Below are 56,012 nucleotides of genomic sequence, written 5' to 3'. Positions count from 1 at the left end.
GCCGCGTACGCGGCTGGAGCACGCGTACACGGTGTCGGACGCCACGCACCTCACCCGGGTGACACTGGAGCACGAGAACATCTACCGCGCCATCGCCGACCAGGACGCGGCGGCGGCACGGGCCGCGATGCGGCTCCACCTGTCCAACTCCCGGGCCCGTCTCCAAGCCCCCTGAGGGCCTGGCGTGAGTGGGCTACCAGCGGGACGTGTTGGGGGTGAAGTCCGGGACCACCGTGCGCATGTAGGCCGTGTCCTCGCGCCCGCGCTGCCCGCACCGTACGTACTGCTCGTGCAGCACCCCCAGCGCGTCCTCGTCCAGCTCCACTCCGAGGCCGGGGCCGGTCGGCACGGCCACGCTGCCGTCGCGGAACTCCAGCACCCCCGGCTTCACGACCTCCTCGGTCTTCCACGGATAGTGCGTGTCGCAGGCGTAGGTGAGGTTGGGGGTGGCGGCCGCGAGGTGGGTCATCGCGGCGAGGCTGACGCCGAGGTGGGAGTTCGAATGCATCGACAGCCCCATGCCGAACGTCTCGCAGATGCCGCCCAGCAGCGCCGAGCGCCGCAGCCCGCCCCACAGGTGATGGTCCGACAGGACGACCTGTACGGCGTCTGCGGCGACGGCGGGCTTGAGGTGCTCGAACGCGATGACGCACATGTTGGTGGCGAGGGGGATGTCGGTGTGCCGGGCGACCGCCGCCATGCCGTCGATGCCGGGCGTCGGGTCCTCGAGGTACTCCAGGACGCCGGACAGCCGCTGCGCCACCTTGATGGAGGTGTCCACGGTCCAGGCGCCGTTGGGGTCGATGCGCAGCGCGTGGTCGGGGAAGGCGGCGGCCAGCGCCTCGACGGTCTCGACCTCGTGCGCGGGCTCGAAGACGCCGCCCTTGAGCTTGATGGCGGTGAAGCCGTAGTCGGCGACCATCCGCCGGGCCTGGGCCACCATCTGCTCGGGCGTGACGCCCCGCCCCCAGGAGTCCTCGTCCTGGCCGGGGTGACCCGCCCACTTGTAGAACAGGTAGGCGGAGAACGGCACCCGGTCGCGTACGGCGCCGCCGAGCAGGTCGCTGACCGGGCGGCCGAGCGTCCTGCCCTGCAGGTCGAGCAGCGCCACCTCGAAGGGCGCGGCCACGGTGTCGACGGCGCTGGAGACCTCCAGCATGCCGCCGAAGCTGGCGCCCGCGCCGCCGGTGGACGCGCCGAGCGTCTCCTCGACGACGCGCCGGAGCCCGTGGGCGTCGAACACGTCAAGGCCGGGCAGGGCGGCGGCGACGGCGCCGAGGCGGTCGAGGTGGGCCTGGTCGGCGTACGTCTCGCCCAGCCCCACCAGCCCCGAGTCGGTGTGGGCCTGGACGATCGCGCGCAGCACGAACGGCTGGTGCACGCCGACGACGTTGAGCAGGGGCGGGTCGTGGAAGGCGACCGGGGTGACGGTGACCCGGCTGATCCGCCCGCCGCCACGCGCGCGCACCGCGCCGGAAAGCACGCTCACTGGGCCGCCTTGACCGTGAGGACCGGGACGCTGGCCTCCATGAGGATGCGCTGCGCCTCGCTGCCGAGGATGAACTTGCCCACCAGCGACCGATGCCGCAGCCCGATGACGATGAGCGTGCCGCCGGTCTCCTTGATGAGGTTCTCGAACGTCTCGGGCAGGTCGTCGTCGTGGAGCGGCTGGCGCACCTCCGCGTCCACGCCGGCGGCCCGCGCGCGGGCGAGCAGCGCGGTTGAGGCGGTGTCGCCGATCTTGTGCTCGTCCACGGGCGCGCCGCGGCGCGGCGAGTTCACGATGATCACGCGCTCGGCGCGCAGCGCGCCCTCGCGCAGGCCCGCCTCGACCGCGGCCTCCCCTTCGGGCGTGGGCAGGTATCCGACGAGGATCGTCATGGCGTCTTCTCCTCAACTGGAGCGTCAACGGGAACGGAGGACTTCCGGCGACGGCGCACGGCCACGGCTTTGCGGATCAGCGGCAGGAAGGCGACCAGCACGACCAGGGCGAGCACCGTTCCCGAGATGGGGCGGGTGAAGAAGCCGGTCGGGTCGCCGCCGAAGATGAGCAGCGCCTGCCGCGACGAGTTCTCGATCATCGAGCCGAGCACGAACGCCAGCACCAGCGGCCCCGGCTCGAAGCCGAACTTCTTCATCAGGTAGCCGAGCAGGCCGAAGACGATCACCAGGAAGATGTCGTAGACCTGGTTGTTCACGGTGTACGCGCCGAGCAGCGTGATGAGCACCGTGATCGGGGCCAGGATCGCGGGCCGCACGCGCAGGATCTTCACGAAGACGCCGACCATCGGGATGCTCATGATGAGCAGCAGGATGTTGCCGATGTACATCGAGTTGATGACGCCCCAGAAGACGTCGGGGTGCTCGGTGACGAGCTGCGGCCCCGGCTGGATGCCCTGGATGAGCAGCGCCCCGAACATCAGGGCCATGGTGGCGTTCGCCGGGATGCCGAGGGTCAGCAGCGGGATGAACGACGACGTGGCGGCGGCGTTGTTGGCGGTCTCCGGCGCGGCCACGCCCTCGACGGCGCCCTGGCCGAAGCGCTCCGGCTGCTTGGCGCGCCGCTTCTCGACGGCGTACGCCGCCAGCGAGGACAGCACCGCGCCGCCGCCGGGCAGGACGCCCAGGACGAAGCCGATGAGCGAGCCGCGGCCGATGGCGCCCTTGGCCTGGCCGAGGTCCTGGCGCGACGGCCACACGTTGCCGACCTTGGCCGGCGCGTGCACCTTGTTGTGCCGTTCCTCCAGGTTGTAGAGGATCTCGCTCAGGCCGAACAGGCCCATGGCGATCGGGATGAAGTCGATGCCCTCGGCCAGGTTCAGGCTGTCGAAGGTGAACCGCTCGGCGCCGGTGAAGGTGTCGCGGCCGACGGTCGCGATCAGCAGGCCGACGCAGGCCGCGATGATCGCCTTGAGCTTGTTGCCGTTGCCCACCGAGGAGATCAGCAGCACGCCGAGCACGCCGAGGGCCGCGTACTCGGGCGGGCCGAAGTCGAGCGCGAAGCCGGCCACGATCGGGGCCAGGACCGTCAGGCCGATGATCGAGACGGTCCCGCCGACGAACGAGCCGATGGCGGCGATGCCCAGCGCGGTGCCCGCCTTGCCCTGCCTGGCCAGCGCGAACCCGTCGAAGACGGTCACGACGGAGGACGCCTCGCCGGGGAGACGGAGCAGGACCGAGGTGATGGTGCCGCCGTACTGGGCGCCGTAGAAGATGCCCGCCAGCATGATGATCGCCGAGACCGGCCCGATGCCGTACGTGATCGGCAGCAGGATGGCGATCGTCGCGCCGGGCCCGAGCCCGGGCAGCACGCCGATGAGCATGCCGATGATGACGCCGATGAGGCAGTAGAGCAGATTGCTCGGCTCCAGGACGACGCCGAAGCCGTTGAGGATGGGGGAGATGTCCATGTGGTTTCTCAGATGAGGCGCGGGAGCGGGACCTGGAGCAGCACGACGAAGAGCAGGTAGAACGCGGCCACGGTCACGACGCTGACCACGATGGAGGAGCGCCACGACTCCTTGCCCAGCCAGCGCAGCCAGACGAACACCAGCAGCAGCGACGGGATCTCGAAGCCGATCAGCGGCAGCAGCACCGCGAGCAGCACGAGCGTCACCACGCCGGCCGCGGTGAGCAGGCTCGCCTTGGAGAACCGCTCGGTGTCCTGGAGCCCGCGGCCGGTGACGACGAGCGTCGCCGACAGCACGACGATGACGACGCTGATGGCGAACGGCCACAGGCCGGGGCCCGGCTGGGTGAGCTGCCCCAGCCCGAGCGCGACGGAGCCGATCGCCCCGGCGACGCCGACGGCCAGCGCCACCAGGGCCGCGGCCACCTGCGAGACGGGGCCCGCGTGCGGCGGCCGGGCTTCCTCGGCGACCTCTTCGAGAGGGTCGATCATGGACATGCTCGCTCCTTGGAACTCATCCGGCCAGGTTGATGCCGTACTTGCTCAGCTGCTCCTTGTACGTGGCGGTGTCCTTCTGCAGCGAGGTGAGCACCTCCTGCGGGGAGACCTCCATCGGGGTGAGCGAGTTCTCCTCGTTGAACTTCTTGTACTCCGGCGTGGCGAACGTCTTCTTGGCCACCTCCAGCAGGCGGGCCTTGACGTCCTCGGGCGTGCCCTTGGGCGCGGTCAGGAAGCGGTACTGCGTGACCAGCACGTCGAAGCCCTGCTCCTTGGCCGTCTTGACGTCCGGCAGGTAGGGGATGCGCTTGTCGGAGAAGACCGCGAGCGGGACGAGCTTGCCGGCCTTGATGTTCTCGACGGCCTCGCCGATCTGCATGGTCGAGACGTCGACCTGGTTGCCGAGCAGGGCGGTCAGCGCGGGGGCGCCGCCGTCGAAGGGCACGGCCGTCGCCTCGATGCCGGCCGACTTGAACGTCAGCGCGGAGGCGAGCTGGGCGCCCGTGCCGACGCCGGTCGTGCCGTAGCGGATCGTCTTGCCGGCCTTCTTCATGTCCTCGATGGACTTGTAGCCGGACTGGGAGTTGGTCGCCATGACGTAGTCGTCACGGGAGACGCCGGTGATGACGTCGAACGACTCGATCTTCGTGGCCTCGGCGGGGGACACCGTGAGCGGCGTGATGGTGAAGAGCGAGGCGTTCTGGATGGCGATCTTGTAACCGTCGGGCTTGGCGGCCTGGAGCTCCTTGGCGTTGAGCGCGCCGTTCGCGCCGGGCTTGTTGAGCACCGGCGTGGAGACGCCGAGCTCCTTGCCCATGCCCTGGGCCAGCGCCCGGGTGATGAGGTCGGTCGAGCCGCCGGCGGACGCGCCGACGCTGAACTCGATGTTGCCCGTCGGATATTTCCCGTCACCGCCACCGGAGGACGTCGTCTTGACACCGCCGCACGCGGTCAGCGCGAGCGCCGCGGCGGAGCCGATGACACCCACGAGAAGGCGGCGGGCGGTCGTCCGGGATGTCGGCATGGACTTTCTCCTTCGTACGAGCGGTGTGTATGGAGGTTACGGGGTGGTTTCCGCTCTGTAGTCTCCGGAGACTAGGTACCAGCCTCGATGCCTGTCCAGGCTCATTTCGGTATCAGGTGATACTCTGCGGGCATCATGCTAACACTCGATCAGATCCGGGCATTCGTGGCGGTCGCCGAGGAGCTCCACTTCGGCCGGGCCGCCGATCGACTCCGCATGACGCAGCCGCCGCTCAGCCGCCACATCCAGAAGCTGGAGCGCACGATCGGCGTGACCCTTCTGGAACGTGACAACCGCCGCGTGGTGCTCACCGACGCCGGGCGCGGCTTCCTGGAGGACGCGCGGCGCATGCTCACGCTCGTCGACACCGCGGGCGACCGGGCGCGCCGCATCGCGAAGGGCGCCGCGGGCACGGTACGGCTCGGCTTCACCGCGGTCTCGGCCATCAGCATGCTCGGAGGGCTCCTGCGCCGCCTCGCGGAGGAGCTGCCGGAGATCGACGTCATCCTCCACGAACGGGTGACCGCGGGGCAGGTCGACGGCATCCTGCGCGGCGAGCTCGACATGGGCCTCGCCCGCCCGCCCTTCGACATCGCCGCGCTCCGCTCCCGGGTCGTCTTCCGCGAGCCGCTGTGCGCCGTGGTCCCCGTCGGCCATCCGCTGGCCGGCCTCGACCGGCCGCTCGCCCCCGACGACTTCGACGGCCTGCCGGTCATCAGCTACAACCCCGTGCAGTCGCGCTACTTCCACGAGCTGACCGTCCGGTTCCTCACCAACGCCCACCCCAGGATCGAGCAGCAGGTGCATCAGATCCTCACCGCCGCCCTCCTCGTGGCGGCCGGCCGGGGCGTGGCCCTGGTGCCCGCCAGCGCGCAGTCGCTCGGCATCGAGGGCATCGCCTTCTGCGATCTGATCCGGGGCGGCGGCGACCCGCTGGACGGCGGCCCAGGAAGGAACGTCCCTGGAAGAAGCGGTGAGCCGGTCGAGCTGCACGTCATCTGGAACCACGCCTCGACCAATCCCGCCATGTGGCGCGTGCTCGAGCTGCTCCGGAGCTCAGGCCATGACGATGCCCTGCCGGTATCGTCGGATACAGAATCGCACTTGGACAGGAATCCACCCTCCTCCTAGCCTGACGGCGTCAGCCTTACCGGCGGTGCGGGGGGATCCCACGGCCGCGTGCAAACCAGAGGACGTTCATGCCGAATTTCTCGCCACAGGAGCTCGCCGCCCAGCTCAAGGGCGGCCTGCTGTCGTTCCCCGTCACGCACTTCGCCGAGGACCTGCAGTTCGACGAGGCGGGCTACCGTGACCACCTGTCCTGGCTGAGCACGTACCCGGTGGCCGGCCTGTTCGCGGCGGGGGGCACCGGCGAGGGCTTCTCGCTGACCGCCGCCGAGATCGACCAGGTGGTGCGGGTGGCGGTGGACGAGGTGAACGGCAGGGTCCCGGTCGTGGCCCCGGCCACGGGCGGCACCGCGAGCGCCGTCGCGCAGGCCCGGGCCGCCGAGGCCGCCGGTGCCGACGGGCTGCTGCTCATGCCCCCGTACCTCACGGAGGCCGGGCAGGACGGTCTGGTCGAGCACGTCTCCGCGGTCTGCGGCGCCACGAACCTCGGCGTCATCGTCTACAGCCGGGCCAACGCGATCCTGAACGACCGCTCCGTCAGCGCCCTGGCCGACCGGAACGAGAACCTCGTCGGGTTCAAGGACGGCGTCGGCAACATCGAGAACCTCACGCGCATCTACGCCACCGTCGGCGACCGGCTGGCCTACATCGGCGGCCTGCCCACGGCCGAGACGTTCGCGCTGCCGCTGCTCCAGCTCGGCATGAGCACGTACTCCTCGGCGATCTTCAACTTCGTGCCGCAGTACGCGCTCGACTTCTACGCCGACGTCCGGGCACAGAACCGGGAGGCCGTCTACCGGCGGATCAAGGAGTTCCTGGTCCCGTACCTGGACATCCGCGACCGCCAGAAGGGGTACGCCGTGTCGATCATCAAGGCGGGCCTGGCCGCCGTCGGACGCCCGGCCGGACCGGTGCGCCCGCCGCTGCAGAACCTCACAGACGGCGAGCTCGCCGAACTGACCGCCCTCATCAACAAGATCAGCTAGGTCATGACTCCCACCATCCAGCGCGTCGAGGTCGTCCCGGTGGCCGGGTACGACAGCATGCTGCTCAACCTCAGCGGCGCCCACGGACCCTTCTTCACCCGCAACGTCGTCATCACCACCGACTCCGACGGACGCACCGGCCTCGGCGAGGTGCCTGGGGGCGAGGCGATCCGCCGGACGATCTCGGAGGCGGCCGAGCTGCTGATCGGGCAGCCCGTGGCGCGCTACCGCAGCCTGCTGCGGTCGGTGGCGGCGCGGTTCGCCGACCGGGACGCCGGCGGGCGCGGTGCCCAGACCTTCGACCTGCGCACCACCGTCCACGCGGTCACCGGCCTCGAGTCGACCCTGCTGGACCTGCACGGCCAGCACCTCGGCCTGCCCGTGGCCGAGCTGCTGGGCGAGGGCCGCCGGCGCGACCGGGTGCCGATGCTGGGCTACCTCTTCTACGTCGGCGACCCGGGGAAGACCGACCTCCCCTACCTGGTGGACGACGCGGGCGACGACCGCTGGTCCCGGCTGCGGCGCAAGGAGGCGCTCACCCCTGACGCGGTGGTCGCGCTGGCCGAGGCGGCGCAGGAGCGCTACGGCTTCGCCGACTTCAAGCTCAAGGGCGGGGTGCTGGCGGGGGAGGAGGAGGTCGAGGCGGTCAGGGCGCTGGCCCGCCGCTTCCCCGACGCGCGCGTCACCCTCGACCCCAACGGCGGCTGGCTGCTCGCCGACGCGGTCCGGCTGTGCCGCGGGCTGGGCGGCGTCCTGGCCTACGCCGAGGACCCGTGCGGCGCCGAGGGCCGCTTCTCGAGCCGGGAGACCATGGCCGAGTTCAGGCGGGCCACCGGCCTGCCCACGGCGACGAACATGATCGCCACGGACTGGCGCGAGATGGCCCACGCCGTACGCGCGAACGCGGTGGACATCCCGCTCGCGGACCCGCACTTCTGGACCATGGCCGGCTCGGTCCGCGTCGCCCAGCTCTGCCACGACTTCGGGCTGACCTGGGGATCGCACTCCAACAACCACTTCGACATCTCGCTGGCCATGTTCACGCACGTCGGAGCGGCCGCCCCCGGGGAGATCACGGCGCTGGACACGCACTGGATCTGGCAGGACGGGCAGGCGCTCACGACCCGGCCGTTCCAGATCACGGACGGCGCGATCGACGTGCCCACCGCTCCCGGGCTCGGCGTCGAACTCGACCGCGCGGCGCTGGCCGAGGCTCACGAGCTCTACCTCCGCCACGGCCTGGGCGCCCGCGACGACGCCGTGGCCATGCAGTACCTGGTGAAGGGCTGGACGTTCGACCCGAAACGCCCCTGCCTCGTCCGCTGACCTCGGCCCGCCGGGCGGCGGGCACTTCGCCTAGTGTTGGCCCATGGGCATGGTCGGGACGGTCGGGCTGGTGCTGCACCCTCAGCGCGATTCCAAGAAGGCGATAGACACCATCCTGCGCTGGGCCGGTGAGAAGGGCGTCACCGTGCTCGGCCTGCCCGAGGAGGTGGGCCGCATCGACTGCACCGCCGTGCCCGTCGACGCCAAGGCCCTCGTCGAGCGGGCCGATCTGCTGGTCGGGCTCGGCGGCGACGGGACGATGCTGCGGACCATGCGGCTGCTGGCCGGGCGGCCCACGCCCATCCTGGGGGTCAACCTCGGCAAGCTCGGGTTCCTGGCCGAGATCGACGTGGACGAGCTGGCCGGCACGTTGTCGGCCATCGACAACCATCGGTACACGATCGAGTCGCGCATGGCGATCAGGAGCCGGATCAACGGCACGGACGTGACCGCCTTCAACGACATCGCGCTCGTCCGGATCCCGGGCGAGGGGCTGGCGGCGGTGTCCGTCACCCCGGCAGGCAGCGACTTCGTGCGCTTCGCCGCCGACGCGGTGATCGTGGCCACGTCCACCGGCTCGACCGCCTACAGCTTCTCCGCCGGCGGGCCCATCGTGTCGCCCCGGGTCGAGGCGGTGCTGGTGGTGCCGGCCGCCGCGCACTCGGCGTTCAACCGGGCGCTGGTGCTGCCCGCCGACGAGGACGTGACGCTGGAGGTGCTGTCCACCAGTGGGCGGCTGGCGGTGGAGGTCGACGGGGCCGTGGTGGGGCATCTGTGCCCCGGTGACACGATCACGGTGGCCGCGTGGCCGGGGGCGGCGAAGGTCGTCCGGCTGGGCACCACGTTCTACGAGCGGGCCCGGCGCAAGCTGCGGGTGGACGGCAGCATCGAGGCGTACTGACCGGCACCTATGTGCGGGCGCGGCGACGGTGACGGGCCGGACGCTCCGCGGGTCTGAAGAGGTCTTCCTGGGCGTCGCGCGGCGTGAAGAAGCCGTCGTGCGAGTCCTCGGCGGGCTCGGCGGGCTCCTGCGGGTGGTGGCGGGAGGCCGTCAGGGCCGCCAGCGCCGTGGTGATCGGGACGGCGGCGATGAGGCCCAGCGTGCCGACGATGCTGCGGACGATCTCCTGGGCGATGACCGGCGTCGTCAGCACGTCGCCCAAGGGCTCCTGCCCGATGCTGAACAGCAGCAGCAGCGGCAGTGACGCCCCGGCGTACGCCAGGATGATCGTGTTGATCACCGACGCGATGTGCGCCCGGCCGATGCGGCCGGCCGCCCGGTAGAGGCGGGCGAAGCCGTACGACGGGTTGGCGTGGGCCAGCTCGGCCACCGTCACCGCCTGCGTGACCGTGACGTCGTCGAGCACGCCCAGCGCGCCGATGATGATGCTCGCCAGCAGCAGACCCTGCGTGTCGATCTTCAGGCTCATGTCGAGCGCGAGCGCGCTGTCGTCGGTGATGCCGTTCAGCCGGGCGAACCCCAGCGCCCCGTACGACAGCACGCCCGTGAGCGTCAGGCTGGCCAGCGTGCCCAGCACGGCCATGGAGGTGGGCAGGGAGAAGCCGTGCGTCAGGTAGAGCACGGTCAGCATGATCGCCGACGCCCCCACAATGGCCACCAGCAGCGGCGGCTCGCCCTCCAGGATGCCGGGGATGACGAACGTCAGCAGCAGCACGAACGTGATCACCAGCCCGACCAGGGCCGTCACCCCGCGCCAGCGGCCGAAGGCGATGACCGCCAGCGCGAACGCCGCCCCGAACACCCACAGCGGCGCCGTCCGGTCGTGGTCGGAGATCTGGTACTTCCCGTCCGCGTCGCGCAGCAGGATCACGTCGTCGCCCGCGGCGAAGCGCTGCGCGCCCGGCCCGCTGGGCAGCCGGAGCGTCACGACCTCGCCGCCGTCGACCCGGACGACGGCGTTCCCGCAGGTGGCGGGGTCCGGCTGGGGCGCGCCATCCGGGGCTGGGGAGCACTGCTTGAGCTGGATGCCGGTGACCGTCCCGGTGACGCGCTGCACGCTGGACTGCGCGGCGCCGCTGTCCGCCTTGCCGTCCGGCCAGAGCCACAGCAGGGCCGCCAGCGTGATGACCGCCAGCGGCACCAGCACGGCCAGGCCGGCCACCACCGTCCGCCGCGAGGTGGGGGGATGCGCGTGACCGGCGCCCATCGAAGTCTCCCGTTAAGTCAACGTCCTGCTCGGGGGACGACAGTACTGCACGGCGCCCGGCTGGGTAGGCGTAAGGCATGTCGCGGCTGGTGGGCACCTCGGGGTGGCAGTACAGGCACTGGCGCGGGGTCCTCTACCCGGAGGGCGTGCCGCAGCGGCTCTGGCTGGAGATGTACGCCGAGGAGTTCCCGACCGTCGAGAGCAACAACGCGTTCTACCGGCTGCCGAGCCCCGAGACGTTCGCGGCATGGCGGGACCGCACGCCCGGCGGGTTCGTGATGGCGGTCAAGGCCAGCAGGTTCCTCACCCACATCAAGCGGCTGTCCGACCCCGAGGAGCCGGTGGAGCGGCTGATGAGCCGCGCGGCGGAGCTGAAGGACAAGCTCGGGCCCGTCCTGCTGCAGCTCCCGCCGACGCTGAAGGCCGACCCGGGCAGGCTCGACAGGTGCCTGCGCTGCTTCCCCGCGGGCGTGCGGGTGGCCGTGGAGCCGCGGCACGAGTCCTGGTGGACGGAGGAGATCCGCGAGATACTCGGCGCGCACGCGGCCGCCCTGTGCTGGGCGGACCGGCTGGGCAAGCCACAGAACCCGCTGTGGCGCACCGCCGAGTGGGGCTACGTGCGCCTGCACGAGGGTCCGGCCCACTGGGCGTACGGCGACACCGCGCTGAAGACCTGGGCGAGACGCGTGCACGAGGCGGGCTGGCGGGACGTGTACGTCTATTTCAACAATGATCCTGAAGGAGCGGCTGTGCGTAACGCGAGAAGGTTTGCCAGACTCGGCTAATGCACACGCGGCTATACAGGAAGGGCGTCCTCGAGAAGGAAGGGTTCCCCGTCGAGGATGTCTCCGACTACGTGGGCGATCCGGGCAACGCGGTCTGGTTCGACCTGTGCAGCCCCTCGCCCGCCGACCTCACCGTGATCGGTGAGGAGCTGGGGCTGCACGAGCTGGCGCTCGAGGACGTGCTTTCCGACCATCAGCGGCCGAAGGTCGATATTTACGACAACCATTTGTTCATCACGGTCTACGGCGTGCACTTCGACGAGGACCGGCTCGACCCCGTCGAGGTGAACGTCTTCGTCACCAGGAACGCCCTGGTCACCGTGCGCGAGAGCAGCCACTTCGACATCGGCGAGGTGGTCAGGCGCTGGGACGCCGCCTCCCGCCTGGCCGGCCACGGCGTGTCGTTCCTCCTGCACGGCCTGCTCGACTACGTGGTCGACAGCCAGTTCAACCTGGTGCAGGAGCTCGACGCGCAGGCGGAGGCGCTGGAGGAGTCGCTGTTCGAGGAAGACGCGGTGCCGGACGGCAGGGCGCTGCAGCGCAAGATGTACGAGCTGCGCAAGAACACCACCCGGCTGCGCAAGATCTCGATGCCGATGCGCGAGGTGGTCGGCACCCTGCTCCGCCGCGACCAGGAGCTCATCGCCGACCCGGTGATGGCCCCGTACTACGAGGACGTCTACGACCACGTGCTGCGCGTGGCCGAATGGGTCGAGTCGATCCGCGACATGCTGGCCAACATCCGCGAGACCCGCCTGTCCCAGCAGGGCTTCCGGCTGAACGAGATCATGAAGCGGCTCACGGGCTGGGCCGCGATCATCGCCGTGCCCACCGCGATCAGCGGCTTCTACGGGCAGAACGTCCCCTATCCGGGCGAGGGCCAGGGGTGGGGCTTCTGGACGTCCTCCATCCTGACGGCCGTCACATCTGTGGGGCTGTACATGGCCTTCAAGAAGAAGGACTGGCTATGAGGCGGAAGGCGGGCGGCAGGGCTCGCTCCGCACGACGAGCCGCGGCTCCACGGCCAGCCGCACCTCCGCCGCCCCCGAAGCGGGATAGAGGGGCAGGCAGCGGCCGCCCGAGGCCAGCGTCCTGCGGCCGATCGGGGTGGTGAGCAGGGACAGCTCCTCGTACGTGGCGGGCGCGGCGAGGCGCAGCACCCACGTGCCGTCCGAGGCGCGAGTACGCGTCCCGTCGAGCGCGTAGTGCGACCCAGAACCTGAAGATGGTCAGGCGGGTCGGCGCTGCTGTTCGATGTACTGCTTGATGATGTCGAGGGGTGCGCCGCCGCAGGAGGCGGCGAGGTACGAGGGCGACCAGAATCTGCCCGGCACCGAGGCCGGGGTGGACCGGGGCGTGGTCACCGCCGCGACCACCTCGGAGGGGGAGTTTTTCGACCGCGCGCATGTGACCGAGCACACCGTCTCCGTCTGCACCCCACCCGGCGAGGGCGAGCCTGGTGGCGCGTTCCTTTCCGCCGAGGAGGCCGAGCGCTACCTGCGGCTCCAGCGCCGCCTGGCCCGCACGCAGCGGGGGTCGAAGCGGCGTAAGAAGGTGGTGGCCGCGCTGGGGGTGCTGATGGGGCGCCTTCGCATGCGCCGGGCGGACTTCAACGCCCAGACAGCGCACCGCCTGACCCGCGACCACGCCGCCGTGGTCGTGGAAGATCTCCAGGTCACGAACATGACCGCCTCCGCCAGGGGCACCCTTGAACGCCCGGGTAGAAACGTCGCGCAAAAGAGCGGCCTCAACCGGGCGATCCTCAACAAAGGCTGGTACGGGCTGGAGAGGGCGCTGATCTCCAAGGCGCGCTACACCGGCAGCGTCATCGTCAAGGTCAACCCCGCGTACACGTCCCAGACGTGCTCGGCGTGCACGGCGGTGGACCCGAAGTCCCGCGAGAGCCAAGCGGTCTTCAGGTGCACCACGTGCGGTCATGTCGAGCACGCCGACGTCAACGCCGCAAAGAACATCAAAAACCGCAAGGCGGCCGGGCTGGTCGTCTCAGGACGTGGAGACCTCCAGGCACCGGCCGGGTCTGTGAAGCGTCAAGCACCCCGTTCCATAGCTCGCGGTACGCACTGCGCACCGCGAGCTGCCGCGTAAGCGGCACGGGAATCCCCGCCCTTCAGCTTCAGGGCGGGGAGCAGGTCAAGAGCCGGTTCGACGCTGTGGGAAGACTCCGTTACCTTTTCGATTTCCGAGTCCTAGAACAAAGGTCGCGAATCCTCCGCAAGCCGCTCCACGGGCACGTCGCCCGCCTGGCTGCCGTCGCGGAGCCGTACCGACGCCCCGCCGCTCGCCGCCTCGCGCGGCCCCACGACCAGCTGGTACGGCACCAGCCGGTGCGCCCTGATCCTGGCCCCGAGGCTGCCCCGGTCGGCGGGCGCCAGCTCCGCCCGCAGCCCGGCGGCCAGGCAGCGGCGCAGCAGGTCCGCGGCGGCGGGCAACTCGGCGTCCGACAGCGGCAGCACCACGGCCTGCACGGGCGCCATCCAGGTGGGGAACGCGCCCCCGTGGACCTCGATGAGGTGCGCGAGCAGGCGCTCGATGCTGCCGACGACGCTGCGGTGCACCATGACGGGGCGCTCGCCCCCGACGTAGCGCAGGTCGAAGCGCTCCGGCTGGAAGAAGTCCACCTGGACGGTCGACAGGCTGGTCTCGCGGCCCGCCGGGTCCACGATCTGGATGTCGATCTTGGGCCCGTAGAAGGCGCCCTCGCCGCGTTCCTCGTCGAAGTCGCGGCCGCGCCCCTTCAGCACCTCGCGCAGGACCGCCTCGGAGCGCGCCCACAGGCCCGGGTCGTCCACGAACTTGCCGCCCTCGCCGCGCAGCGACAGCCGGTAGCGCGCGGCCCGGATGCCGAGCCGGGCGTGCGCGGCCTCGACCAGGTCGAGTGCCGCCGCCACCTCGGCGGCGGCCTGCTCGGGCGCGCAGAACACGTGGCCGTCGTTGAGCTGGATGGCCCGCACCCTGGTCAGGCCGCCCAGGACGCCGGACAGCTCGGAGCGGTACTGCCCGCCCAGCTCGGCCAGGCGCAGCGGCAGCTCGCGGTGGCTGCGCCGGCGCGAGCGGTAGATGAGCGCGTGGTGCGGGCACAGGCTGGGGCGGAGTACGAACTCCTCGCCGCCCACGTTCATGGGCGGGAACATGTCCTCCGCGTAGTGCGCCCAGTGGCCCGATCTCTCGTACAGCTCGCGTTTGCCGAGCACGGGCGAGTTGACGTGCTGATAGCCGTTGCGGCGTTCGAGCTCGTGGACGTAGTCCTCGATGGCCTTGCGCATGGCGGCGCCCGCGGGGAGGTAGTACGGGAGGCCCGAGCCGATCAGCGGGTCGGTGTCGAAGATGCCCAGCTCGCGGCCGAGCCTGCGGTGGTCGTTCATGATCGTCCTTTGCGTGGAAAGGGCGAACGACCAGCTCCCGGGCGTCCGCCCGGGAAGCATGGATTCAGCGCGCCGGGACGGTGTCCGGCGTCGTCGTGACGAAAGCGCGCTGCATGTGTCTCACCGTAGCATCCCGGAGCTGATGAAAAAAAGTTTCAAGAAGACCTCAAGGAGTGGCAAATGATATAAAGGCTCGGTGGCCGAGATCACTCTGGACGTCTGCCAGCTGCAGGCGTTCGCCGAGGTCGGCTACCAGGTCGCGGGCGGTGGGAGCGCCCACGGGGCGATGGCGGCGCTGCGCCGGGTGGTCCCGGTCGGCGCGTACGAGTTCGTCGCCTTCGATCCGGCCACGGGGCGCCACCACAGCGTCGTCTCCGACGGTCACCGGCGCATCGACCGCGACGCGGCCGAGGAGTACGCCGGGCTCGACGCGTACCGCAGGGCCCTGGCCACCCGCGCCCCGGTGCGCATGCCCGAGCCGGACACCGAGCGCTATTTCCGGCGCCACCTCGCCCCCTACGGATGGCGGGCCGGGCTGACGGCGCCGCTGTTCCTGAGCGAGGGCCGCTACACGGGGCTGCTGCACCTGGCCACGAAGGACGCCTTCTTCCCGCGGATCACGGGGGCGCTGGTCGCCGCGGTGAGCCCGATGCTCGCGCACGTCACCGACCTGAGCAAATGCGTGATCGACCCGGTGGGGCTGCCGCCGGACTTCCAGGCGGTCGCCTTCGACCGGTTGGGGACCCGGCGCCAGGTGCCCGGCCACAAGCCGTCGGCCGTGCTGTGCGACGAACCTGCGGTGGCCGTGTTCGCCCGGGCGTTCATCGACTCGCGGGAGCTGAGCAGGCACGGGCTCTGGCTCGGCCGTGACGGGCGCTGGCACGAGTTACGGCTGCTCAGGGCCGGTGTCGGGTTCCAGGGGGCGCTGCAGGGCGCCATCGTGGCCGAGCGGCCGTGCCTGCTGCCGTACGACCTCACGGGGCGCGAGGTGGACGTGCTCACCCGGGTGGCGGCCGGCGACTCCAACCCGCAGATCGCCGCCGCGCTCGTGCTCAGCGTCCGCACGGTGACGACCCATCTGGAGCACATCTTCGCCAAGCTGGGCTGCGACAGCCGCACCCGCCTCACCACCAAGGCCCTGGCCGAGGGCCTGTGCCGCCTCGACGTCTGACAGCACCGACCGCCTGGCTAGACGGCCACGCCGGCGGGGACGCGGGCCTGCAGCAGCTCGAACCAGACCGTCGTGGTGCCGCCCTCCCGCGTGAAGCCCCAGCGGTGGCTGAGCGCCTCGATCAGCGGCAGGCCGCGCCCACTGGCGGACTGCGTGCCCGTATGGCACACGCACGGCGGCCCGTCCGACCCGGCGTCCGACACGAGCACCCGAACCGCCGTCTCCGAGCTGCTCACGGCGACCGTGAACGAGCCGCCCGCCCCGGACCTGGTGTGCAGGATCGCGTTCGTGGCCAGCTCGCTGGTGAGCAGCGCCACGTCGTCGTAGAGCGGATGGTCGCGGCCGAGCGCGGCCGTCACGAGCCCTCTGGCCCTGGACACCTGGGAGGGCACGCCCGGCAGCCGGGCCACCAGGTCGGGGAAGCCGTCTCCGTCGAGGCGATGAAAGTCCGGCGGTGCCACGGCGACCTCCCCCAAATCGGCGACGTTATGAGACGCGCCAGAGGTGCGCCGGAGATTATCGCGAAAAGGTAGGAATGGTCTTGCCGGAGGTCGCCTGCGCGAGCGCGCACGCCGACCGAGTACGCTGCGATCGACGAGTCGTCGGCCCGTGGGGGAGAGCGTGGGAGGTCGCGTGAGCAGCCTGGAGGCCGTCTGGGTGCAACCGTACGACCGGCCGGGCGTGGCGGTCGTGACCGGTGTCTTCGACATCCTGCACGTGGGCCATGTGCGCTACCTGCGGGCCGTGGCCGAGCGGGGGCTGCCGCTCGTCGTCGGCGTCGAGGACGATCCCCGGGTGCGCGCGTGGAAGGGGCCGAGCCGCCCGCTCAACCCCGCGGAGGAGCGGGCCGAGGTCCTGTCCGCGCTCCGTTTCGTGACCGGCGTGTTCATCGTGACCGGGCCGCCGGAGGCGCACGGGCCCGAGGACTACATCGACCTGCTGGCCCCCATGCGACCGGCGGCGCTCGCGCACACGGCGGGCGACCCGCACGCGGGCGCCCGCGCCGCCGCGGCCGCGATCCTGGGGGCCGAGTGCTGGGAGATGGCCTCCATCCCCGGCCGGTCCACGACCCGGATCGTGAACGCCGCGGGCAAGGGTTAGGAGCCACCCGCCCGCACCACGGGCACGCGGTGCGCCCCGTGCGCCGCGGCGGCCAAGATCGCGTACTCTTTCGTGGCATGACGGCCGACCTGGTGGCGAAACGGGTGACGAACCTGCTGGCGCCGCAAGTGCTGGTGATCACCATGCCGCCGGTCGTCGGTCTCATCGCCCAGGGGTGGGGCGGGGCGGCGTGGGGGCTGGTGGCCTCGGCGTTCTGCGGCGGCGTGCCGGCGGCGGTGATCGCGCTGGGCGTGCGTTCGGGCCGCCTCGACTCGCACCACATCGTGGACCGCGCCCGCCGCACCGGCCCGCTGCTGGCCGCGGTGGCGGCCGTGCTGGTGGCGCTGGCGCTCCTGGTCGTGATGGGCGCGCCGACGCTGCTCGTCGCCACCGTGACCGCGATGCTGGCCGCGCTGGCCGTGACCGTCCCCGTCACGCTGCGCTGGAAGATCTCCTTCCACGCCGCCGTCTCCGCGGGCACCGTCGTGGTGCTCGCCCACGTGCTGCCCGCCTGGCCGACCGCGCTCGCCGGGGCCGCCGTCGTGGCGCTGGTGTGCTGGGCGAGGGTACGCCTCACGCACCACACCTGGCCTCAGGTGATCGCGGGGGCGGCGGCCGGGACGTTGACGACCTGGGGGACGCTGGCCGCGTTCGGCGTGGGCTGACCGGGGCCGTGAGCGCTGATCGGAATAGTGGTGCCGCCCCACGGGTTGCCGCGAGTATGGATGTCACGAACCGCGGCCGGGTGCGCGTCGAGCCCACGGCCAAGCGCGTGAGGGCCTATCTCGGCGGCCGGGTGGTGGCCGACACCACCGCCGCTCTTCTGGTGTGGGAGGTCCCGTACTATCCCACCTACTACTTCCCGCCGGCAGACGTGGACGAGTCCGCGCTCAAGGCCACCGGCGCCACCAGGCACTCCCCGAGCAGGGGCGACGGCCTCGTCCACACCGTCAACTCGGGAACGATTGAGGCGGCCGAGGCGGCCCTGGTCTACCGCGACTCGCCGCTGGAGCAGATCCGCGGCCACGTCCGCTTCGAGTGGGACGCCATGGACGCCTGGTTCGAGGAGGACGAGGAGGTCTACGTCCACGCGCGCGACCCGTACACCAGGGTCGACATCCTGGCGAGCACGCGGCACGTGCGGGTCGAGGTGGACGGCGTCACCGTGGCCGACTCCCGCAGCCCGCGCATCCTCTTCGAGACGGGCCTGCCCGCCCGCTACTACCTGCCGAAGACGGACGTGCGGCTCGACCTGCTGGAGCACACCGACACCGCCACCCACTGCCCGTACAAGGGCACGGCCGAATACTGGGCGGTCAACGGCCAGGAGGACCTGGCCTGGTCGTACCGCACGCCGCTGCCGGAGAGCGAGAAGATCGCCGGGCTGATCGCGTTCTACAACGAGAAGCTCGACATCTACCTGGACGGCGAGCTCCAGGAGCGCCCGAAGACCAAGTTCTCCTGAGCCCGCACCCTCACGAGGAGGGGTTGCGGCCGAGGTAGCGCAGAAGGGCCGCCACATCGTCGTCGCCCGGCTCCGGCTCCGGCTCCACGGCGGCGGCGTAGGCGCCCCAGGCCCGGAGCGGCTCGACGATCTCCTGGGCCACCTTCAGCAGGGGCCGGGCCAGCTCCGGCGTCAGCGGCGAGGCCTGGCCCGTGGCGACCGCGATGTCCCAGGCGTGCACGGCGGCGTCGAGCGCGCACGCCGTCGAGCCGGACCACGGCGACATCTTGTGCGGCGGCACCGGCGTCGGCACCTCGGCGGCGTCCCGGTCGACGCCGGCCCACGCCTTGGCCGAGCGCGCCAGCGCGTCCTCCACGAACGCCACCGGGTCGCCTTCCAGCCGCCCCGACGGCTCGAACGGGTTGAACGCGGGCCCTGGCTCGCCGGTGAGCGCGGCGGCGAAGCCGATCTGGTCGCCCGCCGCGTGCTGGAGCACCTGCGTGACGTCCCAGGACGAGCAGGGGGTCGGGAGGTGCCAGGCATCGGCAGGAACGGCGCCGACGACCTTGCGCAGCGCCTCGTGTGCGGCGTCCAGAACGTCCCAGCCGTTGGTGGTGTCGCTCATCGGTGAGCCCCTTTCGTGTTGCCCTCAGTCTAGCAGAACGGAATGATTTGTTCCACTAGCTAGCGACGCTCGGCCTCGGCCACCAAACCGCGGATCAGCATGTCCAGTGCCTGCTCGAAGTCCGCCTCCGGGTGCACGCCCTGCCGTGTGCTCCGCAGCAGCCGGCTGAAGTGCGGCAGCCGTACGGGGTCCATCTCGCGGACGTACGCGCTGACGCCCGGCTCGCCCGCGTGCGCGCCCGGCTCGCCGGTGAAGCCGCCCGTGGACAGTAGCAGCGACCCGAACACCAGGCTGTTCACCGCGCCCAGCGCCCGCCACGCGCCCACGTCGTCGAAGCCCGCCTGGAACAGCGCCCCCACCAGCGCGTCGAGCGGCTCCAGAGCGCGCACGGACGTCGGATTGGACTGGTCGGTGACCAGCGCGAGCGGCACCGCCGGATGGCGGCCGAACACCCGGTACATGCTCAGCGCCACCTCGCGCACCTGCTCGTGCCACGGCAGCGCCGGGTCCGGCCGCTCCACCTGGCCGAACACCCGCTCGGCGATGCCGTCCAGGATGTCGGCCTTGTTCGAGACGTGGTTGTAGAGCGACATCGCCTCGACGCCGAGCTTCTTCGCCAGCCGTCGCATGGCAAGCCCTTGCAGGCCCTCCTCGTCGGCCAGCTCCAGGGCCGCATCCAGGACCCTCTCCCTGTTCAGCGGCTCCCGCCGTGCCATTCTCCGCGCTCCCCTCTCTCGCTTGACAAAGCTTACGGTGTACGTGTTCTACTTACGCCGTAAGCTTACGAAGTAAGTAAGGAGCGGAAATGACCGACGTGATCATCGTTGGCGGTGGCCCCGTGGGGCTGCTGCTGGCGTGCGAGCTCAAGCTGGGCGGCGCGGACCCGCTGGTCCTCGAGGCGGCCACGGGCGAGGAGCGCAGGACGCGCAGCCTCGGCCTGCGCTCGCTCAACGCGCGCACCGTGCAGTCGCTGGCCCTGCGCGGCCTGGTCGAGCCGGTGGCCGAGGCGCAGTGGGCGATGCTCGGCGAGTTCGCCGGCGACCGGGAGCCCGCCGAGGCGGACGTGGTCGCCCTGATGGTCGAGCTGCTCCAGGAGGGGCTGATCAAGGGGCACTTCAGCGGGCTGCCGCTGCTCGACGAGCGCGGGAAGGCCGAGTACCTCATGCTCAAGCAGCACAAGCTGGAAACCGTCCTGGCCGAGCGGGCCGCCGCGATGGGGGTGCGGATCCGGCAGGGGTGCGCGGTGGTGGACGTCGTGCAGGACGAGAGCGCCGCCGTCGCCACGCTGGCCGACGGGCGGGTGGAGCGGGCGGCGTACCTCGTGGGGTGCGACGGCGGGCGCAGCGTGGTGCGCAAGCGGTCGGGGTTCGCGTTCGACGGGACGCCGCCGACCATGACCGGGCGGACCGCCGTGGCCGAGCTCGCCTCGCCCGACGCGGTGTCGTCGGCGCTACGCGGGCCGGGCGGGCTGGTGAACCGGTCGCTGGTGCCCGGGGAGGTCGCCACCATCGAGTTCGACGGCGGGCCGGATGACCGGGACGCGCCGATGACGGCCGAGGAACTGGCGGGCAGCCTGCGGCGCGTGACCGGTCAGGACGTGGTGGTCAAGCGGCTGGAGGCCGGCATCCGCTACAGCGACAACACCCGGCACGCGGAGACGTACCGCAAGGGGCGGGTGCTGCTGGCGGGCGACGCGGCGCACGTGCACTCGCCGATCGGCGGCCAGGGGCTCAACCTGGGGCTGCAGGACGCCGTCAATCTGGGCTGGAAGCTGGCCCTGGTGGTGCGGGGGCTCGCGCCTGACAGCCTGCTGGACACCTACACCGCCGAGCGGCACCCGGTGGCGGCCCGGGTGCTGCGCAACACCCGGGCACAGGTGGCGCTGATGCGTCCAGGGCCACAGGTGGACGCGTTGCGGGAGGTGCTGGGAGAGGTGCTTGAGTTGCCGGACGCCAAGCGGCATTTCGGGGGGATGGTCGAAGGGGCGGACGTGGACTACGCGCCCGGCGCGCCGCACCCGCAGGTCGGCCGCTTCGCCCCTCGGCTGGAGGCGACGGCACATGACGGCGCGCGGCCGCTCGCCGAACTGCTGCGGGACGGGCGCGGGCTCGTGCTGGACCTCTCGGGCACGTCCGGGCCCGATGATGGGCTCTGCGGCGCCGTGGCGGGCCACCGCGATCGGGTACGCGTGGCGCACGCGGCCGAGCCCGCCGCGACGGGGGACGCGGGCGTGCTGCTCGTGCGGCCCGACGGCTACGTCGCCTGGGCGGGTGGGCGCGACGGGATCGGCGACGCGCTCACCACGTGGTTCGGCCCCCCGAGATGACCCGGTCGGCGCTCAGGCGAGCAGGCGGGTGAGGACGCGCGTGCCGAACTCCAGGCCCTCCACCGGCACGCGCTCGTCCTTGCCGTGGAACATCCCGAAGTAGTCCAGGTCAGGCCGGAGCATGAGGGGCGCGAACCCGTACCCCTTGATGCCGATCCTGGCGAAGGACTTCCCGTCGGTGCCGCCCGCCATCACGTACGGCACCGGCCGGGCCAGCGGGTCCTCGGCCACGAGCGCGCCCGCCAGCGTGTCGAAGAACTGCGAGGGGTACGGCGCGTCGGGCGCGTCCTCCAGATTGACGAACTCGCGGGCGATCTTCGGCCCGAGCAGCGCGTCGATCGTCTCCAGGAACTCCTCCTGCATGCCCGGCATGAAACGCCCGTCCACGTGCGCCTCCGCCGTCGAGGGCACCACGTTCACCTTGTATCCGGCGTTCAGCATCGTCGGGTTCGCCGAGTTGCGGATCTGGCTCTTGAACAGGCCGCCCAGCGGGCCGAGCCGGGCAGCCTCCTCGTCCAGGCGGTCGAGGTCGATCGGCCGGCCGATGATCTGGGACAGGCTCTGGATGAGCGCGGCGACCGGCGGCGTCAGGCGTACCGGCCACTGGTGGGCGGCCACCCGCGACAGCGCGTGCACGAGCGTGGCGACCGGGTTGTCCACGGGAGGCCGCGAGCCGTGGCCGGCCACGCCGTGCGCGGTGAGCTTCATCCAGGCGGTGCCGCGCTCGCCGACCGCGATCGGATAGACCCGGTGCTCGCCGGAGGCCACGCTGAAGCCGCCCGACTCGCTGATCGCCTCCGTGACGCCGTCGAACAGCTCCCGGTGCTCGGTGACCGCGTGCCGCGAGCCGAAGTCGCCCGTCGCCTCCTCGTCCGCCAGGAACGCCAGCACCAGGTCACGCTTGGGGCGCACGCCGCGGGCGGCCAGGCCGAGCACGGTCGCGAGCGTCATCGCGCACGAGCCCTTCATGTCGACCGCGCCCCGCCCGTACACGCAGCCGTCCACGATCTCCCCCGAGAACGGGTGCATCTGCCATTCGGCCGGGTCGGCGGGCACCACGTCCAGGTGGCCGTGCACCAGCAGCGCGTCGGGGGAGTCGCCGTCGATCCTGGCCACGACGGTGGTCCGCTTCGGAGCCGACTCGAACACCACCGGCTCGATGCCCGCGTCCGCCAGCAGCGTGGCCACGTACTCGGCGGCCGGTCGCTCCCCCGAACCGGGATTGGTGGTGTCGAACCTGATCAGATCCGAGCAGATCTCGGCAACGCTCTTCACGCTCTCCCCTTAAGTGTCAAAGGCGGCACCTCGGGAGTCTCCATGCCAAAGAGCAGCCCGTAGAAGGCCAGCTCGGCCTCCAGCACCGCGACAATAGTCTCCTCCCTGCGCCAGCCGTGCTGCTCGCCGGGGTAGGTGAGCAAAGCCCACTGTTTGCCATGTTTGTCCAGCTCGGCGGTGAACCGCTCGGCCTGGCCCACGTCCACGATCGCGTCCTCCAGGCCGTGCAGCATGAGGCACGGGCCCGACGCTCGGTAGGCGTTCAGGAGGGGGGAGCGCTCGGTGTAGCGGTCCCGCGTCTCGGGGAGCGGGCCGACGAGCCCGTCCAGGTAACGGGACTCGAAGTCGTGCGTCTCGGCCGCCCAGCTCTCCGGGTCGGTGATCGCGTAGTGCGCGACCCCGCCCGCGAACACGTCACTGTGCACGAGCGCCGCCACCGTGGTCCAGCCCCCGGCGCTGCCGCCGCGGATCGCGATCTTCGCGGCGTCGGCGCGGCCCAGCTCGACCAGGCCCCTGGCCACCCTGGCGCAGTCCTGCACGTCCACCACGCCCCACTGGTGGCGCAGCCGCTCGCGGTAGGCCCGGCCGTACCCGGTCGATCCGCCGTAGTTGACCACGGCCACGCCGATGCCCCTGCTGGTGAAGTACGCGATCTCCAGGTCGAGCACGATCGGGAGGTTGCCGGTCGGGCCGCCGTGCACGAAGATCACGTACGGCCCTGGGCCCTGGACGCCGGACGGCGGGTAGAGGTGCGCGTGCACGCCCTCGATCGTCACGGCCTCGGGAGTGGGGAGCAGGCCGCGGTCCGGCAGCGGCTTGGGGGGCGACACGATCTCGCGCGCGCCGCCGTCCTGCAGGTCGACGAGGGTCACTTCCAGCGGCGTGTACGGGGTCGCCCCCACGGCCGCCACCTTGCCGCCCGCGACCGACACGGTGGACGACCAGTAGGTGGCCGGGCCGCCGATATCCCGCAGCTCGCCGGTCTCCGGGTCCAGCACGCCCAGGCGGCGGTGGTCGGGGCTGCCGTACACGACGGCCAGCCGGCCCGTGTCCGCGATGGCCAGGTACGTCATGCCGGGCTTCCACGCCGCCGCGCCGAACTCCAGCTCCATCGGGGTGAGGTTCCGGGAAGGTGAGCCGTCGAGATGGACGAGGTGGACGTTCCACCAGCCGGTGGGGTCGGTCACCGCGTACAGGGCGGCGTCGTCGCGCCACTCGGCCTGCGCGACCGACTCCTCGGGGCCGCCGGCGACCACCCGGTACCCGCCCGCCGTGCCGTCCTCCCGCAGGGGGGCCACGCAGAGCTCGGTGCCGTCCCACGGCATGTTCGGGTGGTCCCACCCGATCCAGGCGACATGGCGGCCGTCGGGGGAGATGCGGGGATTCATAAGGAAGTGCTGGGCTTTGACGATCACCGTGACGGGGCCGCCGTCGAGGGGCACCGCCACCAGGTCGCGCACGTCGCCGGTCTCGCGCACGGCCCACACCTCGTTCCGGCCCGGCGGGAGGTACAGGTCGGCGTAGCGTGCCGGCCCCTCAGGGGTGATCGGCACCGGCACGCCGCCCCGGACATCGCCCGCCGCCGCACCCTTCGCGTCGAGGCGGTAGAGGCGCTGGTCCGCCCAGTTGGTGAAGACCAGGCCGCCGCCGGGCAGCGGGCGCCAGGACCGGCCGCCGTACTCGATCACCCGGTTGCGCGCGTTCCAGCCCGGTGGCAGCGCGTCCGTGCGGGAGCCGTCCGGGAGGCGGCGCACCACGCAGCGCCGCCCGCCCTCGTGCGGGCGCGGCTCGTCCCACCAGACCTCAACGCCGGAGGGCGTGGCCACCGCCTCCACCCACTGCGGGCCGCCGTCGGTATGGGCCACGTCGATCGGTCGAATGCTCATCAACTCACCAATTGCCGTTGGTACAAGGAGGAAGAGGGTGCTCGGGCGGGTGAAGGATGTACGCGATGCCCCCGCTGCCCGAGCTCCTCAACCACACGTTCTCGAACGCTGCCCGCGGATAGACCCGCCGAACCGAGGCGTCGTCGGGCGCGGCGGGGTCGTTCACGACGACGTCGCCCCCGGCCGTGAAGCCGGTGACCACCAGGATGTGGCCGTTGGTGGAGTAGCTGGAGCCGGGCAGCTCGTGCGCCTTGAACGACTGCGAGGTGATCACCGGGATCCCCGAGCGTACGAACGCCTCCAGTTCCACCGCCGACCGCAGCCGCGTGACGAACCCGGCCAGCCCGTACCGCCCCGCGTACGCCACGTTGAACGGCCAGTTGCCGGTGCCCTGGTAGCTCTCGTCGTACGTGCCCATGGCCGCGTGGTCCACCACCGGCGCCGGGTCGCGGTCACCCACCCAGGCCACCTCGGCCGGTCCGGGCCCGCGGCCCCAGAAGCCGAGCACCATGGCCACCGAGGTCGGGCTGCACCAGTTGGCGCCCCCGCCGTCCCACCGCGGGTGGTGCCCGGCGTGCGCGTACTGCGAGTGCCGGGGCACCGCCAGCTCCACCGCGACCGCCGCGCCGGGGACGCTGGGCACGACGGGCCGTTGCGGCACGGCCGAGGCCATCACGCCCAGCCCCGTCACGCGGGCGCCCGCGCCGTGCAAGGCCACCCGCACCTGGTACGACACCACCGGCCGCCGGGCCACGAACGTGTCCACCGCGACGTCCCCGTCCTCGTCGCCCTGACCGGGGACGGACGTGCGCGGATCGCCGTGCTCGGACCAGCGGCCCATGACGTACCACTTGGTGAGAGCGCCCCGCGCGGTCCTGGCCCGCAGCGCGACCTCGATCCAGGAGCCCGGCGGGGTGCGCGCGGTCCACGAGGCAACCAGCTGGGTGGCGGGGAACCCGATCGGGCGCTCCTCGCTGGTCCACGAATCGCCCGCGGGCCGGGTGAAGCGGGCGAAGGCGACGTGGGCCAGATCGACGGTCAGCACCAGCCACATTGTGGTTTCGCAGCACCGTGTCGCACATCGGATGGTTTACGTACCGGCCGGATTGTGTCGGTGGTGATCTCTATGGTTCGGGCCATGACTCAGGCGGTACAGGCATACTCCTACGCGGGTCCGTCCACGCTCACCGACGGCAGGCTCGGCCTGTCGACCTCCGGTGGCACGGCGTTATCCGGGCCGCGCACGCATCCCAGGTTCTTCAGCGGGCTGCTCTCCCAGGCGGCTCCGGCCGCGGCCGCCCTGCTGGCCGTGGCCGACGTGGCGCTCGCCCGCTACCACCAGCCCAGGCCGGGCTGGACCCGCGACCCGGTGGTGACGTGCGACGGCGGGCGGTTGCGGTTCGAGTCGTTCTCGGCGTGCGGCGGCGTCTACGCCCGGCTCGACGTGCTGGAGCTCGACGGCGACGTGCTCGACCGGGGCACCACCAACGTCGACGTCAACGGCCCGCTGCGCGAGGCCCTGGCCAGGGTGGGCGGCAGGGACCCGCTCCACCTGGGCGTCGGGCCCGACGAGCTGACGGTCACCACGCTCGACGGCGCGGTCGTGGAGAAGAAGGTGCCGTTGCCGTCGCGGTGGCTGCGCGGGTTCGCGGAGGTGCAGGTGATCGCGGCCGGGTTCGACCTGCGGGCCGAGCTGGCCGGTCCGCAGGCCGTACGTTTCCTGCGCTCCCTGCCCCGGGGCGCCCGCGCCGACGTCTGGGCCGTCCCCGCCGGCCGCGACCTGCGCCTGTCCGGCGGCCCCGCGCGCGGCGGCGTCTGCCTGTCGGGCACCGGTCGGGTGGCCACGCTGATGCCGCTGCTCAGGTTCGCCAAGGCGCTGCGCGTGTACGGCCCCCCGGCGGACATCGGGGGCGGCTCGTCCACCGCGAGCGCGTGGGAGCTGGAGCTGCCCGGCATGCGCTACACGCTGGCCGTCTCGCCGGAGCCGTGGCGCGGCTTCTCCGGCGAGGGGGCGGTGCTGTCCGACCTGGCCACGGAACAGGCCGCAGGCGACGCCGACGTGGTGGGCATGCTGCTCAACTTCGAGCCCACGGTCGAGCTGGGACTGCTCGCCGACCGCTCGGGCCTGTCCGTCGAACGCGTACGCGCCGCGCTCACCCAGCTCGGCACGGCCGGCCGGGTCGGTTACGACCTGCACGAGGCGGCGCACTTCCACCGGGAGCTGCCCTACGACAAGGAGCAGGTGGCCCAGCTGAACCCCCGGCTGACCGCCGCCCGAGCGCTGGCCGGTTCGGGCGCCGTGCGGCTGCTCGGGGAGACGGCCGAGGTGAGCACGGACGGCGGGGTGCGGCGGGTGCGGATCGCCGAGGGCGAGTGCACGTGCCCGTGGTGGTACGACCACCGGGGGTCGCGCGGGCCGTGCAAGCACGTGCTGGCCGCCAGGATCGCCGCCCGCGTCGCCGTGGAGGCGGCTCCGTGAGCGTGTGGCCGGAGGTGGTGGCGGCCGTCGACAGCGGTGACCCGGAGCGGGTCGCGGCGTGCGTGCTCGGGCTCGGCGAGCGCGACCGCCGCGAGGTGGCCGCCCGGGGCGACGACATCACCGAGCTCCTGGAACGCGTGCTTGCCACCCGCCCGGCCGCGTGGCAGGCCGACTTCGCCGTCCGCGCCGCGCTCAGGCTCAGCCCCTCCCCGCGCCGCCGCCGCCCCGACCCGCCGGCCGCGCTCGCCCTGGCCATGCTGCGCCGCAGCGGTGTCGTCCCGCCCGAGCACGACCCCCTCGTCGTCGCCTGGGTACGCCACCCGCCCACGCCCGGCGACCCGCTGCTCGACCACCTCCTTCCCCGGCTCTTCGAGGCAGAGGGCGTGGGCGGGGCCCTGCGTGACGAGCACCCGGACCTGCCGGCCCCCGGCACCTGGCTGGCCGCGCTCGCGCAGCTGGCCCGCGAAGGCCGGCGCGACCTGCTGCTCGACGGGTGCGTACGGCGCTTCCTGCGCGGTGGCGACGCCGCCGACCTGCGCTTCTTCGTCCGCCTGCACGAGCTGCTCGAGCCGACGCCCGACGAGGTGAGCAAGCGCGCCCGCGACTACCTGCGGCTGCTGCCCGTCGCGCCCGGGCCCGTGGCGGAGCCGGCGCTGCGGCACCTGCGGCGGCTCGGCCCCGGCGAGCTGGCCCCCGCGGACGTGTCGCAGGCGCTGCGCGCGCTGCTGTTCAGGCCGGAACGGAAGCTGGTGACGGGCGGGCTCACCTGGCTCGACTCCGTCGCGCGCTCGTGGGCGGGCGACCTCGACGAGCTGGCCCCCGCCCTGGGGCGCGCGTTCGCCTGCGAGTCCGCCGACGTGCAGGGCCGGGCGGTGCGGATCGCGGTCAAGCACGCCAAGCGGTTCACGCCGGCGGGGGCCGAGGCGATCAGGGCGGCCGTCGGGCTGCTGCCTCAGGAGCTCGGGGAGACGCTGGTGGCGGTGTTCGGCGGGGAGGCCGCCGAGCAGGCGCCGGAGCATGACGACGGGTTCACGCCCGTGCCACTGCCCGAGCCCCGCCGGGCCGGGAGGTTCCCCGAACCGGTGATGACGGCCGGGGAGCTGGGGCCGTGTGGGGGAGGGTGGGACTCCGCCGAGTTGTGGCTGGCCGGGCTCGTGCGGCTGCACGCCCGCGATCGGGACGGGCTCGTGGCGAGGCTGTCGTCGTGGCGGCTGCGTGCCGCTTCGCATGAACGGCCGTGGCCGGACGTCTGGCAGTGGGCCGAGGAGATCGCCCGGCAGATCATGACAGGCGGCTCCAGGGCTCCAGGACTGCCCCGGCCCGGCTCGGTGCCGGCGCCGCACCTGTTCCTGCTGCGGCGCTGGGCCGAGGTCTACGCGGCGCTCCAGGACGGCACGCTGCCGCCGCACCTGCTGGCCGAGCCCACCGAGGGCACCGGGCACGTGGAGGCGGCGGAGCTGGTGGCGCGGCTGGCGGGCTACGAGCGCTGCGGGGCCGAGGCCATGCCGGCCGACCTGCAGCAGGCGCTGTTGCGGCTGCCACGCGAGATCGCGCCCGAGGTGGTGGCGCGGGCGCGCGGCCTCACCTCGGAGGCTGGGCGGGCGGTCGCGCGCTGGATGGACGGCGGACGTCCCGAGCCCCTCACCGAGATCGGCTGGCTCCGCTCCGGGCGCCCGGATCCCGACGGCGGATATCGCGGCGACCGGGCGCCGGCCGACAGCCGGACGCTCGATCTGGCGCCCAGGATCCGGGTGGCGCCGACGGCGTTGCCGCTGATCGACGAGCTGTTCGGCGACCCCGGCTGGGAGCGGCGGTACGGGCACGGCGAGCAGCTGCCGTGGTGGCCGTACGTGATGCCGTCCCACCGGGAGGTCGTCGCGCTTCACTTCGCGCCGCACCTGCTCCACGGATGGCCGGCGGAGGGCGTGCGGCCGGCGCAGGCGCATGCTCTCGCGCTGGCCGAAGGGCCGTGGGGTGAGGGGATGGCGCTCGTGCAGGCGTACTTCGTGGCCGACCCGTCCTGGTCGCGGCGGCCCGAGGAGCGGGCGCGGCCGGTGGTGGACATGGCGGCCCGTGGCGATCTGGCTGCCGAAGGGCTCGGACGGCAGCTGGGGCTGCTGCTGCGCAGGACGTGGCTCAAGCCGGGGCCGGTCTTCGAGACCTTGGAGAGCGCCGCGGCACAGGGGGCGCATCGGGAGGTGTGGCGGATCATGACCGGGTTCCTGCCCGTGTTCCTGCCGGGGCCGGGGGAGCGGCCGCACACACGGCACACGCAGGGGCTCGCGTTCGCCCTGCGCGCCGCCCGGTGGGCCGGGGCGCGCGGGCCGGTGCCCTGCGTGGCGGAGATCGCCGAGCGGCGGGCGTCCAACAACTTCGTCCGCGAGGCCCGCCGCCTGCACACCTACCTCACGTGACCGCCCGGCCGCCGCGCGCAGGCGGCCGGCGGCCGAGGGTCAGAGGTAGAGGCCGGTGGACTCGTCGCCCGGCTGAGAGGTGATCTCGCGGCCCGCGCGCAGGGCGTACAGCTGCGCCAGGGTCGCCCCCGACGAGCTCACCCCCTTCGACGAGCCGAGCCAGGTGACGGCCTCCTCCTTGGTCAGCGGCCCCACCTCCAGCTGCGCCAGGCACCGCCCGGGGCGGACGACGGCGGGGTGGAGGCGGGCGAGGTCCTCGTTCGTGGTGATCGCCACCAGGACGTCGCGGCCCTGGCCGAGCAGGCCGTCGGTCAGGTTGAGCAGGCGCGACAGCCCCTGGCCCGCCTGGGCCTTGGCGCCCGAGCTGATCAGCTCGTCGCAGTCCTCCAGGACGAGCAGCCGCCAGCGCTGCGTGTCCTCGTCGGAGTCGTAGCCGACGGCCACCTCCATCAGGTAGCCGGGCTCGTTGAACAGGCGCTCGGGGTCGAGCACGCAGTCCACCTGGCACCAGTCGCGCCACTGCTTGGCCAGCGTGCGCAGCAGTGTGGTCTTGCCGGTGCCCGGCTCGCCGTGCAGGAGGATGAGGCGGCCGTTCACGTCGTGAGGGGTGACCGACATGAGCCTGTCGAGTGCCGGGCGGACCTTCGCCGAGTAGTTCACGCTGATCTCGTCCCAGGCCTGGGCCGTGATCGGCTTCTCCGAGCGGGTGCCGCCGTGCATGCCGCGCCACCAGAAGCCCATCTCGACGTGGTCGACCTCCGGCATGGCCTCTTCGGCGCCCTCGATGCTCTCCGCGAGCACGCTCTTGGCCAGCTCCTCGTTCACGGCCGTCACGCTGACCGTGGCCGTGCGGTTGCGGTGGCGTACGACGCGCAGGGTCCAGCCCTCACCGGCGATGAGCCGCGACTCCGACCCGTCGTCGACCCGCGCGGTACGCAGCACGCGCCCGCCGGCGGGGCTCAGCGGGGCGTCGGGGCGTACGCGCTCCAGATTGGCCAGGCGGGACCACGGCTGCGCGCCCGTCGCGAACGGCGACAGCGCCAGGGCGTCGATGACGTCGATGGCGGAGTCGGCGTCGTCGATCCAGATGTTCATGGGGAGCTCAGAGGACTCCGGGCTGGGGAACGGCACCTCCCTGATCACGGACATAACGGTAATGATCCAACCTCTGGCCGTCACATGTCGATGGGTTTTACGTGGCCGATACGTGACCGGTCTCGATGCGGGGCACCAAGATCCACCGGTACCTTGGACCGTTAGATCAAATCACTCCTTGTGCGGAGGTATGGGGGAAAGTGTCGAAGGTCACGTTCCGTGAGCGGGCGCGTTACTGGTTCGACAACACCATGTCGAAGGGCACCGCCTCGTTGATCGGCTGGCTGGCCGTGGTCTCGCTGGCGCTGATCGTGGTCGTGGCGGGGCTCACGCTCTGGCTCGCGCCCAACGAGCCGGACGGCGTGAACGGCCCTGGGCACGTGCTCTGGATCGCGCTCATGCACGCCCTGACCCCGAGCAAGGTCGCCAGCGACAAGGGCTCGACCGCGTACATGGCCGTGATGTTCGCCGGCTCGCTCGGCGGCCTGTTCATCGTCAGCATGCTCGTGGGCCTGCTGTCCAACGGGCTGAAGCAGAAGGTGGACCGCCTGCGCAGAGGGCGCTCGCGCATCGTCGAGTCCGGCCACACGGTGGTGCTCGGCTGGTCGGACCAGGTGTTCACGATCGTGGCCGAGCTGGTCAAGGCGCACGCCAGCCAGAAGGGCTCGGTCATCGCCGTCCTGGCGGAACGTGACAAACTCGCCATGGAGGAGGACATCCGAGAGGCCGTCGGCAACCTCGGCAGGACCCGGCTGGTCTGCCGCACGGGACGGCCCACCGAGCCGCGCGACCTCGCGCTGATGAACCTGGCCACCGCCCGCTCCGTCGTCGTGCTCTCGCCCGAGGGCGAGGACCCGGACGCGCACGTCATCAAGATCCTGCTCGCGCTGGCCAAGCGCGAGGGCATGCACCCGCCGGTCGTCGCCGGGCTCACCTCCAGCCGCAACATCGCCGCCGCCCGCCTGGCCGGCGGCCAGGACGTGCACCTGGTCGACTCCGACGACACCGCCTCCAGGCTCATCGTGCAGTCCTCGCGCCAGTCCGGCATGTCCGTCGTCTGCATGGACCTGCTGAACTTCGACGGCGGTGAGATCTACCTGCGCACCCCCAAGAAGCTCGTCGGCATCACGTACGGCGAGGCGCTGCACGCGTACCAGACCGCCTCCGTCATCGGCCTGCGCCGGCCGACCGGCATCGTGCTGAACCCGCCCATGGAGACCGTCGTCAACGCCGACGACCAGGTCATCGTCATCGCGCACGACGACTCCCACGTCCGCCTGGCCGCCGGCAAGCCGTCCCTGGACGAGGCCGCCATCGTCGAGGCCGAGGCGCCGCCCACCGAGCCCGAGCGCACGCTGCTGCTCAACTGGAACGGCCGGGCCGAGCAGATCGTCCGCTACCTCGACGGCTACGTCGCCCCCGGCTCCGTCCTGGAGGTCGCCGCCGACCACCCCAAGGCGGGCACGGGGCTCGCCGGCCTGCGCAACCTCACCGTCAACGTCAAGGACTGCGACACCACCGACAGGTACGCGCTCGAGTCGCTCGGCGTCGGCCTCTTCCAGCACGTCATCGTGCTCTCCGACGACCGCTTCGACCCCCACCACTCCGACACGCGCACGCTCATGACGCTGCTCCAGCTCCGCGACATGCAGAGCACGCTCGGCGAGCACTACTCGATCGTCAGCGAGATGCACGACGAGAACAACCGCGCCCTGGCCGAGGTCACCGAGGCCGACGACATCGTGATCAGCGACACCGTCATCGGCCTGCTCCTCGCCCAGCTCGCCGAGAACCGGCACCTGGCCGACGTGTTCAGTTACCTGTTCGACTCGCGCGGCTCGGAGATCTACCCGCGTCCTGCCCGGTCGTACGTGAAGACGGGAACGCGGGTGACGTTCTCCACGGTCGTCGAGTCCGCCAGGCGCAGGGGCGAGACCGCCATCGGCTACCGGAGCGCCTGGGCACGCAACGACCCGCCGCACTACGGCATCGTCCTCAACCCGGACAAGTCCGAGTCACTCGTGCTCCATGAGCGGGACTCGGTGATCGTCCTGGCGGAACGCTGAGTCGTACATTTGGCGTGTGAGGACCATCGACTGGGTGGACGGCGCCATCGAGCTCGTCGACCAGACCCTGCTGCCGGACAAGTGCGTGATGCTGCGCATCCACACCGTGGACGATCTGGTGGACGCCATTCAGCGGCTGGCCGTGCGCGGCGCGCCCGCGCTCGGCGTGGCCGGGGCGCTCGGCGTCGCGCTGGCCGGCGGCGACGCCGCGCGGATCGCCAGGCTCCGCGCCGCCAGGCCCACCGCCGTCAACCTCGCGTGGGGCGTCGACCAGGCCGTCGCCCACCTGCACGAAGGCCGCGAGGCGGTGCTCGCGGCCGCGCTGCGCGTGCGCGACGACGACATCGCCGCCTGCGTGGCCATGGGGGCGCGCGGGGCCGACCTGCTCGAAGGCGACCGGCTGCGGATCATGACGGTGTGCAACACCGGCGGGCTGGCCGCCGTCGAACGCGGCACCGCGCTCGGCGTCGTCCAGACGCTGCACGAGCGCGGGCGGCTGGCCGAGGTGCTCGCGCTGGAGACCCGCCCGCTGCTGCAGGGCGCCAGGCTCACCACCTGGGAGCTGGCCAGGATGGGCGCGCCGCACCGGCTCATCGCCGACTCCGCGGGGCCGTACCTGCTGGCCAGGGGCGAGGTGGACGCGGTGCTCATCGGCGCCGACCGCATCGCCGCCAACGGCGACACCGCCAACAAGATCGGCTCGTACGCGCTCGCGCTCGGCGCGGAGCGTGCCGGGGTGCCGTTCGTGGTGGTCGCGCCCGAGTCCACGATCGACCAGAACACCCCCACCGGCGAGCACATCGAGATCGAGGACCGGGGAGCGGACGAGGTCGTGTCCGTCCGAGGTGTACGCGTGGCGCCTGAGGGAACGCGGGCGTTGAACCCGGCCTTCGACGTGACGCCGCACGATCTCATCACCGCGATCGTGACGGACAAGCGGGTGATCCGGCCGTAGGCCGAATCCCCAATCTTCAGGACCCGTCCGCGTCTCCCGCGTTACGCTCGGTGGTCCCGACTTGCGACCCTCGGAGCTCACCGTGGCCATCGACCTGGTGTTACGGCGCGACTGGAACGCTCGCGCGCCGCGTGGCGACTACACGCAGCTTGACTCCACCAAGGGAGTGAAAGTCCACTACACGGGTGGCCAAGTCGATCCCGGCATCGTCTCCGACCACAGCGGGTGCGTCGCGCTGGTGCGCTCCATCCAGGCGTACCACATGGACGGAAACGGCTGGATCGATATCGGTTATTCGTATGTGGCCTGTCCGCACAAAAAGGTGTTCGAGGGGCGGGGTCTGCACCGTCTGCCCGCCGCGAACGGCCCTGGCCTCAACACCGGCCACTACGCCGTGCTCGGGCTCGTGGGCAACTCCGGGCTCGTCCGGCCGCCCGAAGGAGTGCTGCACGCGATCCTGGACGCGGTCCAGTACGTGCGCGACGAGGGCAACGCGGGCAAGGAGATCAAGGGGCACCGGGACGGATACTCGACCGACTGCCCCGGCGAACCGCTCTACGCGTGGGTCCGGCGCGGCGCCCCCCGGCCAGGGACGACCCCGCCGGCCGCGCCGCCGTTCCCCGGGCGGCTGCTCAGGTACCCGCCGGTGATGCACGGCGACGACGTGCGCACATGGCAGGCGCAGATGAACAAGCGCGGGTGGACCCTGACCGCGGACGGGGCGTACGGCGCGCAGTCGCGCGACGTGTGCCGCAGGTTCCAGCGCCAGCAGGGCGTCGCGGACGACGGGGTCGTGGGCCCGGTGACGTGGCGGCTGGCGTGGGAGGCCCCTGCCGCCTGAGCCCGCCCCGGGGCTACCGCGTAGTATCCGACCATGGAACTGGCAGCGGGTTTCGCGTCCATCTCCCGAGACGACTGGCGGGCGCTGGCGGTCGAGGTCCTGCGTAAGTCGGGGATCGAGACGGGCTCGCCCGAGGAGGCCCTGTCCGGCCTCACCTATGACGGGGTGACGGTCGCGCCGCTCTACGACCAGGACGACCTGTCCGGCGATCCCGGGCTGCCCGGCGAGCCGCCATACGTGCGCGGGACCCGGGTGGTGGGCGGCTGGGACGTGCGGCAGCGGCACGCGGTGGCCGATCCCGAGGCGGTGCTGGCGGACCTGGAGAACGGCGTCACGTCGCTGTGGCTGGTGGTGGGGGACGGCGCGATCCCGGTGGACGCGCTGGGCGCCGTGCTCAAGGACGTCTACCTTGATCTGGCCCCGGTCGTGCTGGAGGCGGGGGAGCACGTACGCGAGGCCGCGGAGGTCCTGTTCGGGCGCGGCGCCGCGGTGAAGGGCAACCTGGGGGCCTCCGCCTGTGCCGGGGGCGCGGGGCTGGAGCTGGCCCTGCGCTGTGTCGCCGGCTTTCCTGGGCTCGCGGCCGTCACCGTCGACGCGACGCCGTACCACGACGCGGGCGGCAGCGACGCCGAGGAGCTGGGCTGCTCGATCGCCCAGGGCGTCGCCGAGCTGCGGGCGCTCACCGGCGGCGGGCTCTCCGTTGAGCAAGCGCTAGGGCAGATCGAGTTCCGGTACGCCGCCACGGCCGACCAGTTCGCCACCATCGCCAAGCTGCGCGCGGCCCGCCGGCTGTGGGCCAGGGTCGCCGAGGTGTGCGGGGCTCCCGAACACGGCGGGCAGCGGCAGCACGCGGTCACCGGCTCGGCCATGATGACCGCCCGCGACCCCTGGGTGAACATGCTGCGCACCACCCTGGCCTGCTTCGCCGCCGGGGTGGGCGGCGCCGACGCGGTCACGGTGCAGCCGTTCGACGCCTGCCTCGGGCTGCCGGACGCCTTCTCCCGCCGCATCGCCCGCAACACGCAGTCGCTGCTGCTGGAGGAGTCGGGGCTCGGGCACGTCGTCGACCCCGCCGGGGGCTCCTGGTACGTGGAGCGCCGCACCGCCGACCTCGCCGAACGGGCCTGGTCCTGGTTCCAGGAGATCGAGGCGGCCGGCGGGATCACGCAGGCCGGCGGACTGGTCACCGGACGGATCGCCGCCACCCGCGCCCGCCGCGCCGGCGACATCGCCCACCGCCGCTTCCCGATCACGGGCGTGAGCGAGTTCCCTGACGTGCGCGAGAAGCCGGTCCGCCCGCCCTCAACCGCCCCCGCGTCACGGCCCGCCGCCGCGGGGTTGCCGCGGATCCGGTACGCCGAGGCGTTCGAGGCGTTGCGGGACCTGGCCGACGCGCAGCCCGAGCGGCCCAAGGTGTTCCTCGCCACCATCGGGCCCGTCGCCGCCCACACCGCGCGGGCCTCGTTCGCCGCCAACCTGTTCCAGGCGGGCGGGCTCGGCACCGAGACCGCCGGCCCGGGGGCCGACCCCGAGCAGATCGCCACCGCGTTCGCCGTGAGCGGCGCCGCCGTGGCGTGCCTGTGCTCGACGGACAAGCTGTACGCCCAGCACGCCGCCGCCGTCGCCGCCGCACTGCGCAAGGCCGGTGCGAGGAAAGTGTGGCTGGCGGGGAAGGGGGAGTACGAAGGCGTGGACGGAAACCTCTACGCGGGCTGCGATGCGCTGGCCGTGCTCCGCGAGACCTTCGACCACCTGGAGGTGACCCGATGATCCCGGACTTCTCCGGCATCCCGCTCAACGCCCTGCCCAAGGACGGCCCCGGGAAGCCGGAGCACGCCGGTGAGGTGTGGGAGACGCCGGAAGGGATCGGGGTCAAGCCGCTCTACACCGCGCACGACCTCGAGGGGCTCGACTTCCTGCGCACCTACCCCGGCGCGGCCCCGTACCTGCGCGGTCCCTACCCCACCATGTACGTCAACCAGCCCTGGACCATCCGCCAGTACGCGGGCTTCTCCACGGCCGAGGAGTCCAACGCCTTCTACCGGCGCAACCTGGCCGCCGGGCAGAAGGGCCTGTCGGTGGCCTTCGACCTGGCCACGCACCGGGGGTACGACTCCGACCACCCCCGGGTCTCCGGTGACGTGGGCATGGCCGGGGTCGCGATCGACTCGATCTACGACATGCGGCAGTTGTTCGACGGCATCCCGCTCGACAAGATGTCGGTGTCGATGACCATGAACGGCGCCGTGCTGCCCGTCCTCGCGCTGTACATCGTGGCGGCCGAGGAGCAGGGCGTCGCGCCGGAGCAGCTCGCCGGGACCATCCAGAACGACATCCTCAAAGAGTTCATGGTCCGCAATACCTACATTTATCCCCCGTCACCGTCTATGCGGATTATTTCGGATATCTTTGCCTATACGAGCGAAAAGATGCCGAAATTCAACTCCATTAGCATTTCGGGCTACCACATCCAGGAGGCCGGCGCGACGTGCGACCTGGAGCTGGCCTACACGCTCGCCGACGGCGTCGAATACCTGCGGGCCGGGGTGGCCGCCGGGATGGACATCGACCGGTTCGCGCCGCGGCTGTCGTTCTTCTGGTGCATCGGCATGAACTTCTTCATGGAGGTCGCCAAGCTCCGGGCCGCCCGGCTGCTGTGGGCCAAGCTGGTGTCCGGGTTCAATGCGAAAAATCCGAAATCGCTGAGCCTCCGTACCCACTCCCAGACCTCCGGCTGGTCACTGACCGCGCAGGACGTCTTCAACAACGTCGCCCGCACCTGCGTCGAGGCCATGGCCGCCACCCAGGGCCACACCCAGTCGCTGCACACCAACGCGCTCGACGAGGCCCTCGCGCTGCCCACCGACTTCTCCGCCCGCATCGCCCGCAACACCCAGCTCCTTCTCCAGCAGGAGTCGGGCACGACCAAGGTGATCGACCCGTGGGGCGGCTCCTACTACGTCGAGCGCCTCACCCACGACCTCGCCGAACGCGCCTGGGCCCACATCCAGGAGGTCGAGGCCGCCGGCGGCATGGCCAGGGCCATCGAGGCCGGCCTGCCCAAGCTCCGCATCGAGGAGGCGGCCGCCCGTGCCCAGGCCCGCATCGACTCCGGGCGCCAGCCCGTGATCGGCGTCAACAAGTACCGCGCCGAGAGCGACGAGGCCATCGAGGTGCTCAAGGTCGACAACAGCTCCGTACGCGCCCAGCAGCTCGACAAGCTGGCCCGCCTGAGAGCCGAGCGCGACCCCGACGCCGTGCAGCGGGCACTCGACGCGCTCACCAAGGCCGCCGACAACCCCGCGCCGGGCCTGGACCACAACCTGCTCAAACTGGCCGTGGACGCCGCCCGGGCCAAGGCCACGGTGGGGGAGATCTCCGACGCCCTCGAGCGGGTGTTCGGCAGGCACGCCGAGCCGGTACGTACCATCTCTGGGGTGTACCGCGACGAGTCAGGCCATTCCGACAACATCGAGCGCGTCCGCCGGGCCTGCTCCGACTTCGAACGGGCCGAGGGGCGCCGCCCGCGCATCCTCGTGGCCAAGATGGGCCAGGACGGTCACGACCGCGGGCAGAAGGTGATCGCCACGGCCTTCGCCGACCTGGGCTTCGACGTGGACGTCGGCCCGCTGTTCCAGACGCCGGAGGAGGTCGCCAGGCAGGCGGTCGAGGCCGACGTGCACATCGTGGGCGTGTCGTCGCTGGCCGCCGGGCACCTCACGCTGGTGCCCGCGCTGCGCGGGGCACTGGCCGACCTCGACGCCGGCGACATCATGATCGTGGTCGGCGGCGTCATCCCGCCCGGCGACCACGACGAGCTGCGGGCCGCGGGCGCCGCCGCGATCTTCCCGCCGGGCACGGTGATCGCCGACGCCGCCCTGGACCTGCTGGACCAGCTGCGGAACCGTCAGTAGGTCCCGCTCTGGCACATCGTGACGGAGATCGTCCGCTGGGTCATGATCGGGGAGGTGATCCGGAGCGTGACCCGGTGGACGCCTCCGCTGCTCCGGAGGTTCTGCGGCGAGGCCAGGTAGCGCTGGCCGTTCTCCGCGATGGCCGCCGACGAGCGGCCCACCGGCGTGCGGTCGATGTACCAGGTGTACCTGAAGTTCACGGGCCGGCCGGTGCGCTGCACCAGTGCCTGGAGCGTCACCTCGCCCCCCGACCAGCAGTCGCCGTTCCTGGTGCCGCCCGCGCGGACGTAGACGAGCCTGAGCTGCCCGTCCGCGCCGGGCTCCGCGGTGGACGTGGTGCCGTCGGTCGGGACCGTGCTCGGGTCGCCGTCGCTCTGCGGGCTCGGCCCTGGGGTACGCGTCCGCTTCGGCCGCTGCGACGGCGTGGAGCCGGCGGCATCCGAGGTCGAGGGCGCGCTGCTCGCGACCGAGACGTTCTTGGGCGTGGGGGTCGTGGGGGTGAGCCACATGATGGCGCCGGCCAGCGCCAGCGCGGAGACGGCGGAGGCGCCCGCGATGAGCACGATCTTCATGCGGCGCCGCCCGGACCGGCGCGGCGGCACGCGCGCCCCAGCCGGAGCCTGGGGCGGGGCTTGAGCGGGCGTTTCGCCTGACGCGAGCAGGTCGACCAGCGCCGAGTGCTGGGCCGTCGCCGGCTCGGGGACCGGCTGCTCACCTGTCGGCGGACGCTGGACGGCAGCGGAGTGCCCGAACTCCGCCGGAACCGGCGCCTCGACCGGGGCGCCCAGCGGGAACGCCGCCTGACCCACGCCATGATGCGCCACCGGCTCCTGGCCGTAGTGCCCGGCCGGCTCCTGGCCGTAGTGCCCGGCCGGCTCCTGGTTGTAGTGTCCGGCGGGTTCCTGGCCGTAGTGCGCGGCGGGGTCCTGGTTGTAGTGTCCGGCCGGTTCCTGGTTGAAGTGCGCGATCGGCTCTTGGCCGTAGTGCCCGGCGGGATCCTGGCCGTAGTGCCCGGGTGGTTCCTGACCGTAGTGCTCGGCCGGGACGGACTGGGCCGGGCTCTGGTGCGGAGGGCGGCGCCGCGGCAGGGCCGCCGAATGGTCGGGGCCCGGGGCCTGGGCACGACTCCGGCGCGGTGGCGTGTCCTGGTCGAGGTCCGGCTCAGGCGTCTGCTGCCAGGCAGCCGAGGGCTGGTCAAGGGTCTCGTACGTGGCCGGGGACTGGTCGGCGGCGGCCTGGTGCGGGACCGGGGTCTGGTACGGGACCGGCGTCTGGTGCGCGGCCGGGGCCTGGTGCGAGGCGGCGGGCTGGCGCGAGGGCGCGGTCAGCCGGAGCAGCACGTCGCGCATCGCGGGACGGGCGCCGGGGTCCTTGGCCAGGCAGGCCAGCATGATCTCGCGTACGATCCCCCGCAGCTCGCCCAGCTGCGGCTCCTCGTTCAGGATGCGGTTGATCACCGCGGGCAGCGAGTCGTCGCCGAACGGCGGCACCCCGGTGGCCGCGAAGACCATCACCGACGCCCACGCGAACACGTCGGCCGGGGCCCCCACCGCCTTCCCGGCGAGCTGCTCGGGCGCCATGTACGCGGGCGTGCCGACGAAGGTGCCGGTCGCCTTCACACCGGAGCCGAGCGCCGCGGCGATGCCGAAGTCCACGACCTGCGGCCCCTCAGGCCCCAGCAGGACGTTCGACGGCTTGAAGTCCCCGTGGACGACGCCGGCCTGGTGGAGGGCGTCCAGCGCGGTCGCGGTGGACACGGCGAGCCGCTGCAGCTCCGCCCCGCCCTGCCGGCCCGCCTGCTGGAGCGAGGGCCCGTCCACGTACTCGGCCACGATGTACGGCCTGCCGCTGGTCGAGGCGTCGAGCACCTGCGCGAGGCAGAACGGCTCGACCTTGCGTGCGGCGGCGATGTCCCTGGCGAGGCGGTCGTCCCCGGCGAGTCCCTCGCGCAGCACCTTGACGGCGACGGGAGTCCCGTTGCGGGCCTGGCCGAGATAGACGACACCGTGGCCGCCCGCGCCGAGCCGACCGACCAGCCGGTAGGGTCCCACCGTTGCCGGGTCGCCCTCGCGGAGGGGTTCGACGTTGGGCATGAGGGGAGTGACTCCTGTGACGGCTGAGGTTAGAACTCCAGCACCCTACTGGCAAAAGTCAAGGCTTGTCAGAGCTTAGGCTGATCGATTGGGAAGAAAAGGGGTAAGTCGGGTGCATTCGCTGGAGGACTACGCCCAGGGCGTACGGGCCGGGTCCCGTACGTGGATCGCTCGCGCGATCACGCTGGTCGAGTCGACCAGGCCCGACCACATCGCGCTGGCGCAGCGGCTGCTCGTCGAGCTCACCCCGCTGTCCGGCCACGCGCGGCGGGTGGGCATCTCCGGCGTGCCGGGCGTGGGGAAGTCCACGTTCATCGACTCCCTCGGGACGATGCTGACCGCGCGCGGCCACAAGGTGGCCGTGCTGGCCGTGGACCCCTCCTCCACCAGGACGGGTGGCAGCATCCTCGGCGACAAGACCCGCATGGCCCGCCTGTCGGCCGACCCCGGCGCCTTCATCCGCCCCTCGCCGACCTCCGGCACGCTCGGCGGCGTCGCCAAGGCGACCAGGGAGGCCATGGTCGTGGTGGAGGCGGGCGGCTTCGACGTCGTCCTGGTCGAGACCGTCGGCGTGGGCCAGTCGGAGACCGCGGTGGCCGACATGGTGGACACGTTCCTGCTGCTCACGCTGGCCCGCACCGGCGACCAGCTCCAGGGCATCAAGAAGGGCGTGCTGGAGCTGGCCGACGTCATCGCGGTCAACAAGGCCGACGGCGAGCACGAGCTGCCGGCCAGGAAGGCCGCGCGGGAGCTGTCGGGCGCGCTGCGCATGCTCCGCTCCGACTCGGTCCCGCCGCCGGTGCTCACGTGCAGCGGGCTCACCGGCGACGGGCTGGAGAAGCTCTGGCGGCACGTGCTGGCCCACCAGGACTCGCTCGACCTGGCCGCCAAGCGCCGCCGCCAGCAGGTGGGCTGGACGTGGACCCTGGTGCGGGACCGGCTGCTGGCCGAGCTGCGCAACGACCCCGAGGTGGCGGCGATCACCGATGAGGTGGAACGGGAGGTTCTCGCGGGCGAGCTGACCCCCTCGCTCGCGGCCGACCGGCTCCTGTCGGCCTTCAAACGCACGTGAGACATTCCGGGGACAAGCCACGGTCTACCCCCACGTCTATCCCAAGGCGTGGGATTGCTCTTAGAGTCGGGCTCAACACCGTCCAGGAGGCCAGGCATGTCCAGCATTCCGTCCCTGCTACGCGACCGGATCACGGCGACCCCCGACGCCGAGGCGTACCGAACACCCTCGGAGAGCGGCTGGACCTCGCTGACGTGGCGGGAGGTGGGCGAACGGGTGCGCGGGCTGTCCCTGGGCCTGGCCGGACTGGGCGCCGGGCCCGGCAAGCGCGTGTCGATCCTCTGCTCGACCCGGCTCGAATGGATCCTGGCCGACCTGGCGGTGCTGGCCACGGGCGCGGCCACGACCACGATCTACCCGTCCAACACGGCCGCCGAGGCGGCGTTCGTCATCACCGACTCCGGCAGCACGATCGTGATCGCCGAGAACGACGACCAGGTCGCCAAGCTCAGGTCCGTCCAGAAGGAGCTGCCCGACGTCACCCACGTGGTGGTCATCGACGGCACGCCGAGCGACGACGGCTGGGTGGTCAGGCTCGACTCTCTCCACGATGACGGCGACGGCGACTACGACGGCATGGTGGACGCCATCGCCCCGGACGACCTGGCCACGCTCATCTACACCTCCGGCACGACCGGCCGCCCCAAGGGCGTGGAGCTGACCCACGACAACTGGCTCCACGCGGCGGGCGGCGTACGCCGGCTGAACCTGATCTCCGGGGACGATCTGCACTTCATGTGGCTGCCGCTGTCGCACTCGTTCGGCAAGCTGCTGGAGGTCGTCATGATCGACATCGGCGTGCCGACCGCGATCGACGGCCGCCTCGACAAGATCGCCGAGAACCTGGGCGTGCTCAAGCCGACGTTCATGGCCGCCGCGCCGCGCATCTTCGAGAAGATCCACAACACCGTGGTGGCCACCGTGCGGCGCGAGGGCGGGGTCAAGCTGCGCATCTTCAACTGGGCCCGGCAGACCGGCCTCCGGGTCACCCGCGCCCGCCAGCACGAGGCGCCCATCCCGCTCACCACCAGGATCGAGTACGCCCTGGCCGACCGCCTGGTCTTCGCCAAGCTCCGCGACCGGTTCGGCGGCCGGATCCGCTTCTTCATCTCCGGCGCGGCCCCGCTGTCCCAGGACATCGCGGAGTTCTTCGACGCGGCGGGCCTGACGATCCTCGAGGGGTACGGCCTGACGGAGTCGTCGGCGGGCAGCTTCCTCAACCTGCCGGATTCGGTGAAGTTCGGGACGGTCGGGCCGCCGCTGCCCGGCACCGAGGTCCGCATCGCCGACGACGGCGAGATCCTCATCGGCGGTCGCGGCATCATGCGCGGCTACCACGGGCTGCCGGCGGAAACGGCCGGCGCGCTGGAGGACGGCTGGCTGCACACGGGCGACATCGGCGAACTCGACTCCGCCGGCCGGCTGCGCATCACCGACCGGAAGAAGGAACTGATCAAGACCTCGGGCGGCAAGTACGTCGCGCCGACGTACCTGGAAGGCCGGATCAAGGCGACCTGCCCGTACGTGTCGCACGTGTTCGTGTACGGCGACCGGCGCAACTACGTCACGGCGCTGGTCACACTCGACATGGACGTGGCCGGGCCGTGGGCGCGGGCCGAGTCGCTGCCGGAGGACCCGGAGAAGCTGCGCGCGCACCCGCGCATGCGCGAGGAGGTCCAGAAGGCCATCGACCAGGTCAACGCGGACCAGGCGAGCTACGCCACGGTCAAGAAGTTCGCGATCCTGGCCGAGGACTTCACGGTGGAGACGGGCGAGCTGACGGCCAGCCTCAAGATCAAGCGCAAGCAGGTCGAGGGACGCCACGGCGAGACGCTCGACGCCTTCTACGAGGGGTAGTCGCCATCTCGGCCTGGCGTAGGGTTCCTGGGTGATCTCCCATCTTCCCGTGCGCCCGAGGCATTGCGACGCGCAGGCCATGATGCACGCCGCCCGGTACTACGAGTACTTCGAGGACGCCTTCCTCGACTGGCTCGGCGCCAGGGGCGGCTACGGCCGGCTCCGGCAGGAGGGGGCCGACCTGGTGGTCAAGGCGAGCGGGTGCGAGCACCACGCCCCGGCCCGGCTCGGCGACGTGCTGGCCGTGGAGAGCACGCCGGCCAGGGTCGGCTCGACCTCGATCACGATGACGTTCACGATGCGGCGCGAGGACGAGCTGGTGGCCGTCGGCACGATCACGTACGTGTGCGTGCGCGACGGCCGGGCCACCCCGCTCCCCGCGATGCTCAGAGACCCCGCTTAGCTTGGATGCTCTCGCTCAGCTGGCCCGCTCGGCCCCCGCTCAGAGGACCCGCTTGGCCCCCGGCAGCGACCGCACCAGGTACGCCAGCACCCAGCACAGCGGCAGCGACACGACCAGCATGATCGCGAACTTGACGATCGCGATGGCGTCGAGCCGGCGCAGCCCGTAGCCGACGGCGACCAGCACGAGCGGGTGGACGATGTAGACGGTGAAGGCGTGGTCGGACAGGAACCGGCCGCGCGGCCCCTGCTCGCCGAACCGCTCCCGGAAGAGCACCGACAGCCCGATGACCATGCTGACCGCGAACGCCGACTCCCAGGCCGCCGTCAGCGCCGAGGCCGCCGCGCCGCTCGTCATGCCCGAGAGCGGTAGCAGTACGGCGGTCGACACGCCCGCCGCCACGAGCCCCAGCCGCCCGGCCCGCGCGGGCAGCGTCTCGAACCAGCCGCGCCGGAAGGCCACGCACCCGAGCGCGAACATGGCGACGTACTGCGGCAGGAAGCTCGGTGTCGGCAGCCCGAGCACCGGCACGTAGCTGCCGGTCGGCACCAGGAACAGCCGCCACAGGAACGTGACCACCGCCAGCCCCGCGGTGAACAGCACGACCGACCCGAACCGGAGCGGAGCGGGGCGCTGGTCGAGCGGCGCCCGCAGGGACCGCCACAACGCGTACGCCAGGGCGAAGACGATCAGCACCTCGGCGAACCACATCGGCCCCGGGTCCCACGAGACCAGGTAGTACTGCCAGTACGGGACGCCGTCGAGCTGCGCGTACCCGCCGAAGTTCACCAGCGGCCGGAGCAGCAGCAGGAAGGCCAGCAGCGGGATGCCCAGCCGCACCAGCCGGTCCCGCACGAAGGCGCGACTGCCCTTGCGGTCGTACGAGCCGGGGGTGAAGAAGCCGGAGACGAGGAAGAAGAAGCCCATGAAGAACGCCTGGTTGAACGTCACCAAGATGTCAAGCAGGATCCCCGACGGGTCCTTGGCGGGCTCGGTGTAGTACCACAGGGGGATGTGCCCGTAAGTGACCGCCACGTGGTGGACGACGACCAGCACAGTGAGCACGGTCCGGAGGTTGTCGATCGAGTGGAGCCGGGTTCTCGGCGCGGTCTTCATTTCTTGCAGGCCCTTTCGAAGAGGTCGGCCAGCTCGTTCGCGTGTGCCTCGAGGTCGTGCTCGGGATAGGCCGCCCAGTAGACGAACATGCTGTCCATGGCGGCCGCCAGCGAGACGGCCATGACGCGGAGGTCGAAGTCCCTGAACTCGCCGGTGCGCTGCCCGAGCTGGAAGATGCTCTCCAGCGCCCGGTAGATCTCCTCGCTGGTGTGCACGCCGTAGCGGGGCTTGCCGTCGGCGGTGCGCAGGTTCATGAAGATCTGGCCGAGCGCTATGATCTGCGCGCGGTGCCCGCGCATGTGTGCGGCGTTGGCGATGACGTACGTGCGTAGGAGCCCCCTGGCGCCCTCCACCTTCTCCATCTCGGCCAGGACGTGGTCGGCGGCCTGCTTGTAGACCCGGTTGACCACCTCCTCCATCAGCTCCTCTTTGCCGGCGAAGTGGTAGGAGATGACGCCTTTGCTGATGCCCGCATGCTTGGCGATGCGTGCCAGCGACGCCTGGGCGAATCCGGCCTCCGCGATCACCTCGACGGCCGACGCCACGATCTGCGCGCGCCTGGCCTCCTCGATGAACGACCGCGGCTTCTGGCCGGTTGGCTCATTTTCTGACCGCATGGCCAAAACTTAGCACACGCGGCCAGGAGTGGGCGCAGCGTCCCTAGGGGTGAGGCCGGCGGCGAGCCGATGCAGCGCCTCCGGGGTCGTCATCCGGCGTCGGCGGCCCCGCGGTGGCGCGGTGGGACGGTGGCGACGAGCCCCGAGGTGCGCACCTCCCACGCGCCGCAGGCACACCTCAGGTAGGAGACCGTGCCCTCGGAGGTGCGGTGGGAGGAGACGACGGCCAGGGCCAGGGGGTCGTGCAGGTGTCTGGAGTGCATGACTCCAATCTGCTGTAATGCCCTTATGCATTTCAACGCTTACGGTGGCAACGGGGCGGCGCTCGCGGCGGCCCTGGTGAACGCGACCGACTTCAGCCCTGAGGCGGTCGAGGCGATGCTGACCGAGCACCGCCTGCTCCGCGCCGCCGTCACGGCCGGACAGGCCGAGGAGCTGCGTGAGTGGGCGGGGCGGCTCGCGCCCGTGTTCGGGGAGCGCGACCAGGACACGCAGATCAAGCTGATCAATGACCTGCTCGACATCACCGCGACCAAGCCGTACGTCAGCGCGCACGACGGCCGCGAGCCGCACCTGCACTTCTTCGACCCGAGCGCCGACATCGTGGCCAGGGCGAAGGACACCACGGCGGGCGGGCTGGCCATGGCCATGTCGTTCGCGGGCGGGCATCGCCTGGGGCGGTGCGACCGCGAGGGGTGCGAGGTCGTCTTCGTGGACACCTCGCGTAACGGGCGACGCCGGTTCTGCTCGCCGGCCTGCGCGAACCGGGTCAACGTGGCGGCGCACCGGGCCAGGAGCCTTGCCAGATAATCTTCGCGTCGCGTAGTCTTCTCACGTCTTATCGCCGAGCCCTGGGGGCCGTTGACGTGAGGATCTGAGGTCGCGGGCACCGCGCCGTTCCGCCCTGTCGTGGGCACTGCGCGCACACCTGGACCTCTGGCGACCTCATCGCCCCCTCTTTCCTCGTGCTGCGCGCATTTGCGGTGATTCCCGCCAAGTCACGAAATTTCGACCTTTGTGACGGGAGCCGCCTTATGCCTTTTTCCATTGTTGTAGATCACGTGTCCTTCGGCTGGCCGGACGGCACCAGCGTGCTCGACGGGCTCGACGCCGCGTTCCCCGCCGGACGTACCGGGCTCATCGGGGTCAACGGGTCGGGCAAGTCCACCCTGCTGAAGATCATCGCGCAGGAGCTGGCCCCTCGCTCAGGGGCCGTGTCCGTGTCGGGGGAGGTGGGGTACCTGCCGCAGAACGTCCCGCTGGGCGCGAGCCGTACCGTGTCGGACCTGCTGGAGATCAGCCAGACGCGGGCGGCGCTGCACGCCATCGAGAGCGGCGACGTGGCCGAGGAGCACTTCGCCGCGGTCGGCGACGACTGGGACGTCGAGGAGCGCGCCCGGGCCGAGCTCGACCGGCTGGGGCTCGACCACATCGGGCTGGACCGCACGGTCGGCACGCTGTCGGGCGGCGAGACCATCATGGTCGCGCTGGCCGCCCAGCTGCTGAAGCGGCCCGAGGTGCTGCTGCTCGACGAGCCCACCAACAACCTCGACCTGGACGCGCGGGAACGGCTCTACGCCGCGGTCGCCGCCTGGTCGGGGGTGCTGGTGGTGGTCAGCCACGACCGCGCGCTGCTGGAGCTGGTCGACCAGATCGCCGAGCTGCGCGACGGCGTCGTACGCATGTACGGGGGCAACCTGAGCGCCTACGAGGAGCAGGTCGCCGGCGAGCAGCAGGCCGCCCTGCGGATGGTGCGGACCGCGGAAGGTGAGGTCCGCAGGCAGCAGCGGGAGCTCATCGAGGCCCGTACCCGGATCGACCGGAACCTGCGCACCGGGCGGAAGGCGTTCGAGAACAAGAAGGTGCCGAAGATCGTCGCCAACACGCTCAAGGGGAAGGCCCAGGTGACCGCCGGCAAGCAGCGCAACCTGGCCATCGAGAAGCTGGAGGAGGCGCGTGAGCGGCTGACGGAGGCCGAGCAGGCGGTGCGCGACGACGCGGAGATCCGAATCCAGCTGCCCGGCACGGAGGTGCCCGCCGGTCGCACGGTCCTCACCCTCCCGCTCCCACCGCCTCCGGCCCTCGCCACCCGTCCGCTGTCCTCCGACGGTGCCGCCGCCGCCCATGATCAGGGCACGACCGCCGTGGGCGACGTACGAGGGGAGCTTGGCGCGGCTGAGTCACGGGACGCGGCCGCGCCGGACTCCCGCCACGGCGAGCACGGCGAGCACCGCGAGGGCGGCGAGGGCCGCGAAGACGTGGTGCGTGGCGTTGTGCTGGAGACGTTGGTGGTGCGTGGTCCCGAGCGGATCGCGTTGCTCGGTCCGAACGGGTCGGGCAAGACCACGTTGCTCAAGCGGATCATCGAGCACGGCGCCCACGTCCCCGTCCGGTACCTGCCGCAGCGCCTCGACCTCCTGGACGACACCCTGAGCGTCGTGGACAACGTGCGGGCCGTGGCCCCGGACGCCTCCGTGAACGAGGTCAGGGCCCGCCTGGCGCGCTTCCTGTTCAGGGGCGAGCGGGTCAACCAGGCGGTCGGCACGCTGTCGGGAGGCGAGCGCTTCCGGGCGACCCTCGCCGCGCTCCTGTCGGCGGAGCCGCCGCCACAGCTGCTCCTGCTCGACGAGCCGACGAACAACCTGGACATGTCCAGCGTCCGCCAGCTCTCCCAGGCGCTGAACGCCTACCGAGGGGCGCTCATCGTGGCCAGCCACGACGTGCCGTTCCTGGAGACGATCGGGATCACCCGGTGGCTGCGACAGGATCGGGACGCTGGACTGACGGAATCGTGATTGACGTGTGGGGATCAACCGGGCGATAGTGTGACAGGTGGCTGGACCCCGGTTGATCTCCTGTGTTCTCGCCCTGGCAACCCTCACGCTCGGCGCCTGTTCGTCGTCCTTACCGTCGCCGACCGGAGGCGAGTCGAAGGTCAGCGGCGTCGCCGGCGGCAGTGGCGGCGGCGCGCCCGTCAGCGGCGGCGGCTCGGATGCGAGCAGCAGCCCCAGCCCGAGCGCGCTCACGGCCGAGGCGTACAAGAGCGCGCTCGAGAGCAGGCACAAGGCGCTGGCCGGGGCGATCGACGCCCTGGCGGGTGCACGCAGCGTCAAGGCCCTGGACGACCGGGTCGGGCGCGCCGAGGAGGCGCTGAGCGGCGCCGCCGACGCGCTGGCCGCCATCGCCCCGCCCGACGCCGTACGCGCCCAGCACGACGCGTACGTGGCCGGCCTGCGTGACTTCGCCAGCGGGCTGGGCGCCACGGCGGGCAAGGTCGGCGCCAGGAACCTGTGCACGTCGTCGGCCGTGCTCATCGACCTCGACGACCAGCTGGCCGCGCTCGACAAGGCGGGCGAGGCCCTGCAGAGCGCCGGTGGCTACCCGGCCGACATCGTGGACGTGAAGGCCGGGAAGAAGGCGACCAGGCGGCTGGGAAACGGTTCGTTCATCCGCAGGAGCACGCTCAACGGCCGCAGCTCGCTGGAGATCGACAACGGCGGCACCCGCGACGCCGTGGTCACCGTCGTGAAGGGCGGCAGCAAGACGTTCAGCGTGTACGTGCGCAAGAAGTCGAAGTTCAAGGTCAGGGGCGTGCGCGACGGCTCGTACAAGATCTACTTCACGCACGGCGTGGACTGGGACGGCAAGAGCAAGTCGTTCACGCGCGAATGCAGCTTCGAGAAGTTCGACAAGTCGGTGAAGTTCAAGACGACGTTCACCGCCACGCAGATCCGCTGGCACGACTGGCGGGTCACGCTGCACGCGATCTCGGGCGGCAACGCCAAGACCGCGCCCGTGGACCCCGACGACTTCCCGAGCTGACGCCGTCGACGGCGCGGAAGGCCGTCCCGACAGCGCGGAAGGCCGCGCACCTCGACGGTGCGCGGCCTTTCCGGGTCAGGTCGAGAACAGCATGCCCACCCAGCTGCGCTGATGGCGGTGGTGGCCGTAGTGGCCGCCGCCGTGCGGGGCGCCCCACGCGGGACCGGGGGCGGGGGGCGGCGGGGGAGCCGCGTTGTACTGCGACTCCATCCGGGTCAGCGTCTCGAGCTCGCCGTAGTCGAGGAAGATCCCACGGCAGTTGTCGCACTGCTCGATGTGGACGCCGTTGCGCTCATAGGTCCGCATGTTGCCGCGGCACTTAGGGCACTGCATCTAAGTCGCTCTCCTTGGCTTCGGGGCTTCAGGGTTGAAACCTACCGCGCGCAACCCCGTCACGCTCGGACGATTCTGTTGCACGTCTCAACCAACGACTGCTCGACCTCGTCGAGTTCCCGGCCCTCGCGCTGAGCGTTGACGACGGCCACGGCGGCGAGCTGGACGGTGAGCGCCCTGGCGGGCAGGTCGAGCCGCCGCCACGGGTCGTCGCCCCGGCCCAGCGCGGGCCCGCCGGAGGCCAGGTACGCCCCCAGGAACCGCTCCCAGACGGCCGGTTCGAGCAGCCCCGCGGCGTACCAGGCGGCCGGTCTGGCCAGGTCCCACGCCGGGTCGCCGACGCCGAGGTCGTCGACGTCGATGAGCAGCCAGCGGTCGCGGTGGACGAGCTGGCCCAGGTGCCAGTCGCCGTGCGTGAGCAGCGCGGGCAGCGGAGCGGGCTCGGGCAGCTCCTTGAAGGCCCGCCTGATGAGCTGCTCGACGGGGCCGTCTCCGGTCATCCGGCCCACCGCCCTGGCGGCCCGCGCGGGGCCTCCGGCGGGGGGCAGCCCGGGCAGCGGCGTGAGGGGGATGGCGTGCAGCGCGGCCAGCAGCCTGGCGCCCTCCTCCCAGGGCGCGGAGTCCGGGTCGTCCTGCGCGACGGGGCGGCCCGCCGGCCAGACGGTCACCGCGCGGCCCGCGACCGGCAGCACCTCGGGCTCCAGCGGGGCCAGCATCACACCGCTCACCGCGGCCGAAGCGGCGGCACGCAGCCGGATCCGCAACGACTCCACGTCGTCACGCCGGGAGTGGGCCTTGACCACGACCTCACCCCTGCGTAACACCACGACATCGGTGCGCGTCGGGTGCGACACGGGATCGCCCGCACCGCCGTACGCCGCGGCGACACCCGCCAGCTCATCCTCCAGACCCACTCGTACAGACTATTCGGCGGTATGGGCGGTGCATGCCGCCGGACGCGACCGCCGGATCGGGCCAACCCCCGAGTAGACCTGCGGTGACGGCGGCCCGACACGTTCGGCGTGTGCCATCGTGTGCTGGTCGATGCCCGAGGGCGCCGCTGGTTGCGGAATACGCATGGATCGTCTGGGCGGCCGACTGGACGACCATGTGCTCCCGGGCTGACGATCGCCGGCATCTGCGAGCGCACCGGCCTGTCCAAGGCGGAGTAGCCGGCGGCGGCCGGCTGCCGCGGAAATGAACGCCTTCCCTGACGGTGAGTTACCGAGCTACCGCAGAAGGTTATGTACGCGGGAGTCGGCCCGACCCTTCCGACGCTCGAAAGGGGAACCTCCGTGCTTACGCGTGTCCCGTTGACCGACTTGGCATCGGCCGTCGCCGCAGTGATGGCGGGGCAGGCCCGGCCGCCGCCGCAGCACCGCCCAACTGCGTGGCCAAAGCCAAGGCCGGGGGAATCATCCTGTGGCGCTGGACGCCACCGGACAAAATTGCCCAGGGCTACTACGAACGCGAGCGCTTCACGCAATTCAGCAGGCTCGCGGGAGACACCTGCATCCCCGACGGGACTGCCGGCACAGGCACCCACCGCGAAGGCAGGTACGAAAAGATCGATGACTATTGGAAGCAGGTCAGCTGGCCCTGGGGTGAGTACAAGTACTTCTACAGGGCCGGACTCCCCTCCGACTTGTTCGTCGATGGCGACGGCATCATCTGGCAGCCGTAGAGCGTCATTCCGCAGGGGCGACCAGCCACCATGGCTCGTTCATCGCAGCCGCCCGCTCCACGCGGACGCCAGGCTCGGGCGGTGTGGGTGCCTGGCGTCTTTCCAGGAGCGACTTCGGGCCGTCCTCGGAGGGGAATTCATCCTCCTCCCCTTCAGCCGCTTCCCATGATCGTCCACTACGGTGCTTGTGTGATGTTGCCTGCAGACAGCCACGTGCACAGCGAGTGGTCCTGGGACGCCCCGAATGCCTCGATGGAGCGCGCCTGCGCGCGGGCGGTGGAGCTTGGGCTCCCGGCGATCGCCTTCACCGAACACCTCGACCACACGTCGTTGAACATCGGTTCCGCGGATGATGCCCATCTGCTGTCGCTGAGCTCGCCGGAGGGGGTGTTGAGCCCTCCGGCGTTCGACGTGCACGGGTATCTGGACTCGATCGAGCAGTGCCGCGAGCGCTTCCCCGGGCTACGGATCCTGAGTGGGCTGGAGGTCGGAGAGCCGCACTGGCACGCCGAGGCCGTGGCGAAGGTGCTCGCGGCCGGGCGGTTCGACCGGATCCTGGGCTCTCTGCACTGCCTGCCCGACGGCGACGGGTTCGCGGAACCGTGGGGGCTGTACGACCACCGGGTTGCGGCCGAGGTCGTCCGGGAGTACCTGGCCGAGGTTGCCGGACTGGTGGCGGGGAGCGATGTGTTCTCCGTGCTTGCCCACATCGACTACCCAGTGCGGTCCTGGCCTACGGAGGTTGTGCCTTTCGATCCGGTGGCCTTCGAGGAGGAGTTCCGGCATGCGCTGCGGGCGACCGCCTCGTCGGGGCGGGCCCTGGAGATCAACACAAGGTTGCCGCTGTCACCGGTGATCCTGCGGTGGTGGCACGAGGAGGGCGGGCCGGCGGTCAGCTTCGGCAGCGACGCCCACGACCCGGCCCTCGTCGCTCACGGGTTCCGAGAGGCGGCGGACATGGCAGAGGCGCACGGATTCCGCGCCGCGCAGGACCCGTACGATTTCTGGGCGCGTGTGGACTGACGGTAAGGGGCTGGAACCTCGGTCAGACTAGGGGGCATGAGAGTGGGTTTCGCAGTGCCCCAGTCAGGCCCGTGGGCCACCCCCGGCAACATGCGCCGCATCGCCACGCGGGCGGAGGAGCTCGGCTATCACGAGCTGTGGACGTTCCAGCGCCTGCTGTACCCGGTCGGGCATCCGATGGGGCCGACGTACCGCAGCGTGCACGACCCGCTCATCACGCTGGCCCACCTGGCGGGCGTGACGAGCCGGATCCGGCTGGGCGTGGCGGTGATCAACGCGTACGTGCAGCCGGTGCTGCTGGCCAAGCAGCTGGCCACGCTGCAGACGGTCTCGGAGGGCCGGCTGACGGCGGGGCTCGGGCTGGGCTGGCTGCCGGAGGAGTTCGAGGCCGCGGGCGTGGACATGGAGCGGCGGGGGCGCAGGGGCGAGGAGTTCGTCGAGGTGCTGCGCAAGGCGTGGGCCGACGACGTGGTCGAGCACAGCGGCGAGTTCTACCGCGTGCCGCCCTCCCACATCGACCCCAAGCCGGTGCCCGGGCCGCCGCCGATCCTGCTCGGCGGCACCGCCGAGGTCGCGCTGCGCCGCGCCGGGCGGCTGGCCGACGGATGGGTGAGCTCCAGCAGGGAGGACCTGGCCGCGGTGGCCGGGCGGGTGGACCTGATCAAGGCCACGCTGGCCGAGTCGGGCCGGGACGCGGCCGCGTTCCGCTTCGTGTGCCGAGGGGTCACCCAGGTCCGGGCGGCCGACGATGACCGGCCCCTGACGGGCACGTACGAGAAGATCCGGCGCGACGTGGACGGCCTGGCCGCGAGCGGCGTGACCGACGTTTTCCACGACCTCGGCTTCGACCGCGAGTTCGTCACGCTCGACGCCAAGGAGGCGATGCGCCGGGCCGAAGAGGCGCTGGAGGCCCTGGCCCCCTAGCTTGGGGGGCCTCTAGCCCCAGCCGCCGTACGGGACCGTGATGATCTCCAGGTTGTGGCCGTTGGGATCGGACCAGTAGAGGCCGCGGCCGCCGTCGTGGGTGTTGATCCGCCCCGCCTGCTCATGGTGCGGATCGGCCCAGTACGTCAGGCCGCGGCTCTTGATCCGGTCCCAGATCTGGTCGAACTCCTCATCGCTGACCAGGAACGCGTAATGCTGCGGGATCACCGCCTCGCCGGCCTCGATGACGTCAAGCGAGACGTCGTTGCCGAGCGTGACGACGCGGAACGGCCCGTACACCGGCGCCGGATCCAGGCCGAGGACGTCCACGAGGAACGCGGCGGTCTCATCCCTGTCCCTCGCCTGCACGATGGTGTGGTTCAGCTGGACAGACATACTTTCACGCTATGTCAGCGCGACGGGCAGCGAGCCGATGCCGTTGATGAAGTTCGTCGGCAGCCAGGTCACCGGGCCGGTCACCTCGATGGCCCGCACGCTCGCGCGCAGCTCGGCCAGCAGGGCGGCGCTCTCGGCGCGGGCGAGCTGGGCGCCCAGGCAGAAGTGCGGGCCGTAGCCGAACGTCAGGTGCCGGTTCGGCCTCCTGCCCACGTCGAACCGGTCGGGTTCGTCGAACACGGCCTCGTCCCGGTTGGCGGAGGCGGTCCACAGCGCCAGCACGTCACCGGCCGCGATCCGGCGTCCGGCCAGCTCGGCGTCCCGTGTGGCGATCCTGCCGACGTGCGCGGCCGGGGTGGTCCAGCGCAGGATCTCCTCGACGGCGGTGCCGTCCAGCTCGGGGTCCGCACGCAGGCGCGCCCATTGCTCGCCGTACGTGGCCAGCGCCAGCACGCCCCCGGCCATCGCCAGGCGGGCGGTCTCGTCGCCGCCGATGATGAGGTTGTAGCAGTTGAGCAGCACCTCCTCCTCGGTGAGGCCGCCGCCCACGAGCAGGCTGATGACGTCGTCGCCCGGGGCCGCCCTGCGCTGGGCGGCCAGGCGGGTGTAGTAGAGCAGGATCTCGCTCTGGGCGATCCTGGTGGCCCGCCCGGCGCCCCCGCCGTCGCCGTCGCCCTCGCCCAGCATGGCCTCGTTCGTCAGCTCCAGGACGCGCTGCCGGTCCTGCTCGGGCACGCCCAGGAGCTCGCAGATCGCGCGTAGCGGTACCTGGGCGGCCACCTCGGCCACGAAGTCGCCGCCGCCGCGCCGTACCAGCGCGCCGAGCAGCTCACGGGTGGCGGCGGTGATGGAGCGCGTGACGGGGCCGAGCGTGCGGGGCCCGAAGCCGGGCGTCAGCAGGCGGCGCAGGCGGGTGTGCGGCCGTCGGTGACGACCAGCATCCTGCCCGCGCCCGGGTCGTGGCCGCGCAGGAGGGTGCGCAGCATGTTGCCCTGGAGCGAGGTGAACGCGGCGGGGTCGCGTACGACGCGCAGGACGTCCTCGTGGCGGGTGACGCTCCAGAACCGCTCATGCCTGCGCACCGGGTCGTTGGCGCGCAGCCAGCGCCAGACGGGGGTGAGGTCGCAGGCGGCGTGGAGGCGGGGGTCGAGGAGGTCCAGCTCGTCGATCCCGGCTGGGTCCGGCGCGGGTCTCATTGCTCCAGCTCGTCCAGGAGGTCGCCGAGGGGGTCGTCGTCCCCGGGGTTCAGGGCCTTGGCGATGATCTCGTTCAGGGTGTGCTCGCGGAGGAAGGTATCGATGGGGACGTCCAGCCCGAAGCGGTCGCGCAGCTCGCTGACCAGGAAGACGGCCGTCAGGGAGTCGCCGCCGACGGCGAAGTACGTCCGGTCCAGGTCGGACGGGCCGGTCAGGGCCAGGGTGGTCATGAACAGCCCCGTCACCGCCGTCGCCGTGTCGTCCGGCTGTGGCTCGGGGGCGGCCGGTGGAGCGCCGAGGGTGAGCGCGCCGTGGCTGTCTCCCGCGAAGGGGTACGTGGGGAGGTGGACCCGGCGCCCGGTCGAGGGCCAGGCGACGTCCCGGCCCGCGACCCAGTCCTCGCCCAGCGGGTGTTTCGCCGAGGTCGAGGTCCCCGCCGAGGTCAGGGTCCCGGTCGAGGTCAGGGTCCCGGCCGGGGTCGGGGTCTCCGTCGAGGTCAGGGTCTCCAAAGCGGCGGCGGCCTCCTCGTGGGTGGCGGCTACCACGTAGGCGCGCGCGTCGAGGGCGGCCCGGCCGTGGGCCAGGGTGTGGGCGACGTCGGCCAGCTGTGGCGCGTCCGGGGCGCGCAGCGCGGCCGCCAGGCGCCTGGCCGTGGTGAAGAGCTGCGCCTGAGTGCGCGCGGAAATCGGCAGCACCACGGCGGGCGGGCCCGGCTCGGGCGCCACGTCGGCGCTCCGGCCGAGGGCCGCAGGGGTGCTCCGGTGCGGGGCCGTCTCGGCGGGCCGGTCGGAGGGCGTCGGCGAGCGCCGGTCCGGGGCCGGGGCCTCCTCCAGGACGGCGTGCACGTTCGTGCCGCCGATGCCGAGCGACGACACCCCCGCCAGGCGCGGCCCGGGGGAGTCCCACTGCCTCGCCTCGGTGAGCAGGTGGAACGGGGTGGCCTCGAGGTCCAGGTCGGGGTGCGGGCGGGTGACGTTCGCCGTGGGCACCATCGTGCGGTGGGCCAGCATCAACGCGACCTTGATCAGCCCCGCCACGCCCGCCGCCGCGTTCAGGTGGCCGATGTTGGACTTCACGGAGCCGAGCTCGCACCGTGCCCCGGCGAACGCCGCCGCCGCGGCCGCCACCTCGATCCGGTCCCCGAGGTCCGTCCCCGTCCCGTGCGCCTCCAGGAACT

General features: G+C 71.8%; 54 protein-coding genes and 1 pseudogene (2 of these 55 cut by a window edge). 29 read left to right on the top strand and 26 right to left on the bottom strand.

The features are described from left to right. Positions 1-175, top strand: partial view of a FadR/GntR family transcriptional regulator gene (locus ABN273_RS19660; protein ID WP_349450364.1) — the end only. 542 nt of this gene lie to the left of the window's left edge; only the last 175 of its 717 coding nucleotides appear in the window; its start codon lies off the left edge, out of view; the stop codon is at positions 173-175. 18 nt (positions 176-193) lie between these two features. Here ABN273_RS19660 and ABN273_RS19655 read toward each other — a convergent pair whose 3' ends face one another. Genes ABN273_RS19655 through ABN273_RS19635 form a run of 5 tightly spaced genes read right to left on the bottom strand, consistent with a single transcriptional unit; the run spans position 194 to position 4,931 of the window. Next, entirely contained in the window at positions 194-1,489 is a 1,296-nt protein-coding gene (locus ABN273_RS19655; RefSeq protein ID WP_349450363.1) for a glucarate dehydratase family protein, read from the bottom strand. Next, entirely contained in the window at positions 1,486-1,881 is a 396-nt protein-coding gene (locus tag ABN273_RS19650) for a universal stress protein (protein ID WP_349450362.1), read from the bottom strand. Before ABN273_RS19650 ends, ABN273_RS19655 begins: the two co-directional genes overlap by 4 nt. Further along, positions 1,878-3,410: a tripartite tricarboxylate transporter permease gene (locus tag ABN273_RS19645; RefSeq protein ID WP_349450361.1), complete on the bottom strand. Its 1,533-nt coding sequence runs from the start codon at positions 3,408-3,410 to the stop codon at positions 1,878-1,880. Before ABN273_RS19645 ends, ABN273_RS19650 begins: the two co-directional genes overlap by 4 nt. Before the next feature lie 8 nt (positions 3,411-3,418). Then, positions 3,419-3,907 (bottom strand): tripartite tricarboxylate transporter TctB family protein, encoded by a 489-nt coding sequence (locus ABN273_RS19640; RefSeq protein ID WP_349450360.1) that lies wholly within the window; start codon positions 3,905-3,907, stop codon positions 3,419-3,421. Between the two features lie 16 nt (positions 3,908-3,923). Next, entirely contained in the window at positions 3,924-4,931 is a 1,008-nt protein-coding gene (locus ABN273_RS19635; protein ID WP_349450359.1) for a Bug family tripartite tricarboxylate transporter substrate binding protein, read from the bottom strand. A 135-nt stretch (positions 4,932-5,066) separates the two neighbouring features. On the opposite strand from ABN273_RS19635, the gene ABN273_RS19630 reads away from it, so the two are divergent. The 4 genes from ABN273_RS19630 to ABN273_RS19615 all read left to right on the top strand — a co-directional run bounded on the left by ABN273_RS19630 (position 5,067) and on the right by ABN273_RS19615 (position 9,272). Further along, positions 5,067-6,062 (top strand): LysR substrate-binding domain-containing protein, encoded by a 996-nt coding sequence (locus tag ABN273_RS19630; protein ID WP_349450358.1) that lies wholly within the window; start codon positions 5,067-5,069, stop codon positions 6,060-6,062. A 68-nt stretch (positions 6,063-6,130) separates the two neighbouring features. Next, positions 6,131-7,045: a 5-dehydro-4-deoxyglucarate dehydratase gene (gene kdgD, locus ABN273_RS19625; RefSeq protein WP_349450357.1), complete on the top strand. Its 915-nt coding sequence runs from the start codon at positions 6,131-6,133 to the stop codon at positions 7,043-7,045. A gap of 3 nt (positions 7,046-7,048) precedes the next feature. Further along, complete coding sequence (locus ABN273_RS19620) at positions 7,049-8,371, top strand: enolase C-terminal domain-like protein (RefSeq protein ID WP_349450356.1); 1,323 nt, start codon at positions 7,049-7,051, stop codon at positions 8,369-8,371. Positions 8,372-8,414: 43 nt separating this feature from the next. After that, positions 8,415-9,272 carry an NAD(+)/NADH kinase gene (locus ABN273_RS19615; protein ID WP_349450355.1) on the top strand — a complete coding sequence of 286 codons (858 nt, stop codon included), beginning with the start codon at positions 8,415-8,417 and terminating at the stop codon, positions 9,270-9,272. A 7-nt stretch (positions 9,273-9,279) separates the two neighbouring features. Here ABN273_RS19615 and ABN273_RS19610 read toward each other — a convergent pair whose 3' ends face one another. Continuing rightward, the gene (locus ABN273_RS19610; RefSeq protein WP_349450354.1) at positions 9,280-10,539 is read right to left on the bottom strand and encodes a YibE/F family protein; all 1,260 of its coding nucleotides are present in this window, start codon (positions 10,537-10,539) and stop codon (positions 9,280-9,282) included. Between the two features lie 77 nt (positions 10,540-10,616). On the opposite strand from ABN273_RS19610, the gene ABN273_RS19605 reads away from it, so the two are divergent. Beyond that, positions 10,617-11,324 (top strand): DUF72 domain-containing protein, encoded by a 708-nt coding sequence (locus ABN273_RS19605; protein WP_349450353.1) that lies wholly within the window; start codon positions 10,617-10,619, stop codon positions 11,322-11,324. Then, positions 11,324-12,295, top strand: coding sequence for a magnesium transporter CorA family protein (locus ABN273_RS19600; RefSeq protein ID WP_349450352.1), 972 nt, complete (start codon positions 11,324-11,326; stop codon positions 12,293-12,295). Before ABN273_RS19605 ends, ABN273_RS19600 begins: the two co-directional genes overlap by 1 nt. Here the strand turns inward: ABN273_RS19600 and ABN273_RS19595 are convergent. After that, the gene (locus ABN273_RS19595) at positions 12,290-12,484 is read right to left on the bottom strand and encodes a hypothetical protein (RefSeq protein ID WP_349450351.1); all 195 of its coding nucleotides are present in this window, start codon (positions 12,482-12,484) and stop codon (positions 12,290-12,292) included. The two genes, ABN273_RS19600 and ABN273_RS19595, sit on opposite strands and share 6 nt — an antisense overlap. A 69-nt stretch (positions 12,485-12,553) precedes the next feature. Next, positions 12,554-12,652, bottom strand: a pseudogene (locus ABN273_RS19590) (transposase); the annotation flags it as partial. Positions 12,653-12,668: 16 nt separating this feature from the next. Here ABN273_RS19590 and ABN273_RS19585 point away from each other — a divergent pair. Beyond that, positions 12,669-13,430, top strand: coding sequence for an RNA-guided endonuclease InsQ/TnpB family protein (locus ABN273_RS19585; protein ID WP_349450350.1), 762 nt, complete (start codon positions 12,669-12,671; stop codon positions 13,428-13,430). Between the two features lie 101 nt (positions 13,431-13,531). On the opposite strand, the gene thrS is transcribed toward ABN273_RS19585, so the two are convergent. Then, positions 13,532-14,767: a threonine--tRNA ligase gene (gene thrS, locus ABN273_RS19580; RefSeq protein WP_349450349.1), complete on the bottom strand. Its 1,236-nt coding sequence runs from the start codon at positions 14,765-14,767 to the stop codon at positions 13,532-13,534. 136 nt (positions 14,768-14,903) lie between these two features. On the opposite strand from thrS, the gene ABN273_RS19575 reads away from it, so the two are divergent. Then, on the top strand, positions 14,904-15,878 hold the full coding sequence (locus tag ABN273_RS19575) for a helix-turn-helix transcriptional regulator (RefSeq protein ID WP_349450348.1): 975 nt from the start codon (positions 14,904-14,906) through the stop codon (positions 15,876-15,878). Positions 15,879-15,895: 17 nt separating this feature from the next. Here ABN273_RS19575 and ABN273_RS19570 read toward each other — a convergent pair whose 3' ends face one another. Then, positions 15,896-16,339 carry an ATP-binding protein gene (locus ABN273_RS19570; RefSeq protein WP_349450347.1) on the bottom strand — a complete coding sequence of 148 codons (444 nt, stop codon included), beginning with the start codon at positions 16,337-16,339 and terminating at the stop codon, positions 15,896-15,898. Positions 16,340-16,511: 172 nt separating this feature from the next. Here ABN273_RS19570 and ABN273_RS19565 point away from each other — a divergent pair, with 172 nt between their 5' ends. The 3 genes from ABN273_RS19565 (at position 16,512) to ABN273_RS19555 (ending at position 18,444) form a co-directional block, all read left to right on the top strand. After that, positions 16,512-16,979 (top strand): adenylyltransferase/cytidyltransferase family protein, encoded by a 468-nt coding sequence (locus ABN273_RS19565; RefSeq protein WP_349450346.1) that lies wholly within the window; start codon positions 16,512-16,514, stop codon positions 16,977-16,979. A gap of 77 nt (positions 16,980-17,056) precedes the next feature. Then, on the top strand, positions 17,057-17,644 hold the full coding sequence (locus ABN273_RS19560; RefSeq protein ID WP_349450345.1) for a hypothetical protein: 588 nt from the start codon (positions 17,057-17,059) through the stop codon (positions 17,642-17,644). Positions 17,645-17,700: 56 nt separating this feature from the next. Then, a complete protein-coding gene (locus tag ABN273_RS19555; RefSeq protein WP_349450344.1) occupies positions 17,701-18,444 on the top strand; it encodes a DUF427 domain-containing protein in 744 nt (247 codons plus the stop codon). 10 nt (positions 18,445-18,454) lie between these two features. Here ABN273_RS19555 and ABN273_RS19550 read toward each other — a convergent pair whose 3' ends face one another. Next, positions 18,455-19,048 (bottom strand): TIGR03086 family metal-binding protein, encoded by a 594-nt coding sequence (locus tag ABN273_RS19550; protein WP_349450343.1) that lies wholly within the window; start codon positions 19,046-19,048, stop codon positions 18,455-18,457. Positions 19,049-19,107: 59 nt separating this feature from the next. Continuing rightward, positions 19,108-19,764 (bottom strand): TetR/AcrR family transcriptional regulator C-terminal domain-containing protein, encoded by a 657-nt coding sequence (locus tag ABN273_RS19545; RefSeq protein ID WP_349450342.1) that lies wholly within the window; start codon positions 19,762-19,764, stop codon positions 19,108-19,110. An 89-nt stretch (positions 19,765-19,853) separates the two neighbouring features. On the opposite strand from ABN273_RS19545, the gene ABN273_RS19540 reads away from it, so the two are divergent. After that, a complete protein-coding gene (locus ABN273_RS19540) occupies positions 19,854-21,374 on the top strand; it encodes an FAD-dependent monooxygenase (RefSeq protein ID WP_349450341.1) in 1,521 nt (506 codons plus the stop codon). Between the two features lie 12 nt (positions 21,375-21,386). On the opposite strand, the gene ABN273_RS19535 is transcribed toward ABN273_RS19540, so the two are convergent. Genes ABN273_RS19535 through ABN273_RS19525 form a run of 3 tightly spaced genes read right to left on the bottom strand, consistent with a single transcriptional unit; the run spans position 21,387 to position 25,589 of the window. Beyond that, complete coding sequence (locus ABN273_RS19535) at positions 21,387-22,649, bottom strand: M20/M25/M40 family metallo-hydrolase (RefSeq protein ID WP_349450340.1); 1,263 nt, start codon at positions 22,647-22,649, stop codon at positions 21,387-21,389. After that, entirely contained in the window at positions 22,646-24,535 is a 1,890-nt protein-coding gene (locus tag ABN273_RS19530; protein WP_349450339.1) for a S9 family peptidase, read from the bottom strand. The genes ABN273_RS19535 and ABN273_RS19530 overlap by 4 nt, the downstream gene beginning before the upstream one ends. A 4-nt stretch (positions 24,536-24,539) precedes the next feature. Further along, complete coding sequence (locus ABN273_RS19525; RefSeq protein ID WP_349450338.1) at positions 24,540-25,589, bottom strand: C39 family peptidase; 1,050 nt, start codon at positions 25,587-25,589, stop codon at positions 24,540-24,542. Between the two features lie 84 nt (positions 25,590-25,673). Between ABN273_RS19525 and ABN273_RS19520 the strand changes: the two genes are divergently transcribed. Together ABN273_RS19520 and ABN273_RS19515 are read left to right on the top strand one after the other, a co-directional pair. Beyond that, the gene (locus ABN273_RS19520; RefSeq protein WP_349450337.1) at positions 25,674-27,014 is read left to right on the top strand and encodes an SWIM zinc finger family protein; all 1,341 of its coding nucleotides are present in this window, start codon (positions 25,674-25,676) and stop codon (positions 27,012-27,014) included. Next, positions 27,011-29,428, top strand: a complete 2,418-nt coding sequence (locus ABN273_RS19515; protein ID WP_349450336.1) for a hypothetical protein — start codon at positions 27,011-27,013, stop codon at positions 29,426-29,428. The genes ABN273_RS19520 and ABN273_RS19515 overlap by 4 nt, the downstream gene beginning before the upstream one ends. A gap of 39 nt (positions 29,429-29,467) precedes the next feature. Here ABN273_RS19515 and ABN273_RS19510 read toward each other — a convergent pair whose 3' ends face one another. After that, entirely contained in the window at positions 29,468-30,577 is a 1,110-nt protein-coding gene (locus ABN273_RS19510) for a DUF5925 domain-containing protein (RefSeq protein WP_349450335.1), read from the bottom strand. A gap of 146 nt (positions 30,578-30,723) precedes the next feature. Between ABN273_RS19510 and ABN273_RS19505 the strand changes: the two genes are divergently transcribed. From ABN273_RS19505 to scpA, 5 genes are all read left to right on the top strand, one after another. Further along, complete coding sequence (locus ABN273_RS19505) at positions 30,724-32,589, top strand: CASTOR/POLLUX-related putative ion channel (RefSeq protein ID WP_349450334.1); 1,866 nt, start codon at positions 30,724-30,726, stop codon at positions 32,587-32,589. A 16-nt stretch (positions 32,590-32,605) separates the two neighbouring features. Continuing rightward, the gene (gene mtnA, locus ABN273_RS19500) at positions 32,606-33,544 is read left to right on the top strand and encodes an S-methyl-5-thioribose-1-phosphate isomerase (protein WP_349450333.1); all 939 of its coding nucleotides are present in this window, start codon (positions 32,606-32,608) and stop codon (positions 33,542-33,544) included. Between the two features lie 61 nt (positions 33,545-33,605). Beyond that, positions 33,606-34,385, top strand: coding sequence for a peptidoglycan recognition protein family protein (locus tag ABN273_RS19495; RefSeq protein WP_349450332.1), 780 nt, complete (start codon positions 33,606-33,608; stop codon positions 34,383-34,385). Between the two features lie 33 nt (positions 34,386-34,418). Then, positions 34,419-36,155 carry a methylmalonyl-CoA mutase family protein gene (locus ABN273_RS19490; RefSeq protein WP_349450331.1) on the top strand — a complete coding sequence of 579 codons (1,737 nt, stop codon included), beginning with the start codon at positions 34,419-34,421 and terminating at the stop codon, positions 36,153-36,155. Continuing rightward, positions 36,152-38,299, top strand: coding sequence for a methylmalonyl-CoA mutase (gene scpA / locus ABN273_RS19485; protein ID WP_349450330.1), 2,148 nt, complete (start codon positions 36,152-36,154; stop codon positions 38,297-38,299). Before ABN273_RS19490 ends, scpA begins: the two co-directional genes overlap by 4 nt. On the opposite strand, the gene ABN273_RS19480 is transcribed toward scpA, so the two are convergent. Next, complete coding sequence (locus tag ABN273_RS19480) at positions 38,293-40,392, bottom strand: serine/threonine protein kinase (RefSeq protein ID WP_349450329.1); 2,100 nt, start codon at positions 40,390-40,392, stop codon at positions 38,293-38,295. The two genes, scpA and ABN273_RS19480, sit on opposite strands and share 7 nt — an antisense overlap. 112 nt (positions 40,393-40,504) lie before the next feature. Here ABN273_RS19480 and meaB point away from each other — a divergent pair, with 112 nt between their 5' ends. The 3 genes from meaB to ABN273_RS19465 all read left to right on the top strand — a co-directional run bounded on the left by meaB (position 40,505) and on the right by ABN273_RS19465 (position 43,724). Next, positions 40,505-41,464 (top strand): methylmalonyl Co-A mutase-associated GTPase MeaB, encoded by a 960-nt coding sequence (gene meaB, locus ABN273_RS19475; protein WP_349450328.1) that lies wholly within the window; start codon positions 40,505-40,507, stop codon positions 41,462-41,464. Between the two features lie 96 nt (positions 41,465-41,560). Continuing rightward, positions 41,561-43,321: an AMP-dependent synthetase/ligase gene (locus ABN273_RS19470; protein WP_349450327.1), complete on the top strand. Its 1,761-nt coding sequence runs from the start codon at positions 41,561-41,563 to the stop codon at positions 43,319-43,321. A gap of 49 nt (positions 43,322-43,370) precedes the next feature. After that, entirely contained in the window at positions 43,371-43,724 is a 354-nt protein-coding gene (locus tag ABN273_RS19465) for an acyl-CoA thioesterase (RefSeq protein ID WP_349450326.1), read from the top strand. Positions 43,725-43,763: 39 nt separating this feature from the next. On the opposite strand, the gene ABN273_RS19460 is transcribed toward ABN273_RS19465, so the two are convergent. The 3 genes from ABN273_RS19460 to ABN273_RS19450 form a co-directional block, all read right to left on the bottom strand. After that, on the bottom strand, positions 43,764-44,840 hold the full coding sequence (locus tag ABN273_RS19460; protein ID WP_349450325.1) for an acyltransferase family protein: 1,077 nt from the start codon (positions 44,838-44,840) through the stop codon (positions 43,764-43,766). Beyond that, complete coding sequence (locus ABN273_RS19455; protein WP_349450324.1) at positions 44,837-45,457, bottom strand: TetR/AcrR family transcriptional regulator; 621 nt, start codon at positions 45,455-45,457, stop codon at positions 44,837-44,839. The genes ABN273_RS19460 and ABN273_RS19455 overlap by 4 nt, the downstream gene beginning before the upstream one ends. Positions 45,458-45,546: 89 nt before the next feature. Further along, complete coding sequence (locus tag ABN273_RS19450; protein ID WP_349450323.1) at positions 45,547-45,720, bottom strand: hypothetical protein; 174 nt, start codon at positions 45,718-45,720, stop codon at positions 45,547-45,549. 25 nt (positions 45,721-45,745) lie between these two features. Between ABN273_RS19450 and ABN273_RS19445 the strand changes: the two genes are divergently transcribed. The 3 genes from ABN273_RS19445 (at position 45,746) to ABN273_RS19435 (ending at position 49,279) form a co-directional block, all read left to right on the top strand. Then, positions 45,746-46,267 carry a CGNR zinc finger domain-containing protein gene (locus tag ABN273_RS19445; protein WP_349450322.1) on the top strand — a complete coding sequence of 174 codons (522 nt, stop codon included), beginning with the start codon at positions 45,746-45,748 and terminating at the stop codon, positions 46,265-46,267. 224 nt (positions 46,268-46,491) lie between these two features. Next, a complete protein-coding gene (locus ABN273_RS19440; protein WP_349450321.1) occupies positions 46,492-48,252 on the top strand; it encodes an ABC-F family ATP-binding cassette domain-containing protein in 1,761 nt (586 codons plus the stop codon). A gap of 37 nt (positions 48,253-48,289) precedes the next feature. After that, positions 48,290-49,279, top strand: coding sequence for a hypothetical protein (locus tag ABN273_RS19435; RefSeq protein WP_349450320.1), 990 nt, complete (start codon positions 48,290-48,292; stop codon positions 49,277-49,279). Positions 49,280-49,354: 75 nt separating this feature from the next. On the opposite strand, the gene ABN273_RS19430 is transcribed toward ABN273_RS19435, so the two are convergent. Both ABN273_RS19430 and ABN273_RS19425 read right to left on the bottom strand, forming a co-directional pair. Then, entirely contained in the window at positions 49,355-49,612 is a 258-nt protein-coding gene (locus tag ABN273_RS19430; RefSeq protein ID WP_349450319.1) for a TFIIB-type zinc ribbon-containing protein, read from the bottom strand. 59 nt (positions 49,613-49,671) lie between these two features. Further along, entirely contained in the window at positions 49,672-50,526 is an 855-nt protein-coding gene (locus ABN273_RS19425) for a phosphotransferase (protein ID WP_349450318.1), read from the bottom strand. Positions 50,527-51,002: 476 nt separating this feature from the next. Between ABN273_RS19425 and ABN273_RS19420 the strand changes: the two genes are divergently transcribed. From ABN273_RS19420 to ABN273_RS19410, 3 genes are all read left to right on the top strand, one after another. Then, a complete protein-coding gene (locus ABN273_RS19420) occupies positions 51,003-51,296 on the top strand; it encodes a hypothetical protein (protein WP_349450317.1) in 294 nt (97 codons plus the stop codon). A 192-nt stretch (positions 51,297-51,488) separates the two neighbouring features. Continuing rightward, positions 51,489-52,319, top strand: a complete 831-nt coding sequence (locus ABN273_RS19415) for a PHP domain-containing protein (RefSeq protein WP_349450390.1) — start codon at positions 51,489-51,491, stop codon at positions 52,317-52,319. A gap of 36 nt (positions 52,320-52,355) precedes the next feature. After that, the gene (locus ABN273_RS19410) at positions 52,356-53,243 is read left to right on the top strand and encodes a TIGR03619 family F420-dependent LLM class oxidoreductase (RefSeq protein WP_349450316.1); all 888 of its coding nucleotides are present in this window, start codon (positions 52,356-52,358) and stop codon (positions 53,241-53,243) included. Positions 53,244-53,255: 12 nt separating this feature from the next. On the opposite strand, the gene ABN273_RS19405 is transcribed toward ABN273_RS19410, so the two are convergent. The 4 genes from ABN273_RS19405 to ABN273_RS19390 all read right to left on the bottom strand — a co-directional run. Continuing rightward, the gene (locus ABN273_RS19405) at positions 53,256-53,639 is read right to left on the bottom strand and encodes a VOC family protein (protein WP_349450315.1); all 384 of its coding nucleotides are present in this window, start codon (positions 53,637-53,639) and stop codon (positions 53,256-53,258) included. A gap of 9 nt (positions 53,640-53,648) precedes the next feature. After that, on the bottom strand, positions 53,649-54,428 hold the full coding sequence (locus ABN273_RS19400; RefSeq protein ID WP_349450314.1) for a cytochrome P450: 780 nt from the start codon (positions 54,426-54,428) through the stop codon (positions 53,649-53,651). Between the two features lie 104 nt (positions 54,429-54,532). Then, positions 54,533-54,835: a hypothetical protein gene (locus ABN273_RS19395; protein WP_349450313.1), complete on the bottom strand. Its 303-nt coding sequence runs from the start codon at positions 54,833-54,835 to the stop codon at positions 54,533-54,535. After that, positions 54,832-56,012 carry the 3' portion of a beta-ketoacyl synthase N-terminal-like domain-containing protein gene (locus ABN273_RS19390; protein ID WP_349450312.1) on the bottom strand. Its footprint extends 919 nt past the window's final position, so 1,181 of the gene's 2,100 nt are visible here — the last part of the coding sequence; the start codon falls outside the window, past its right edge; it ends in the stop codon at positions 54,832-54,834. Before ABN273_RS19390 ends, ABN273_RS19395 begins: the two co-directional genes overlap by 4 nt.

The organism is Nonomuraea sp. B19D2 (assembly GCF_040137845.1).
Classification (GTDB): domain Bacteria; phylum Actinomycetota; class Actinomycetes; order Streptosporangiales; family Streptosporangiaceae; genus Nonomuraea.
The sequence above is the reverse complement of the archived record's forward strand: the minus strand, read 5'-3'. Positions and strand labels throughout refer to the sequence as shown.

Coding starts and splice junctions, on each gene's coding strand:
- ABN273_RS19650 (WP_349450362.1), bottom strand. CDS start 1,881: ATGACGATCCTCGTCGGATACCTGCCCACGCCCGAAGGGGAGGCCGCG.
- ABN273_RS19645 (WP_349450361.1), bottom strand. CDS start 3,410: ATGGACATCTCCCCCATCCTCAACGGCTTCGGCGTCGTCCTGGAGCCG.
- ABN273_RS19640 (WP_349450360.1), bottom strand. CDS start 3,907: ATGTCCATGATCGACCCTCTCGAAGAGGTCGCCGAGGAAGCCCGGCCG.
- ABN273_RS19635 (WP_349450359.1), bottom strand. CDS start 4,931: ATGCCGACATCCCGGACGACCGCCCGCCGCCTTCTCGTGGGTGTCATC.
- ABN273_RS19630 (WP_349450358.1), top strand. CDS start 5,067: ATGCTAACACTCGATCAGATCCGGGCATTCGTGGCGGTCGCCGAGGAG.
- kdgD (WP_349450357.1), top strand. CDS start 6,131: ATGCCGAATTTCTCGCCACAGGAGCTCGCCGCCCAGCTCAAGGGCGGC.
- ABN273_RS19620 (WP_349450356.1), top strand. CDS start 7,049: ATGACTCCCACCATCCAGCGCGTCGAGGTCGTCCCGGTGGCCGGGTAC.
- ABN273_RS19615 (WP_349450355.1), top strand. CDS start 8,415: ATGGGCATGGTCGGGACGGTCGGGCTGGTGCTGCACCCTCAGCGCGAT.
- ABN273_RS19610 (WP_349450354.1), bottom strand. CDS start 10,539: ATGGGCGCCGGTCACGCGCATCCCCCCACCTCGCGGCGGACGGTGGTG.
- ABN273_RS19605 (WP_349450353.1), top strand. CDS start 10,617: ATGTCGCGGCTGGTGGGCACCTCGGGGTGGCAGTACAGGCACTGGCGC.
- ABN273_RS19600 (WP_349450352.1), top strand. CDS start 11,324: ATGCACACGCGGCTATACAGGAAGGGCGTCCTCGAGAAGGAAGGGTTC.
- thrS (WP_349450349.1), bottom strand. CDS start 14,767: ATGCTTCCCGGGCGGACGCCCGGGAGCTGGTCGTTCGCCCTTTCCACG.
- ABN273_RS19560 (WP_349450345.1), top strand. CDS start 17,057: ATGACGGCCGACCTGGTGGCGAAACGGGTGACGAACCTGCTGGCGCCG.
- ABN273_RS19555 (WP_349450344.1), top strand. CDS start 17,701: ATGGATGTCACGAACCGCGGCCGGGTGCGCGTCGAGCCCACGGCCAAG.
- ABN273_RS19550 (WP_349450343.1), bottom strand. CDS start 19,048: ATGAGCGACACCACCAACGGCTGGGACGTTCTGGACGCCGCACACGAG.
- ABN273_RS19545 (WP_349450342.1), bottom strand. CDS start 19,764: ATGGCACGGCGGGAGCCGCTGAACAGGGAGAGGGTCCTGGATGCGGCC.
- ABN273_RS19540 (WP_349450341.1), top strand. CDS start 19,854: ATGACCGACGTGATCATCGTTGGCGGTGGCCCCGTGGGGCTGCTGCTG.
- ABN273_RS19530 (WP_349450339.1), bottom strand. CDS start 24,535: ATGAGCATTCGACCGATCGACGTGGCCCATACCGACGGCGGCCCGCAG.
- ABN273_RS19525 (WP_349450338.1), bottom strand. CDS start 25,589: ATGTGGCTGGTGCTGACCGTCGATCTGGCCCACGTCGCCTTCGCCCGC.
- ABN273_RS19520 (WP_349450337.1), top strand. CDS start 25,674: ATGACTCAGGCGGTACAGGCATACTCCTACGCGGGTCCGTCCACGCTC.
- ABN273_RS19510 (WP_349450335.1), bottom strand. CDS start 30,577: ATGTCCGTGATCAGGGAGGTGCCGTTCCCCAGCCCGGAGTCCTCTGAG.
- ABN273_RS19490 (WP_349450331.1), top strand. CDS start 34,419: ATGGAACTGGCAGCGGGTTTCGCGTCCATCTCCCGAGACGACTGGCGG.
- scpA (WP_349450330.1), top strand. CDS start 36,152: ATGATCCCGGACTTCTCCGGCATCCCGCTCAACGCCCTGCCCAAGGAC.
- ABN273_RS19480 (WP_349450329.1), bottom strand. CDS start 40,392: ATGCCCAACGTCGAACCCCTCCGCGAGGGCGACCCGGCAACGGTGGGA.
- ABN273_RS19470 (WP_349450327.1), top strand. CDS start 41,561: ATGTCCAGCATTCCGTCCCTGCTACGCGACCGGATCACGGCGACCCCC.
- ABN273_RS19460 (WP_349450325.1), bottom strand. CDS start 44,840: ATGAAGACCGCGCCGAGAACCCGGCTCCACTCGATCGACAACCTCCGG.
- ABN273_RS19455 (WP_349450324.1), bottom strand. CDS start 45,457: ATGCGGTCAGAAAATGAGCCAACCGGCCAGAAGCCGCGGTCGTTCATC.
- ABN273_RS19450 (WP_349450323.1), bottom strand. CDS start 45,720: ATGCACTCCAGACACCTGCACGACCCCCTGGCCCTGGCCGTCGTCTCC.
- ABN273_RS19445 (WP_349450322.1), top strand. CDS start 45,746: ATGCATTTCAACGCTTACGGTGGCAACGGGGCGGCGCTCGCGGCGGCC.
- ABN273_RS19440 (WP_349450321.1), top strand. CDS start 46,492: ATGCCTTTTTCCATTGTTGTAGATCACGTGTCCTTCGGCTGGCCGGAC.
- ABN273_RS19430 (WP_349450319.1), bottom strand. CDS start 49,612: ATGCAGTGCCCTAAGTGCCGCGGCAACATGCGGACCTATGAGCGCAAC.
- ABN273_RS19415 (WP_349450390.1), top strand. CDS start 51,489: ATGTTGCCTGCAGACAGCCACGTGCACAGCGAGTGGTCCTGGGACGCC.
- ABN273_RS19410 (WP_349450316.1), top strand. CDS start 52,356: ATGAGAGTGGGTTTCGCAGTGCCCCAGTCAGGCCCGTGGGCCACCCCC.
- ABN273_RS19405 (WP_349450315.1), bottom strand. CDS start 53,639: ATGTCTGTCCAGCTGAACCACACCATCGTGCAGGCGAGGGACAGGGAT.
- ABN273_RS19395 (WP_349450313.1), bottom strand. CDS start 54,835: ATGAGACCCGCGCCGGACCCAGCCGGGATCGACGAGCTGGACCTCCTC.